General features: G+C 71.0%; 45 protein-coding genes, 1 tRNA gene and 1 pseudogene. 41 read left to right on the forward strand and 6 right to left on the reverse strand.

Annotation, left to right across the window (positions count from 1 at the left end):
* The 18 genes and pseudogenes from RWM17_RS01515 to RWM17_RS01600 form a co-directional block, all read left to right on the forward strand.
* A pseudogene (locus RWM17_RS01515) lies at window positions 1-309 on the forward strand (hypothetical protein); the annotation flags it as partial.
* A complete protein-coding gene (locus RWM17_RS01520; RefSeq protein ID WP_314100784.1) occupies window positions 306-1,667 on the forward strand; it encodes a transcription antitermination factor NusB in 1,362 nt (453 codons plus the stop codon). The pseudogene RWM17_RS01515 and the gene RWM17_RS01520, both read left to right, overlap by 4 nt.
* Before the next feature lie 83 nt (window positions 1,668-1,750).
* Entirely contained in the window at window positions 1,751-2,416 is a 666-nt protein-coding gene (rpe, locus tag RWM17_RS01525) for a ribulose-phosphate 3-epimerase (protein WP_314100786.1), read from the forward strand.
* A complete protein-coding gene (locus RWM17_RS01530) occupies window positions 2,413-2,676 on the forward strand; it encodes a phosphoribosyl-ATP diphosphatase (RefSeq protein WP_123354635.1) in 264 nt (87 codons plus the stop codon). Before rpe ends, RWM17_RS01530 begins: the two co-directional genes overlap by 4 nt.
* A 67-nt stretch (window positions 2,677-2,743) precedes the next feature.
* Window positions 2,744-3,583 carry an ATP phosphoribosyltransferase gene (gene hisG, locus RWM17_RS01535; RefSeq protein WP_146900751.1) on the forward strand — a complete coding sequence of 280 codons (840 nt, stop codon included), beginning with the start codon at window positions 2,744-2,746 and terminating at the stop codon, window positions 3,581-3,583.
* Between the two features lie 2 nt (window positions 3,584-3,585).
* Window positions 3,586-4,362, forward strand: coding sequence for an imidazole glycerol phosphate synthase subunit HisF (gene hisF, locus RWM17_RS01540; protein WP_146900754.1), 777 nt, complete (start codon window positions 3,586-3,588; stop codon window positions 4,360-4,362).
* A gap of 14 nt (window positions 4,363-4,376) precedes the next feature.
* The gene (hisI, locus tag RWM17_RS01545; RefSeq protein WP_314100791.1) at window positions 4,377-4,823 is read left to right on the forward strand and encodes a phosphoribosyl-AMP cyclohydrolase; all 447 of its coding nucleotides are present in this window, start codon (window positions 4,377-4,379) and stop codon (window positions 4,821-4,823) included.
* Window positions 4,813-6,339 (forward strand): anthranilate synthase component I, encoded by a 1,527-nt coding sequence (locus RWM17_RS01550; protein ID WP_314100834.1) that lies wholly within the window; start codon window positions 4,813-4,815, stop codon window positions 6,337-6,339. The genes hisI and RWM17_RS01550 overlap by 11 nt, the downstream gene beginning before the upstream one ends.
* Window positions 6,339-6,995 (forward strand): Trp biosynthesis-associated membrane protein, encoded by a 657-nt coding sequence (locus RWM17_RS01555; RefSeq protein ID WP_314100793.1) that lies wholly within the window; start codon window positions 6,339-6,341, stop codon window positions 6,993-6,995. Before RWM17_RS01550 ends, RWM17_RS01555 begins: the two co-directional genes overlap by 1 nt.
* A 46-nt stretch (window positions 6,996-7,041) precedes the next feature.
* On the forward strand, window positions 7,042-7,290 hold the full coding sequence (locus RWM17_RS01560) for a DUF6704 family protein (RefSeq protein ID WP_123547220.1): 249 nt from the start codon (window positions 7,042-7,044) through the stop codon (window positions 7,288-7,290).
* Window positions 7,291-8,064: an indole-3-glycerol phosphate synthase TrpC gene (gene trpC / locus RWM17_RS01565; RefSeq protein WP_314100795.1), complete on the forward strand. Its 774-nt coding sequence runs from the start codon at window positions 7,291-7,293 to the stop codon at window positions 8,062-8,064.
* Window positions 8,065-8,066: 2 nt separating this feature from the next.
* Complete coding sequence (trpB, locus tag RWM17_RS01570) at window positions 8,067-9,275, forward strand: tryptophan synthase subunit beta (RefSeq protein WP_133737528.1); 1,209 nt, start codon at window positions 8,067-8,069, stop codon at window positions 9,273-9,275.
* Window positions 9,272-10,090: a tryptophan synthase subunit alpha gene (gene trpA, locus RWM17_RS01575; protein WP_399539890.1), complete on the forward strand. Its 819-nt coding sequence runs from the start codon at window positions 9,272-9,274 to the stop codon at window positions 10,088-10,090. The genes trpB and trpA overlap by 4 nt, the downstream gene beginning before the upstream one ends.
* A gap of 87 nt (window positions 10,091-10,177) precedes the next feature.
* Window positions 10,178-11,176: a prolipoprotein diacylglyceryl transferase gene (gene lgt / locus RWM17_RS01580; protein WP_314100799.1), complete on the forward strand. Its 999-nt coding sequence runs from the start codon at window positions 10,178-10,180 to the stop codon at window positions 11,174-11,176.
* Between the two features lie 238 nt (window positions 11,177-11,414).
* Window positions 11,415-15,995 (forward strand): glutamate synthase large subunit, encoded by a 4,581-nt coding sequence (gene gltB / locus RWM17_RS01585; protein WP_314100838.1) that lies wholly within the window; start codon window positions 11,415-11,417, stop codon window positions 15,993-15,995.
* Window positions 15,988-17,445, forward strand: a complete 1,458-nt coding sequence (locus RWM17_RS01590; protein WP_314100801.1) for a glutamate synthase subunit beta — start codon at window positions 15,988-15,990, stop codon at window positions 17,443-17,445. Before gltB ends, RWM17_RS01590 begins: the two co-directional genes overlap by 8 nt.
* Window positions 17,446-17,520: 75 nt before the next feature.
* Complete coding sequence (gene pyk, locus RWM17_RS01595; protein WP_314100803.1) at window positions 17,521-18,969, forward strand: pyruvate kinase; 1,449 nt, start codon at window positions 17,521-17,523, stop codon at window positions 18,967-18,969.
* A 170-nt stretch (window positions 18,970-19,139) separates the two neighbouring features.
* Window positions 19,140-19,757, forward strand: coding sequence for a hypothetical protein (locus RWM17_RS01600; protein ID WP_314100805.1), 618 nt, complete (start codon window positions 19,140-19,142; stop codon window positions 19,755-19,757).
* A 454-nt stretch (window positions 19,758-20,211) separates the two neighbouring features.
* On the opposite strand, the gene RWM17_RS01605 is transcribed toward RWM17_RS01600, so the two are convergent.
* On the reverse strand, window positions 20,212-20,415 hold the full coding sequence (locus RWM17_RS01605; protein WP_055797427.1) for a cold-shock protein: 204 nt from the start codon (window positions 20,413-20,415) through the stop codon (window positions 20,212-20,214).
* Between the two features lie 298 nt (window positions 20,416-20,713).
* Window positions 20,714-20,796: transfer RNA gene (locus RWM17_RS01610), tRNA-Leu, on the reverse strand.
* 39 nt (window positions 20,797-20,835) lie between these two features.
* On the opposite strand from RWM17_RS01610, the gene RWM17_RS01615 reads away from it, so the two are divergent.
* Complete coding sequence (locus tag RWM17_RS01615; protein ID WP_146900783.1) at window positions 20,836-21,441, forward strand: ANTAR domain-containing response regulator; 606 nt, start codon at window positions 20,836-20,838, stop codon at window positions 21,439-21,441.
* Between the two features lie 100 nt (window positions 21,442-21,541).
* On the opposite strand, the gene RWM17_RS01620 is transcribed toward RWM17_RS01615, so the two are convergent.
* A complete protein-coding gene (locus RWM17_RS01620) occupies window positions 21,542-22,018 on the reverse strand; it encodes a PaaI family thioesterase (protein ID WP_399539893.1) in 477 nt (158 codons plus the stop codon).
* A 44-nt stretch (window positions 22,019-22,062) separates the two neighbouring features.
* Here RWM17_RS01620 and polA point away from each other — a divergent pair, with 44 nt between their 5' ends.
* The 22 genes from polA to RWM17_RS01730 all read left to right on the forward strand — a co-directional run bounded on the left by polA (window position 22,063) and on the right by RWM17_RS01730 (window position 48,289).
* Complete coding sequence (gene polA / locus RWM17_RS01625) at window positions 22,063-24,735, forward strand: DNA polymerase I (RefSeq protein ID WP_314100810.1); 2,673 nt, start codon at window positions 22,063-22,065, stop codon at window positions 24,733-24,735.
* Window positions 24,736-24,996: 261 nt separating this feature from the next.
* A complete protein-coding gene (locus tag RWM17_RS01630; RefSeq protein WP_123545849.1) occupies window positions 24,997-25,758 on the forward strand; it encodes a DeoR/GlpR family DNA-binding transcription regulator in 762 nt (253 codons plus the stop codon).
* A gap of 8 nt (window positions 25,759-25,766) precedes the next feature.
* Window positions 25,767-26,777, forward strand: a complete 1,011-nt coding sequence (locus RWM17_RS01635; protein WP_314100812.1) for a 1-phosphofructokinase family hexose kinase — start codon at window positions 25,767-25,769, stop codon at window positions 26,775-26,777.
* A 22-nt stretch (window positions 26,778-26,799) separates the two neighbouring features.
* Entirely contained in the window at window positions 26,800-27,966 is a 1,167-nt protein-coding gene (locus tag RWM17_RS01640; RefSeq protein WP_314100813.1) for a PTS mannitol transporter subunit IICB, read from the forward strand.
* 57 nt (window positions 27,967-28,023) lie between these two features.
* Entirely contained in the window at window positions 28,024-28,332 is a 309-nt protein-coding gene (locus RWM17_RS01645) for a PTS lactose transporter subunit IIB (RefSeq protein WP_146900799.1), read from the forward strand.
* 2 nt (window positions 28,333-28,334) lie between these two features.
* A complete protein-coding gene (locus RWM17_RS01650; RefSeq protein WP_123545845.1) occupies window positions 28,335-28,799 on the forward strand; it encodes a PTS sugar transporter subunit IIA in 465 nt (154 codons plus the stop codon).
* A 19-nt stretch (window positions 28,800-28,818) separates the two neighbouring features.
* Complete coding sequence (locus RWM17_RS01655; protein ID WP_314100815.1) at window positions 28,819-29,904, forward strand: zinc-dependent dehydrogenase; 1,086 nt, start codon at window positions 28,819-28,821, stop codon at window positions 29,902-29,904.
* 57 nt (window positions 29,905-29,961) lie between these two features.
* Entirely contained in the window at window positions 29,962-30,231 is a 270-nt protein-coding gene (locus RWM17_RS01660; RefSeq protein ID WP_146900808.1) for an HPr family phosphocarrier protein, read from the forward strand.
* Between the two features lie 77 nt (window positions 30,232-30,308).
* The gene (locus RWM17_RS01665; RefSeq protein ID WP_314100818.1) at window positions 30,309-31,997 is read left to right on the forward strand and encodes a DUF885 domain-containing protein; all 1,689 of its coding nucleotides are present in this window, start codon (window positions 30,309-30,311) and stop codon (window positions 31,995-31,997) included.
* Between the two features lie 147 nt (window positions 31,998-32,144).
* The gene (rpsA, locus tag RWM17_RS01670) at window positions 32,145-33,590 is read left to right on the forward strand and encodes a 30S ribosomal protein S1 (RefSeq protein ID WP_123545838.1); all 1,446 of its coding nucleotides are present in this window, start codon (window positions 32,145-32,147) and stop codon (window positions 33,588-33,590) included.
* 110 nt (window positions 33,591-33,700) lie between these two features.
* Window positions 33,701-34,351, forward strand: coding sequence for a dephospho-CoA kinase (gene coaE / locus RWM17_RS01675; protein WP_314100819.1), 651 nt, complete (start codon window positions 33,701-33,703; stop codon window positions 34,349-34,351).
* A 10-nt stretch (window positions 34,352-34,361) separates the two neighbouring features.
* On the forward strand, window positions 34,362-36,428 hold the full coding sequence (gene uvrB, locus RWM17_RS01680; protein ID WP_123545834.1) for an excinuclease ABC subunit UvrB: 2,067 nt from the start codon (window positions 34,362-34,364) through the stop codon (window positions 36,426-36,428).
* Complete coding sequence (locus RWM17_RS01685) at window positions 36,418-37,320, forward strand: SDR family NAD(P)-dependent oxidoreductase (RefSeq protein ID WP_314100820.1); 903 nt, start codon at window positions 36,418-36,420, stop codon at window positions 37,318-37,320. Before uvrB ends, RWM17_RS01685 begins: the two co-directional genes overlap by 11 nt.
* A gap of 78 nt (window positions 37,321-37,398) precedes the next feature.
* The gene (gene uvrA / locus RWM17_RS01690; RefSeq protein ID WP_314100821.1) at window positions 37,399-40,368 is read left to right on the forward strand and encodes an excinuclease ABC subunit UvrA; all 2,970 of its coding nucleotides are present in this window, start codon (window positions 37,399-37,401) and stop codon (window positions 40,366-40,368) included.
* Entirely contained in the window at window positions 40,365-42,323 is a 1,959-nt protein-coding gene (uvrC, locus tag RWM17_RS01695) for an excinuclease ABC subunit UvrC (RefSeq protein WP_314100822.1), read from the forward strand. Before uvrA ends, uvrC begins: the two co-directional genes overlap by 4 nt.
* Window positions 42,324-42,375: 52 nt before the next feature.
* A complete protein-coding gene (gene rapZ / locus RWM17_RS01700; protein WP_314100823.1) occupies window positions 42,376-43,257 on the forward strand; it encodes an RNase adapter RapZ in 882 nt (293 codons plus the stop codon).
* Between the two features lie 85 nt (window positions 43,258-43,342).
* Entirely contained in the window at window positions 43,343-44,323 is a 981-nt protein-coding gene (gene whiA, locus RWM17_RS01705; protein WP_314100825.1) for a DNA-binding protein WhiA, read from the forward strand.
* 161 nt (window positions 44,324-44,484) lie between these two features.
* Window positions 44,485-45,489 carry a type I glyceraldehyde-3-phosphate dehydrogenase gene (gene gap, locus RWM17_RS01710; RefSeq protein ID WP_314100827.1) on the forward strand — a complete coding sequence of 335 codons (1,005 nt, stop codon included), beginning with the start codon at window positions 44,485-44,487 and terminating at the stop codon, window positions 45,487-45,489.
* A 94-nt stretch (window positions 45,490-45,583) separates the two neighbouring features.
* Entirely contained in the window at window positions 45,584-46,795 is a 1,212-nt protein-coding gene (locus tag RWM17_RS01715; RefSeq protein WP_314100828.1) for a phosphoglycerate kinase, read from the forward strand.
* A complete protein-coding gene (gene tpiA, locus RWM17_RS01720) occupies window positions 46,789-47,577 on the forward strand; it encodes a triose-phosphate isomerase (protein ID WP_314100829.1) in 789 nt (262 codons plus the stop codon). The genes RWM17_RS01715 and tpiA overlap by 7 nt, the downstream gene beginning before the upstream one ends.
* Window positions 47,578-47,681: 104 nt before the next feature.
* The gene (gene secG / locus RWM17_RS01725) at window positions 47,682-47,933 is read left to right on the forward strand and encodes a preprotein translocase subunit SecG (RefSeq protein WP_056054823.1); all 252 of its coding nucleotides are present in this window, start codon (window positions 47,682-47,684) and stop codon (window positions 47,931-47,933) included.
* Complete coding sequence (locus RWM17_RS01730) at window positions 47,933-48,289, forward strand: RNA polymerase-binding protein RbpA (protein WP_123545816.1); 357 nt, start codon at window positions 47,933-47,935, stop codon at window positions 48,287-48,289. The genes secG and RWM17_RS01730 overlap by 1 nt, the downstream gene beginning before the upstream one ends.
* Window positions 48,290-48,402: 113 nt before the next feature.
* Here the strand turns inward: RWM17_RS01730 and pgl are convergent, their stop codons facing one another.
* The 3 genes from pgl to zwf are packed head-to-tail and all read right to left on the reverse strand — an operon-like array spanning window position 48,403 to window position 51,661.
* Window positions 48,403-49,173 carry a 6-phosphogluconolactonase gene (pgl, locus tag RWM17_RS01735; protein WP_314100831.1) on the reverse strand — a complete coding sequence of 257 codons (771 nt, stop codon included), beginning with the start codon at window positions 49,171-49,173 and terminating at the stop codon, window positions 48,403-48,405.
* A gap of 14 nt (window positions 49,174-49,187) precedes the next feature.
* Entirely contained in the window at window positions 49,188-50,129 is a 942-nt protein-coding gene (locus tag RWM17_RS01740; protein ID WP_314100832.1) for a glucose-6-phosphate dehydrogenase assembly protein OpcA, read from the reverse strand.
* Window positions 50,126-51,661 (reverse strand): glucose-6-phosphate dehydrogenase, encoded by a 1,536-nt coding sequence (zwf, locus tag RWM17_RS01745; protein ID WP_314100833.1) that lies wholly within the window; start codon window positions 51,659-51,661, stop codon window positions 50,126-50,128. Before zwf ends, RWM17_RS01740 begins: the two co-directional genes overlap by 4 nt.
* Window positions 51,662-51,870 lie beyond the last annotated feature (209 nt).

Genomic DNA, 51,870 nt, shown 5'->3' on the forward strand with positions numbered 1-51,870 from the left:
GAGCTCCGTGCCGTGGACGCTGGCGCGGGCGCAGACGACGCGGCTGACGCGGCTGACGCGGCCGTGGAGGGCGAGCCGCTCGCGCCGGGGCGGATCGCGCTCCGGGGCCGCCGCCTCCTCGTGGGCACGGGCTCCGCTCCGCTCGAGCTCGTCCGCGTCCAGCCGCCCGGCAAGAAGCCGATGGCCGGGGCCGACTGGAGCCGCGGGCTGCCGTCGACCGACGACGTGCTGCTGACGGAGCCGGCTGCGACGACCGGCGACGACACGACGACCACGACACCCGTGAACGACCAGGAGGCCCCCGCGTGAGCCGCGTCCAGCCCGCCCGCCAGGTCGCCCTCGACGTGCTCCGCGCCGTCGCCGACGCCGACGCCTACGCCAACCTGCTCCTGCCCGCCCGCATCGCCCGCGCCGGCCTCGACGCTCAGGACGCCGCCCTCGCGACCGAGCTCACCTACGGCACGCTCCGCATGTCGGGCTACTACGACCGCGTCGTCGCTCTCGCCGCCCGGCGCCCGGCCGACGCGATCGACCCGGCCCTGCTCGACGTGCTCCGGCTCGGGGTCCACCAGCTGCTCTCGACGCGGGTGGCCGCGCACGCCGCGGTCGACGAGTCGGTCGAGCTCGCGCGCCAGGTCGGCAGCCGCGCCGGCACCGGCTTCGTCAACGGCGTCCTCCGGACGGTCGGCCGCTCCACACCCGACGAGTGGCGCGAGCGCGTGCTCGCCGCCGCGACGAGCGACGACGACCGGCTCGCCGCCGAGTGGTCGCACCCGGTGTGGGTCATCCGTGCCCTGCGCCGCTCGCTCGCCGCGGAGGGCCGCCAGGACGAGCTCGTCGACCTGCTGGCCGCCGACAACGTGCCCCCGCGGGTCAGCCTCGTCGCCCTGCCCGGGCTCGCGGAGCCGTCCGAGCTCGGCGGCGACGACGCGCTTCTCTCGCCGCTGGCGCGGGTCAGCGCCGGGGGAGACCCTGCCCAGCAGCCCGTGGTCCGCACGGGCCGAGCCCGCGTCCAGGACGAGGGCTCGCAGCTCGCCGCACTGCTGCTGAGCCGCCACCACGACGCCGCCCCCGGCGAGCGGTGGCTCGACATGTGCGCGGGTCCCGGCGGCAAGGCGGCCCTGCTCGCCGCCGAGGCGGCCAGGGTCGGTGCGCACCTCGTCGCCAACGAGCTCGTCCCGGCCCGCGTCGGGCTCGTCCGCCAGGCCCTCGCGGCCGTCCCCGGGGACGTCGACGTCCGCGAGGGCGACGCCGTCCGCTTCGGCGTCGACGAGCCGGGCGGCTACCAGCGCATCCTGCTCGACGCGCCGTGCACCGGCCTCGGCGCCCTCCGCCGTCGTCCCGAGGCGCGCTGGCGCAAGCAGCCCGGCGACGTGGGCGAGCTCACCCGCCTCCAGGCCGACCTCCTCGCCAGCGCCCTCGACGCGCTCGCGCCGGGCGGCCTGCTCGCCTACGTCACGTGCTCGCCGCACCTCGCCGAGACCCGGGCGATCGTCGAGTCCGGGCTGCGTCGCCGCGACGACGTCGAGCTGCTCGACGGCCCCGAGGCCGTCGCCCGGGTCGCCGAGGGCGAGGTCGACCTCGCCTCCGGGCCCTACGTCCAGCTGTGGCCCCACCGCCAGGGCACGGACGCCATGTTCGTCGCCCTCGTGCAGAAGAAGGCCTGACGCAGAACTGGTCTGACGCAGGAAAGCACTGACGCAGGCGAGGCCCAGAGGCCGAGGAGGCGCATCGCCGGTACGATCGTCCGGTGTCCGTCCGCATCAGCCCCAGCATCCTCTCGGCCGACTTCGCCAACCTCGAGCGCGACCTCGCCCGCATCTCCGACGCGGACCTCGTCCACGTCGACGTGATGGACGGGCATTTCGTGCCCAACCTGACACTCGGCCTGCCGGTCGTCGAGCGACTCCAGCAGGTCAGTCCGGTGCCGCTCGACGTGCACCTCATGGTCGAGGACGCCGATCGTTGGGCGCCGCGCTACGCGGAGCTCGGCGCCTTCTCCGTGACGTTCTCCGCCGAGGCCGCCACAGACCCGGTGGCGACCGCGCGGGCGATCCGCAGCACCGGGGCGCGTGCGTCCGTCGCGGTCAAGCCCGGCACGGACCTCGAGCCCTACCTGCAGACCCTCGACGAGTGGGACATGATCCTCGTGATGACGGTCGAGCCGGGCTTCGGCGGGCAGTCCTTCATGCCCGAGACGATGCCCAAGCTGGCTCGCGCGCGCGAGGCGGTCCGCGCCTCCGGCCTGGACGTCTGGCTCGAGGTCGACGGCGGCATCGGGCTCGACACGATCGTGACGGCCGTCGAGAACGGTGCCGACACGGTCGTCGCGGGCTCGGCCGTCTACGGCGGCGACCCCGCCGAGCGCATCGCCGCGCTGAGGGCGGCCGCGGCGACGGTAGCCTTGTCGTCGTGAAGTCCTTCGACCAGCTGTTCTCCGAGCTCAGCGACAAGGCCCGTGACCGTCCCGAGGGCAGCGGCACCGTCGCCGAGCTCGACGCCGGGGTCCACCAGATCGGCAAGAAGATCGTCGAGGAGGCGGCCGAGGTCTGGATGGCCGCCGAGTACGAGGGCGACGTCGCCACGGCAGAGGAGATCTCGCAGCTGATCTACCACGTGCAGGTGCTCATGATCGCCAAGGGCCTGACCCCCGACGACGTGTGGCGACATCTCTGAGCCCGTCCCCACCACCTCACGACGTGACGCCGCCGACCGGCGGCCCCAGAACGGACAGCTCCCCACCATGCTCCGCGTAGCAGTGCCCAACAAGGGCTCCCTCAGCGAGACCGCCAGCCAGATGCTCCACGAGGCGGGCTACCAGGGTCGCCGCGACCCGAAGTCGCTCTACCAGGCCGACGAGCGCAACGGCGTCGAGTTCTTCTACCTCCGGCCCCGCGACATCGCGACCTACGTCGGCCAGGGCGCGCTCGACGTCGGCATCACCGGCCGCGACCTGCTGCTCGACTCCGGGTCGACCGCCGGCGAGATCGCGCCCCTCGACTTCGCCTCCTCCACCTTCCGCTTCGCCGGCCCGGCCGGTCGCTTCCGCGAGCTGGCCGACCTCGAGGGCCTCCGGGTCGCGACGAGCTACGTCGGCCTGGTCGGCGCGTTCCTCCGCGACGCCGGAGTCACGGCCCAGCTCGTGGGCCTCGACGGGGCGGTCGAGAGCGCCGTCAAGCTCGGCGTGGCCGACGCGATCGCCGACGTCGTCGAGACGGGCACCACCCTCCGCGCCGCCGGACTCGAGGTCTTCGGGCCGGTCATCCTGCAGTCGACCGCCGTGCTCATCGCCTCCGACGCGCAGGCCGCGGGCATCGACGTGCTGCACCGCCGACTCCAGGGAGTCCTCGTCGCGCGACGCTACGTGATGATGGACTACGACGTGCCGGTGTCGGCCCTCGACGCGGCGACCGCCGTCACGCCGGGCATGGAGTCGCCGACCGTGGCGCCCCTGCACGACGCCGACTGGGCCGCCGTCCGCGTGATGGTGCCGCGCGGCGACACCAACCAGGTGATGGACGCCCTGTACGACCTGGGCGCCCGGGCCATCCTCGTGAGCCCGATCCACGCCGCGAGGCTCTGACCGTGACGGCCGCCGACCCGTCACTCGCGGTCCGTGTCGTCCCCTGCCTCGACGTCGCCGCAGGGCGCGTCGTCAAGGGCGTCAACTTCCTCGACCTGCGCGACGCGGGCGACCCCGTCGAGCTCGCCCGCACCTACTACGAGCAGGGCGCCGACGAGATCACGTTCCTCGACGTCACCGCGACGGTCGACGACCGCGCGACCACCTACGACGTCGTGCGGGCGACCGCCGAGCAGGTCTTCATCCCGCTGACCGTCGGCGGGGGAGTCCGCTCGACCGACGACGTCGCGCGACTCCAGGCGGCGGGCGCGGACAAGATCGGCGTCAACAGCGCGGCGATCGCCCGCCCCGCGCTCGTCGGTGAGATCGCCGACCGCTTCGGCGCCCAGTGCGTCGTGCTCTCCCTCGACGTCAAGCGATCGGCCCGGATGCCCTCCGGCTTCGTCGTGACGACCCACGGCGGCCGCACCGAGACGGACATCGACGCCGTGGCCTGGGCACGCGAGGCCATCGAGCGCGGCGCGGGCGAGCTGCTCGTCAACAGCATCGACGCCGACGGCACGAAGCAGGGGTTCGACCTCGAGCTCGTGGCCCTGATGCGGTCGAACAGCCGCGTCCCGGTCATCGCCTCCGGCGGGGCCGGCGCCCTCGAGCACTTCGCGCCCGCCGTGGCCGCCGGCGCCGACGCCGTCCTCGCCGCCTCCGTGTTCCACAACCGCGAGCTGACCGTCGGCGACGTGAAGCGCGAGCTGGCCGCCTCCGGCGCCGTCGTCCGATGACCCCGGGAGTCCCCATGACCGACCAGACAGCGCCCGAGCAGCCCCTGACCCGTGACACCGTCGAGCCGGTCGTGGCGCGCGCCCGCTTCGACGCGAGCGGGCTGCTGCCCGCGATCATCCAGGACGCCGCCTCGCGCGACGTGCTGATGATGGGCTGGATGGACGAGGAGGCGCTGCGTCGCACCCTGACCGAGGGCCGGGTGACCTTCTGGTCACGCTCGAGGCAGGAGTACTGGCGCAAGGGCGACACCTCCGGCCACGCCCAGTTCGTCCGGGCCGCTGCGCTCGACTGCGACGACGACGCGCTGCTCGTGACCGTCGAGCAGATCGGGGCCGCCTGCCACACGGGCGCCCACTCGTGCTTCGACGTCGACCCGCTCAGGCCGGCCACCGCCTCCTCGACGGACGCGGGCACCGACCGCGCTCGGTCCGACGGCGCGGGGGAGGCCGATCGTGGCTGACCGCTCGTCGACCACGCGTGCGGCCTTCGACGCCCTGCTCGACGGCCACCGGGTGATCCCGGTGGTCCGTGACCTCTTCGCCGACGGCGAGACGCCGGTGGGCATCTACCGCAAGCTCGCCGCCGGCCGTCCGGGCACCTTCCTCCTCGAGTCGGCCGGACAGGGCGGCATCTGGTCGCGCTGGTCGTTCGTCGGCGTCTCGTCCTTCGGCGTCCTCACGACGCACGAGGGCGAGGTGCGGTGGCTCGCGCACGGGCTCGACGCCGAGCGGGCCCTCGGCGGTGCGACCGGTCGTCCGCTCGAGGTCCTCTCCGCCCTGCACGAGCGCTGGGCGACGCCGCGCATCCCCGACCTCCCGCCGCTCACGGGCGGCCTGGTCGGCTTCGTCGGCTGGGAGGCGGTCCGCGAGCTGGAGCACCTCCCCGACGTGCCTCCCGCCGACTTCACCGTCCCGTCGCAGGCGCTCAGCTTCGTCTCCGAGCTCGTCGCGCTCGACCACCGCACCGGAGCCGTCATGCTGATCGCGACGGTGCTCAACGACGGTGCCGACGACGCCGACTCGCTCTGGGCCGACGCCCAGGCGCGTCTCGACGGGCTGCAGTCGGGCCTGGCGGCGCCGAGCGACGCCTTCCTCTCCGACGTCGACCTGGGCGTCCAGCCATCGCCCGTCGACCGCACGCCGCGGACGGACTACGCCGAGGCGATCGAGCGCTCGAAGCAGTTCATCGTCGACGGCGACGTGTTCCAGGTCGTCGTCTCGCAGCGCTTCGACCACGAGCTGACCGCCGACGCCCTCGACGTCTACCGGGTGCTGCGGACCCTGAACCCGAGCCCGTACATGTACCTGGTCAGCCTCGAGGACGCGACGGGCGAGCCCTACCAGATCGTCGGCTCGTCTCCGGAGGCGCTGGTCAAGGTCGACGGACGGCGCGCCTTCACCCACCCCATCGCCGGGTCGGCCCCCCGGGGCGCGACGCCCGAGGAGGACGGCGTGCACGCCGAGCGGCTGCTCGGCGACGAGAAGGAGCGGGCCGAGCACCTCATGCTCGTCGACCTGGCGCGCAACGACCTGCTCAAGGTCTGCACGCCCGGCACCGTCGAGGTGACCGAGTTCATGCAGGTCGAGCGCTTCAGCCACATCATGCACCTCGTGTCGAGCGTCGAGGGCGATCTCGCCCCCGGGCGGAACGCCATCGACGCGTTCCGCGCGACGTTCCCCGCGGGCACGCTCTCGGGCGCGCCGAAGCCACGGGCCCTCGAGATCATCGACGAGCTCGAGCCGGCTCAGCGCGGCGTGTACGGGGGAGTCGTCGGCTACTTCGACTTCGCCGGCTCCGCCGACGTCGCGATCGCGATCCGCACGGTCCTCCTGCAGGGCGGCGTCGCCAGGGTCCAGGCCGGCGCGGGCCTGGTCGCCGACAGCGACCCCGACGCCGAGGCGCAGGAGGCGCGCAACAAGGCCGCGGCCCCCCTCCGCGCCGTCGCCGTGGCCAACGCCATGACGAGGCTCCGCTGATGGGGCCGCGGCGGCTCAAGCTCGTCACGATCCTCGTCGGGGTCCTCCTCGCCGGTGTTGGCCTCCTCACCTGGACGCAGCCCTGGTTCCGCGTCGTGGTCGCGTCCCCGCAGGGCGGGCAGCTCGACCTGACCGCGGCCGGCGACGTCGCCGGATCGCCCGTCTCCGCCCTCTCCCTGGCCGCCCTGGCCCTCGTGGGCGCCCTCACGATCGCGGGGCGTGTCTTCCGCGTCGTCCTCGGCCTGCTGCAGGTCGCGCTCGGCGCCAGCATCGCCGTGACGGCGGGCACCGCCCTCGCCGACCCGGTCCGCGCCTCCGGCAGCGTCGTCACCGACGCGACCGGGGTCGACGGCCAGGACAGCCTCCGCGCCCTCGTCTCGTCGACGTCGGCCACCCCCTGGCCCTGGCTCGCGCTCGTCGCGGGCGTGCTCGCCGCGCTGCTGGGCGTGGCGATCGTCGTCACCTCGGGGGCGTGGCCGAAGGCCGGGCGCAAGTACACCGCCACCCGGCTCGTGCCTGCCGACCCGGCGAGCGACCCGAGCGCGACGTGGGACAGCCTCTCGGTCGGCGACGACCCCACCGATCCCGACGAGCCCGCCGCGCCGGTCGACGACGCCGGGCCCCGTCCGGGCGCCGGCGACCGACCCAGCCGGTAGACTCACCCCGTACCGCACTGATCCGAGGAGCACCGTGAGCCAGCAGATGACGAAAGCCGCCGAGACCGAGACCGCCGACGACCTCGGCCACGGCAACTCCCCGGCGGCCTGGACGGCCGTCGTGATCATGCTGGTCGCCTTCTCGATCGGCACGGTCGCCTTCTTCTTCGCCGTCGTCTGGGTCGTCTGGGCCTCCGCGGCGCTCCTGCTCGTCGGCCTCGTCGTGGGCCTCGTGCTCAAGCGCGCTGGCTACGGCGTCGGCGGCCACCGCTACGTGCCGAAGGCGCACAACTAGGTGCTCGACGACCTGTACGCGGGCGCGCTGGCCGATGCCGACGCCCGCCGCGAGTCCCTGCCCTTCGCCGCCGTCGAGGCGGCCGCGCTCGACCGCGCCCCGGCGCTCGACGCCCGGGCAGCACTCGCTCCTGCGGCCGGAGTCAAGATCATCGCCGAGGTCAAGCGCGCGAGCCCCTCGCGAGGCGACCTGCACGCCATCCCTGATCCCGCCTCCTTGGCGCTGTCGTACGCGACCGGGGGAGCGAGCGCCATCAGCGTCCTCACCGAGGGGCGCAAATTCAAGGGCAGCCTCGCCGACCTCGAGGCCGTGCGCAACGTCGTCGACGTGCCCGTGCTCCGCAAGGACTTCATCGCCGACCCGTACCAGGTCCTCGAGGCCCGCGCCGCGGGTGCCGACCTGGTGCTGCTCATCGTCGCCGGTCTCGAGCAGGCCCGCCTGGTCGAGATGCACGACCTCGTGCGCGAGCTCGGCATGACGGCGCTCGTCGAGACGCACTCGGCCGACGAGGTCGCCCGCGGCCTCGACGCCGGTGCCGAGGTGCTCGGCGTGAACGCCCGCGACCTCTCGACGTTCGAGCTCGACCCCGACCTGTTCGGCCGCCTGGCCGACTCGATCCCCGCCGGCGTCACCCGTGTCGCCGAGTCCGCCGTCATGTCGCCCGCCGACGTGGCGCACTACCGTCGCGCCGGCGCCGACGTCGTGCTCGTGGGCGAGGCCCTCGTCACGCACGGCGACCCCGTCGATGCGCTCACCCGCTTCCTGGAGGTCTGACCGTGGCACTTCGAGACGAGACCGGGCCGTACTTCGGCTCCTTCGGCGGGCGCTTCGTCCCCGAGTCGCTGGTCGCGGCGCTGGACGAGCTCGACGCCGCCTACAAGGCGGCCGCCGTCGACCCCGAGTTCCAGGCCGAGCTGGCCGCCCTGCACGCGACCTACACGGGCCGCCCGTCGATCGTGACCGAGGTGCCGCGCTTCGCCGAGCACGCCGGCGGCGCGCGCATCCTGCTCAAGCGCGAAGACCTGAACCACACCGGCTCGCACAAGATCAACAACGTGCTCGGCCAGGCGCTCCTCGCCCGCAAGCTCGGCAAGACCCGACTGATCGCCGAGACCGGCGCGGGTCAGCACGGCGTCGCCACCGCGACCGCCGCCGCCCTCTTCGGCATGTCCTGCGTCGTCTACATGGGCCAGGTCGACACCGAGCGCCAGGCGCTCAACGTCGCCCGCATGCGCCTGCTCGGGGCCGAGGTCGTCTCGGTCACGACCGGCTCGCGCACCCTCAAGGACGCGATCAACGACGCCATGCGCGACTGGGTGGCGAGCGTCGACACGACCCACTACGTGCTCGGCACGGTCGCTGGCCCGCACCCGTTCCCGGCCATGGTGCGCGACTTCCACAAGATCATCGGCGAGGAGGCGCGCGAGCAGGTGCTCGCCCTCACGGGTCGGCTGCCGGATGCCGTCACGGCCTGCGTGGGCGGCGGCTCGAACGCGATGGGCATCTTCCACGCGTTCCTCGACGACCCCTCGGTCGAGCTCTGGGGCTACGAGGCGGGCGGCGACGGCGTCGAGACGGGTCGCCACGCGGCGTCGATCACGCTGGGCCGCATCGGCAACCTCCAGGGCACGAAGTCGTACCTCATGCAAGATGAGGACGGCCAGACGCTCGAGAGCCACTCCATCTCGGCCGGCCTCGACTACCCGAGCGTCGGCCCCGAGCACGCCTGGCTCGCCGAGAGCGGTCGCGCTCACTACGAGCCCGTCACCGACGCCGAGGCCATGGCCGCCTTCAAGCTGCTCACGCAGACGGAGGGCATCCTGCCCGCGATCGAGACGGCGCACGCCCTGGCCGGGACCATCAAGCTCGGTCAGCGCCACCCTGACTGGACGATCCTCGTGTCGATGAGCGGCCGCGGCGACAAGGACGTGGCGACCGCGAGTCGTTACTTCGGGGTCCTCGACGAGGAGGCGCAGCAGCTGTGACCGACACCACCTCCGCCCCGGAGACCGGCAGCAAGGTCGCGACGGCCATCCGTGCCCGCCGCGACGCGGGCACCGGCGCCCTGATCGGCTACCTGCCCGTCGGCTTCCCCGACCTCGCGACGAGCATCGACGCCGCGGTCACCCTGGCCGAGAACGGCGTCGACGTCATCGAGCTGGGCCTGCCCTACTCGGATCCCGTGATGGACGGGCCGGTCATCCAGGCCGCGACCCAGCGCGCCCTCGCCGAGGGCTTCCGGGTCCGCGACGTCTTCACCGCCGTCCGCGAGATCACGTCGCGCACCGCCGCCCCGGTCGTCGTCATGACCTACTGGAACCCGGTCGAGCAGTACGGCGTCCGGCGCTTCGCCGACGACCTGGCCGCGGCCGGGGGAGCAGGGCTCATCACGCCCGACCTCATCCCCGACGAGGCCGCCGACTGGCTCGACGCCTCCGAGGCCACCGGTCTGGACCGCGTCTTCCTCGCGGCGCCCTCCTCGAGCGACGACCGCCTCCGTCAGTCCGTCGAGCGCAGCCGCGGCTTCGTCTACACGGTCTCGACGATGGGCATCACCGGCGCACGGACCGACGTCGACGCCGCAGCGCACACGCTCGTCGACCGGCTGCGGGCCGCGGGCGTCGAGCACGCCTGCGTCGGCCTCGGCATCTCGACCGCGCAGCAGGTCCGCGAGGTGCTGGAGTACGCCGACGGGGCCATCGTCGGCTCCGCGTTCGTCCGGGCTCTCGCCGACGGCGGGCTGTCCCGCCTCGCCGAGGTCGCGGCCGACCTGTCGAGCGGCGCCGCCGTCCGTCCCTGACGTCCGACGCTGACGACGGCCCACGCTAGAGTCGTTCCTCGTCGGCCCGCCGGCGTCCCGTAGTCCCCCCTGAAAGGCGCCCCGAACGTGTTCGTTCCCCTGAGCATCCCGAGCCCGTCCGTCGACTGGCAGTACTTCGACCTGACGAACTGGATCAACTCGACGTTCGGCGCCGCGCTGCCCGGGTCCCTCCGCATCCACGCCTACGCGATCTGCATCCTCGTGGGGATCGTCGCCGCGGTCCTCCTCACGAACAAGCGCCTCATCGATCGTGGTGCCGAGCGCTGGGTCGTCATCGACGTCGCGATCTTCGCCGTCCCGCTGGGGATCATCGGAGGCCGGTTCTTCCACGTCGTCACCCACCCCGCCGACTACTTCGCCGGGCAGGAGTGGTGGCGGGCCTTCGCCGTCTGGGAGGGCGGGCTCGCCATCTACGGTGCCCTGCTCTTCGGTGCCCTCGGCGTCTGGCTCGGCTGCCGCGCCTCCGGCCTGCGCTTCTCCGTGTTCGCCGACGCGCTCGCGCCCGGGCTGCTCGTCGCCCAGGCCTTCGGCCGTCTCGGCAACTGGTTCAACCACGAGCTGTTCGGCCTGCCGACCGACCTGCCCTGGGGCCTCGAGATCGAGTCGACCAACCCCGCCTACCCGGTCGGCCTGCCCGAGGGCACGCTGTTCCACCCCACCTTCCTGTACGAGATCATCTGGATGCTGGCGGGCGTCGCCGTCCTCCTGCTGATCGAGCGCAGGACGCCGATGCAGTGGGGCCGCGCCCTGGCGTTCTACCTGGTCTGGTACGGGATCGGCCGCTCGGTCTTCGAGTCCATCCGCACCGACCCGAGCCTCCTGTTCTTCGGCATCCGCACCAACGTCTGGGCTTCCTTCGCCGCCATCGTCCTCGGCGTGGCCATCTGGGTCATCGCGAACCGTCGCCACACCGGGCTGCTGCCCGGCCCCTACGTGCCGGGCCGCGCGCCGTCCGACCGTGCCGCTGAGGTAGACTCGCGCGACACGTACACGGAGGACGACGAACCCGAGTTGGTCACCGTGGCATCATCGGACGACAACACCGAGACCACGCCACGCTCCTGAGCCCGACAGGCACCGTCAGCACCGACGACACGACCTGCTCCCTCAGGGGCACCCTCCGCGACGAGCACCGCCTCACGACTGCCACAAGCAGCCACGGGAAGTCACGCTGCGCCGCACCCGGGCCCGCCACCACCGCCCGGACAGCACCTGCCGACGACGACCGCCTCCGCGGCGTCGTCTCGACGACGGGCCGACGACGTCCCGACCCCCATCGGATCTCCCCGTGAGGACGGATCACATGGCGCTCACGCCAGTTCACCAGCAGTTCAGCACCGTTCCCGCTGCTGCGGGCCTGTACGACCCGCGCAACGAGAAGGACGCCTGCGGCCTCGCCATGGTCGCCACCCTCCGCGGGACCCCGGGCCACGACATCGTCGACGCCGCGCTCGGCGCCCTCCGCAACCTCGAGCACCGCGGTGCCATCGGCTCCGACGCGGGCACGGGCGACGGGGCCGGCATCCTCTGCCAGGTCCCCGACGCGTTCCTCCGCGCCGTCGTCGACTTCGAGCTGCCCGAGGCGGGGCAGTACGCGGTCGGCATCGCCTTCCTGCCCACCGACGAGCAGGAGCGCGCCGAGCTGAAGACCGGCGTCGAGCGGATCGCGAACCTCGAGCAGCTCGACGTGCTCGGCTGGCGCGAGGTGCCCGTGCGCCCCGACGAGCTCGGGTCCCTCGCCCGCGGCGCGATGCCGGCCTTCGAGCAGCTCTTCGTCCGCAGCCGTCGTCACGGAGGCGACGGCGAGCTGCTCTCGGGCGTCGCGCTCGACCGCCAGGCCTACCGTCTGCGCAAGCGCTCCGAGTCGAAGCTCGGTGCGTACTTCACCTCGCTCGGCAGCCGCACCATGGTCTACAAGGGCATGGTCACGACGCTGCAGCTCGAGCCCTTCTACCCCGACCTCAGCGACGAGCGCTTCGCCTCGAAGCTGGCCGTCGTGCACTCCCGGTACTCCACGAACACGTTCCCGTCCTGGCCGCTCGCGCAGCCGTTCCGCATGATCGCGCACAACGGCGAGATCAACACGGTCCGGGGCAACCGCAACTGGATGCGGGCGCGTCAGTCACAGCTCGAGTCCGAGCTCCTCGGCGACCTCAAGCCGCTGCTCCCGGTGGTCAGCCCCGGCGCCAGCGACTCCGCGTCGTTCGACGAGGTGGTCGAGCTGCTGAGCCTCACCGGTCGCTCGCTGCCGCACGCCATCATGATGATGGTCCCCGAGGCGTGGGAGAACCAGGTCGACATCGACCCGACCCTGCGCGACTTCTACGAGTACCACTCGATGATCATGGAGGCGTGGGACGGCCCCGCGGCCATCACCTTCACCGACGGCAGCCTCGTGGGCGCCACCCTCGACCGCAACGGCCTGCGCCCCGGCCGCTACCTGGTCACGGACGACGGCCTCGTCGTCCTCGCCAGCGAGATCGGCGTGCTGCCCGACATCGACCCCGCCAAGATCGTCCGCAAGGGCCGACTGCGCCCGGGCAAGATGTTCCTCGTCGACACCGAGGCCGGCCGCCTGATCGAGGACGACGAGATCAAGCGCGACCTCGCGACCTCCCAGCCCTTCGGCGAGTGGCTGGCCGAGGGCCGCATCCGGCTCTCCGAGCTCCCCGAGCGCGAGCACATCGTGCACACGCCGGCGTCCGTCATCCGTCGCCAGCGCACTTTCGGCTACACGGAAGAAGAAGTGCGCATCCTGCTCACGCCGATGGCGAAGACCGGGGCGGAGCCACTCGGCGCCATGGGCAGCGACACGCCGATCGCGGTGCTGTCCGAGCGTCCGCGCCTCCTCTTCGACTACTTCACGCAGCAGTTCGCGCAGGTGACCAACCCGCCGCTCGACTCGATCCGCGAGCAGGTCGTCACGTCGCTCTCGCTCGGTCTCGGCCCGGAGCGCAACCTGCTCTCGGCCACCCCGGAGCATGCGCGTCAGGTCGTGCTCGACTTCCCCGTCATCGACAACGACGAGCTCGCGAAGATCCAGCACATCGACCCCAGCCCCGGGTCGCGCGTCACCTCGACGATCCGCGGCCTGTACCGGGCCGACAAGGGGCCGCGCGCGCTCGAGAAGCGCATCGCGGCCATGTGCAACGAGGTCGACGACGCCATCGAGGCCGGGGCCGAGTTCATCGTGCTCTCCGACCGCGACTCGAACCAGGACTTCGCGCCCGTCCCGTCCCTCCTCATGCTCGCCGCGGTCCACCACCACCTGATCCGCACCGAGAAGCGCATGTCGGTCGGCCTGATCGTCGAGGCCGGCGACGTCCGCGAGGTGCACCACGTCGCCACCCTGATCGGCTACGGCGCCTCGGCGATCAACCCGTACCTCGCCATGGAGACCTGCGAGAACCTCGTCCGGTCGGGCATGATCACCGGCATCTCGCCGGAGGACGCCGTCCACAACCTGATCAAGGCGCTCGGCAAGGGCGTGCTCAAGATCATGTCCAAGATGGGCATCTCGACCGTGTCGAGCTACGCCGCCGCCCAGGCCTTCGAGGCCGTCGGCCTCAGCCAGGAGTTCGTCGACACGTACTTCACCGGCACGTCGAGTGTGCTCGGCGGGGTGGGCATCGACGTCGTCGCCGCCGAGAACAAGCAGCGCCACACCAGCGCCTACCCGACCGACGGATCCGTCGTGGCGCACGAGCGCCTGGCGACGGGCGGCGAGTACCAGTGGCGCCGCGAGGGCCCGCGGCACCTGTTCAACCCCGACACCGTCTTCCGCCTCCAGCACGCCACGCGCACGCGCCGGTACGACATCTTCCGCGAGTACACGAAGCTCGTCGACGACCAGTCGGAGGACCTGATGACCCTCCGCGGGCTCTTCTCCTTCCGAGAGGGCCTGCGTCAGCCGGTGCCGCTCGACGAGGTCGAGCCGATCGAGTCGATCGTCAAGCGGTTCTCGACCGGCGCGATGAGCTACGGCTCCATCTCGAAGGAGGCGCACGAGACCCTCGCGGTCGCCATGAACCGGCTGGGCGGCAAGTCCAACACGGGCGAGGGCGGCGAGGACGTCGACCGGCTGCTGGACCCCGAGCGCCGCAGCGCCGTCAAGCAGGTCGCGTCGGGGCGCTTCGGCGTCACGAGCATGTACCTCACCCACGCCACCGACATCCAGCTCAAGATGGCCCAGGGCGCCAAGCCCGGCGAGGGCGGGCAGCTGCCCCCGACGAAGGTCTACCCGTGGGTGGCACGCACCCGGCACGCGACGCCGGGCGTCGGGCTGATCAGCCCGCCGCCGCACCACGACATCTACTCGATCGAAGACCTGAAGCAGCTCATCTTCGACGTCAAGCGCGCCAACCCGACGGCCCGGGTGCACGTCAAGCTCGTGAGCCAGTCGGGCATCGGCGCGGTCGCCGCGGGCGTGACGAAGGCCCTCGCCGACGTGGTCCTCGTCTCGGGCCACGACGGCGGCACGGGCGCCAGCCCCCTGAACTCGCTCAAGCACGCCGGCACCCCGTGGGAGATCGGCCTCGCCGAGACCCAGCAGACGCTGATGCTCAACGGCATGCGCGACCGTGTCGTCGTGCAGGTCGACGGCCAGATGAAGACGGGCCGCGACGTCGTGATCGCCGCGCTGCTCGGCGGCGAGGAGTTCGGCTTCGCGACGGCCCCGCTGATCGTCGAGGGCTGCATCATGATGCGCGTCTGCCACCTCGACACCTGCCCCGTGGGTGTCGCGACGCAGAATCCCGAGCTCCGGGCGCGGTTCTCGGGCAAGCCCGAGTTCGTCGTCAACTTCTTCGAGTTCCTGGCGCAGGAGGTGCGCGAGATCCTCGCCTCCCTCGGCTTCCGCAGCCTCGACGAGGCCGTCGGCCGCACGGACGCGCTCGACGTCGACCGTGCGCTCGACCACTGGAAGGCGTCCGGTCTCGACCTGTCGCCCGTGCTGGTCGGACCGCAGTTCGACGAGGACGAGCCTCGCCGCAACCGTCGGCAGCAGGACCACGACCTCGAGTCGCACTTCGACGTCGAGCTGATCGCCCGCAGCGCCGACGCGCTCGAGAACGGCGGCAAGGTGGCGATCTCGCTGCCCATCCGCAACACCGAGCGCGCCGTCGGCACGATGCTCGGCCACGAGGTGACCGTCCGCCACGGCGAGCACGGCCTCCCCGAGGGCAGCATCGACGTCACGCTGACCGGCTCCGCCGGCCAGTCGCTCGGCGCCTTCCTGCCGGCCGGCATCACCCTGCGGCTCGAGGGCGACAGCAACGACTACGTCGGCAAGGGCCTCTCCGGCGGCATCGTCGTCGTGCGCCCGTCGCGCGAGAGCACCTTCGTGGCCGAGGAGAACGTCATCGCCGGCAACGTGATCGGCTACGGCGCGACCCAGGGAAGCCTGTTCATCCGCGGCATCGTGGGCGAGCGGTTCCTGGTCCGCAACTCGGGTGCCAGCGCCGTCGTCGAGGGCGTGGGCGACCACGCGCTCGAGTACATGACCGGCGGGCTCGCCGTCATCCTCGGCGACACGGGCCGCAACCTGGGCGCGGGCATGTCCGGCGGCACGGCCTACGTGCACCGGCTCCGCAGCGAGCGGGTCAACGCCGAGTCCCTCGCGTCGGGCGAGCTCAAGCTGCACCCGCTCGGCAGCGCTGACGTCGAGATCCTCTCCGACCTCCTGTCGCGGCACCTCGCCGAGACGGGCTCGCCCGTCGCCGAGCGCCTGCTCGCCGACGTCGACGCCTCGGCGTCCGAGTTCGTCAAGGTCCTGCCGCGTGACTACGCCGCCGTCCTCGCCACCCGGCAGACGGCCGTCGACGAGGGTCTCGACCCCGATGGCGACGAAGCCTGGAAGCGAATCCTGGAGGTGACCGGTGGCTGATCCGAAGGGGTTCCTCAAGACCCAGAAGCGCGAGCTCCCGAAGCGTCGTCCCGTGTCCGTGCGACTGATGGACTACAAGGAGGTGTACGAGCAGCAGGAGAGCGGCGAGCTGCGCCGACAGGCGGGCCGCTGCATGGACTGCGGCGTGCCCTTCTGCCACCAGGGCTGCCCGCTCGGCAACCTCATCCCCGAGTGGAACGACCTCATGTGGCGCGGCGAGGGCCGCCAGGCCAGCGAGCGGCTGCACGCGACCAACAACTTCCCCGAGTTCACGGGCCGCCTGTGCCCCGCGCCCTGCGAGGCCTCCTGCGTGCTGGGCATCAACCAGCCGCCGGTGACCATCAAGCAGGTCGAGGTCAGCATCATCGACCAAGCGTTCCAGCAGGGCTGGGTCACGCCGCACCCCCCGGAGCGCCTCACGGGCAAGACCGTGGCCGTCGTCGGGTCCGGCCCGGCCGGCCTCGCGGCCGCGCAGCAGCTGACGCGCGCGGGCCACACCGTCGCCGTCTACGAGCGCGACGACCGCATCGGCGGCCTCCTCCGCTACGGCATCCCGGACTTCAAGATGGAGAAGAAGCAGATCGAGCAGCGGCTCGCCCAGATGCGGGCCGAGGGCACGCGCTTCCGCGCCGGAGTCGAGATCGGCCGCGACATCGCCTGGGACGACCTCCGGGCACGCTACGACGCCGTCGTGGTGGCCACGGGCTCCACCGTTCCGCGCGACCTCGACATCCCGGGCCGCGACCTCTCGGGGGTCCACTTCGCCATGGAGTACCTGGTGCAGCAGAACCGCACCGGCGCCGGCGACCGGGTCGACGACCAGATCACGGCCGAGGGCAAGCACGTCGTCGTCCTCGGCGGCGGCGACACGGGAGCCGACTGCATCGGCACGGCGCACCGTCAGGGCGCCCTGTCCGTGACGAACCTCGCGATCGGCCAGCAGCCCCCGGAGGAGCGGACCGAGTCCCAGCCCTGGCCCACCTTCCCGACCCTGTTCGAGGTCGCCAGCGCGCACGAGGAGGGCGGCGAGCGGATGTACCTCGCCTCCACCGTCGAGTTCCTCCGCAACGAGGTCGGCGAGGTCCGCGCCGTCCGTGTGGCAGAGACGGAGTACCTCGACGGCCGTCGGGTGCCGAAGGCGGGCACCGAGCGCGAGATCCCCGCGGACCTCGTCCTCCTCGCCCTCGGCTTCACGGGGCCGGAGCGCGACGCGATCGAGCAGCAGCTGCGCGTGCCGTTCGACTCCCGGGGCAACCTCGACCGCGGGGGCGACTACCAGACCTCCGAGCCCGGCGTGTTCGTCACGGGCGACGCGGGGCGCGGCCAGTCCCTCATCGTCTGGGCCATCGCCGAGGGCCGCGCGGCGGCCTCGGCCGTGGACGCGTGGCTCGAGGGCGAGACGATCCTGCCGTTCCCGGTGAAGCCCACGGATCGCGCCATTTCGGTCTGACCCGACTCGAGTCGGGAATAAGGTGGTGGGACGGGTCCTCAGCCGTCCCACCCCCCTACCTACAGTAAGGAACACATGAGACGCGCAAAGATCGTCGCCACCCTCGGGCCGGCGACGTCGAGCTATGACGACATCCGGGCCATCATCGACGCCGGCGTCGACGTGGCCAGGATGAACCTCAGCCACGGCAGCTACGACGTGCACGAGTCCGTCTACGCCAACGTGCGCCAGGCCGCGGCGGACGCCGAGCGTCCCGTCGCCGTGCTCGTCGACCTGCAGGGCCCGAAGATCCGCCTCGGCAAGTTCTCCGACGGTCCGCACGACCTCGCGGTCGGCGACGTCTTCAAGATCACGACCGACGACATCCTCGGTACGAAGGAGATCTGCGGCACGACCTTCAAGGGCCTGCCCGGCGACGTCGCCGTGGGCGACCCGCTGCTGATCGACGACGGCCGCGTCAAGCTGCGCGTGCTCGAGACCGACGGCACGACCGTGACGACCGAGGTCGTCGTGGCGGGCACGGTCTCGAACAACAAGGGCATCAACCTGCCCGGCGTCGCCGTCAGCGTCCCCGCCCTGTCCGAGAAAGACGAGGCGGACCTCCGTTGGGGCCTGGCCCTCGGCGCCGACTTCATCGCGCTCTCGTTCGTCCGCGACGCCGACGACGTCACCCGCGTGCACGAGATCATGGCCGAGGAGGGGCGTCGTCTGCCCGTCATCGCCAAGATCGAGAAGCCGCAGGCCGTCGACAACCTCGAGGCCATCATCGACGCGTTCGACGGCATCATGGTGGCCCGTGGCGACCTCGGCGTCGAGCTGCCCCTCGAGGCCGTCCCCATCGTGCAGAAGCACGCTGTCGAGCTGTCCCGCCGCATGGCCAAGCCGGTCATCGTCGCGACGCAGATGCTCGAGTCGATGATCTCCAGCCCGATCCCGACGCGCGCCGAGACCAGCGACGTGGCGAACGCCGTCCTCGACGGTGCCGACGCGGTCATGCTCAGCGGCGAGACGAGCGTGGGCGAGTACCCCGTCGTCACGGTGCAGACCATGGCCCGCATCGTCGCCTCCACCGAAGAACACGGCCTCGAGCGCATCCCGCCGCTCGGCACGAAGCCCCGCACCCAGGGCGGCGCCATCACCCTCGCGGCGGCCGACGTCGCCGAGTTCGTCCAGGCGCGCTACCTCTGCGTCTTCACGGAGTCGGGCGACTCCGTGCGTCGCATGTCGCGCCTCCGCCACTCGATCCCGATCCTGGCCTTCACGCCCAACGAGGCGACGCGTCGCCGCATGGCGCTCAGCTGGGGCGTCCAGTCGTTCCTCGTCGAGAACGTGACCCACACGGACGCCATGTTCGAGCAGGTCGACGACATCCTGCTGGGCAACGCGCTCGCCCTCTCGGGCGAGAAGGTCATCGTCATCGCCGGCTCTCCTCCCGGCATCGCGGGGTCGACGAACGACCTCCGCGTGCACCGCGTGGGCGACGCGCACGGCGAGGCCGCACCGGCCTACGCCAGCACGAGCTGACAGCGCGACAGCAGCACGACACCGGCACGGCCGGGTCGCCTCCGCGGAGGTGGCCCGGCCGTCGTCGTTCTGGGACCCGTTCCTGCCGAGACCCGCAGGGCCCGCGCACGCCCTCTCGCGCGCAGCGGGATGCGCCGCCCGCCCTCAGACTGCGGGCGTAGCCTCCCGGCATGTCAGTCGGCCCCTCGCACCCTCGTTGCTTCGTCGTCGGAGGCTCCCTGTGGGTCGTGCCGAGCGGCACGGGCCACGACGTCGCCACGACTCGGCGCAGCCGCGCAGGCACCGGACCAGCCGACGGAGCCCGGTCCGCCCTCACGGACGCCTGGACGGTGACCGGGGGAGTGACCGGGGGCTTCTTCATGGGGACCGTGGCCGGTGCCGTCTGGCACGTCCAGGGTCTCGGCGACCTCGCGGCGTTCGTCCTCTCGGGTGCCGCCGTCGGCGCCGTGCTCGCCGTGGGCACCAAGCGGCTCTTCGCTGACTTCAGCGAACCTGCCACGGGCCACGCACCGAGGGACGAGTCAGAGCGTGACCTGCCGGCAGTCCGCGTGCCGTGGGACGTCGCGAACGCGGCTCCGGACGACGCCGACGGTGACGAGCTCGCGCTGTGGTCCCTGCGCGCAGAGCGCTGGCGCCTGGCCCGGGCGGCCGCGGAGGACCGAACCTCCAGGGCCGACGCAGACGCGGACGACGGGGGAGCCGAGGCAGAGGCGGAGTACCGAGAAGCCGCGGCGGACTGGGAGCCGGTCGCGCTCCTTCTAGGGCTGCCCTTGCCCCTGCCCCTCTGACCGTGGCCTCGCCGCCGCGTCCACGGCGACACCCTTCCGGCGTCGACAACTCCGGATGCGTGCGCGGGGGCGTCCGCCTGCGGCCCCCGTGCGCGACCGCGCCGCTGCACCCGTCAGGAGTTGACGACCCGGCTCACTCGGCCCTCCGGACGACCCTCCGCGCCCGGGCCCGCCGCCGGGGCTCAGCTTCACCGACCCGGCGTCGGCAACTCCTGACTCGTGCGCGGGGGCGCGTGCCGGAGGCTCCGACGCGCAACAGGGACAGCACAGTCGGCAGGAGTCACCGCCACGAGCTACGTAGCGTCCGGACCGAGTCCGGCGCTGGTCCGGACGTCGCAGCTCCGTCACGAGGGGCCGCGGGCACGAAGAAGCCCCGATCTGCCGGAGCAGATCGGGGCTTCGATTTCGGAGACGATCAGATCGTCACCATCGGCGTCTCGAGGACGCCGCCGAGTCAGATGACGCGGATGTTCTCGGCCTGGAGGCCCTTGTTGCCCTGAGCCGTGTCGAACTCGACCTTCTGGTTCTCCTCCAGGTTGCGGTAGCCGTCGCCGGCGATCGCGGAGAAGTGCGCGAAGACGTCAGTGGATCCGTCGTCGGGGGTGATGAAGCCGAAGCCCTTTTCGGAGTTGAACCACTTAACGGTACCTGTTGCCATTTTTCTTGTTCCTTCAATCAGAGTTGTCGATCTCGATTTCGAGATCGCTCGTCGCGGTGCCTTTTTGTCCGCTCCCTCTGAGAACGACGCCCCCTGGCCGGGATTCCGAGGAATCTCGACCTGGCACGTCGCGAGATACAAATGCGTAACACAACAACCAGTCCCACCAGCGTAGTGCACGAGCGGCCCGGGTCAACCGTTTCGACGCAGGAAGTCGAGATCGTCTCGATCCCGCGACCTGTGGACGGACGCTCGCTCAGCGCGCGCGGCGCGGGTCAGGTGGGGGAGTCGTCGACCGTGCCGGATGTGGGACTCGAACCCACACGCCCTCTCGGACAGAGCATTTTGAGTGCCCCGCGTCTGCCATTCCGCCAATCCGGCTCACGACGACCGAGGCGAGAATACCGTAGGCTCTGCTTCGTGAGTGACCAGGAAGCAACACCAGCAGCACCCCGTCGCGTCGTCGTCGCAGAGGATGAGTCCCTCATCCGCCTCGACATCGTCGAGATCCTCCGCGACAACGGATTCGAGGTGGTGGGCGAGGCCGGAGACGGCGAGACCGCCGTCGCCCTCGCGACCGAGCTGCGACCCGACCTCGTCATCATGGACGTCAAGATGCCGAAGCTCGACGGCATCTCCGCGGCAGAGACGCTGAGCAAGAACCACATCGCCCCCGTCGTGCTCCTGACTGCGTTCAGCCAGAAAGAGCTCGTCGAGCGGGCCAGCGAGGCCGGCGCCCTGGCCTACGTCGTGAAGCCCTTCACGCCCAACGACCTCCTGCCTGCGATCGAGATCGCCCTCTCGCGCTACACGCAGATCATCACCCTCGAGGCCGAGGTCGCCGACCTGGTCGAGCGCTTCGAGACCCGCAAGCTCGTCGACCGGGCCAAGGGCCTGCTCAACGAGAAGATGGGCCTCACCGAGCCGGAGGCGTTCCGCTGGATCCAGAAGGCGTCCATGGATCGCCGCCTCACGATGCACGACGTCGCCCAGGCGATCATCGAGCAGCTGAGCGTCAAGAAGTAGCGAGCCCGTTCGCGACGAGAGGCCCGTCCCCCTGGTGGGGCGGGCCTCTCGTCGTGCGGCCACGTCCCGGGAACCTGCCGGGAGGCGCCGGTCGAGGGAGTCAGCCGCGGGCGTCCGTCAAGTAGTTCGTGATGCGCACCGTCGACAACAGGCGTCCGTCGTCGTCCGTCATGACGACCTGGTGCGTCGCGAGGGTGCGGCCGAGGTGGACCGCAGTGCAGGTGCCCGTCACCCAGCCGGTCGTGGCCGACCGGCTGTGGCTGGCGTTCAGCTCGATCCCCATCGCGAGGCGACCTGCCCCGGCGTGGACGTTCGCCGCCACGGAGCCGAGGGTCTCGGCCAGGACGACGTGGGCCCCGCCGTGCAGGATGCCGACCGGCTGGGTGTTGCCCTCGACGGGCATCCGGCCGACGGCGCGCTCCGCGCTCATCTCGAGGATCTCGATGCCCATCCTCTCGGCGAGGGCGCCGACGCCGCGGCGCCGGAAGAGCTCGACCGCGTCGTCGCTGAGCGCGGCGTCGGGACGCACGGTCCGCTCGGCGTCGTTGGACGAGGAGGAGGTGGTCGCGTCGGTCATGGTGCTCCGGATCCGCTGTCGGGGGCGCCCGCTAGGCTGACGGGGTGTCGGACGAAACGAAGCCTACCCTCCTGGTCATCGACGGCCATTCCCTCGCGTTCCGGGCGTTCTACGCCCTGCCCGTCGACAGTTTCGTGAACCGGGAGGGGCAGCACACCAACGCGATCCACGGGTTCATCTCGATGCTGCTCAGCCTCCTCAAGAACGAGAAGCCGACCCATCTCGCGGTCGCCTTCGACATCTCCCGGTTCTCGTTCCGCACGCGTGAGTACCCCGAGTACAAGGGCACGCGCTCGGAGACGCCCGTCGAGTTCGTGGGGCAGATCCCGCTCCTGCAAGAGGCCCTCCACGCCATGGGCATCACCACCATCACGAAAGAGGACTTCGAGGCCGACGACATCCTCGCGACCCTCGCCGTCCGGGGTCGCGACGACGGCTACCGCGTCCTCGTCGTCTCCGGTGACCGCGACGCCATCCAGATGGTCAACGACGACGTGACGCTGCTCTACCCCTCGGCCCGTGGGGTGAGCGAGCTCACCCGCTACGACCGCGACAAGGTGTTCGAGCGGTACGGCATCGAACCGCACCAGTACCCCGAGATCGCGGCTCTCGTCGGCGAGACCAGCGACAACCTGATCGGCATCGACAAGGTCGGCGAGAAGACCGCGGTCAAGTGGATCACCCAGTTCGGCAGCCTCGACGAGGTCATCGCCCACGCCGACGACATCAAGGGCGTCGTGGGCGGCAACCTCCGCGAGCAGAAAGAGCGCGCGATCCGCAACCGGCGGCTCAACCGCCTCGTGACCGACGTCGAGCTGCCCGTGGCGCCCGGCGACCTCGAGCGCCGTGCCGTCGACGCCGAGGCCGTCCGCGAGCTCTTCGACAAGCTCCAGTTCCGCACCCTCCTCGACCGCGTGCTCACCCTCGCCGACGCGAGCGGCGCCGCGCCCGACGCCTCGGGAGAGGGCGCCTTCGTGGCCGCCCCCGCCGGCCTGCCCGTCGTGCGCACGCTCATCGACGAAGAGCTCGCGTTCTGGCTCAAGAAGCACGCGTCCGACCCGGCGTCGCCGGTCGGGCTCAGCGTCGAGTACGGCGCCGAGGGCGTCGTGGGGCTCGGCATCTCGTCGCACGACGAGTCCGCCTACGTGCCGTGGGCCACGGGCCGCGGCGACTACGTCGCGCTCGAGGCCTGGCTCGACGCCGACTCGCCGAAGGTGCTGCACGACGCCAAGCGTGCCTACAAGGCCCTGTCCAAGGCGGGTCTCGCGCTCACCGGGATCGCCGGCGACACGCGGGTCGCGGCGTGGCTGCTCAGGCCGGGCCGCACCTCCTTCGCCCTGACCGACCTCGTCTACGAGCAGCTCGGCGAGACCCTCCCCGTCGCCGACCCGAACCAGCTCGTCCCGGCCGACGAGCAGGTGAGCGTCGCGACGGAGGCCTGGTACACGCTGCGGCTCGCCGAGTCGTTCCACGAGTCCCTCGACGAGGGCTCTCGCGCTGTCCTCACCGACCTCGAGCTGCCCCTCGTCCCCGTGCTCGGCGACATGGAGCTCACGGGCGTCGCGGCCGACCACCCGGTGCTGGCCGAGCTCTCCACGCGCCTCGGCGAGTCTGCGGCGGGTCTCGCGACGGACGCGTTCGCCGAGATCGGCCGCGAGGTCAACCTCGGCTCGCCGAAGCAGCTGCAGGAGGTCCTCTTCGAGCAGCTCGAGATGCCCAAGACCAGGGCGACCAAGACCGGCTACTCGACCGACGCCGCGTCCCTCGCCGACCTGCAGGAGAAGCACCCGCACCCGTTCCTCGGTCTCTTGCTGCAGCACCGCGACGCGACCAAGCTGCGGCAGATCATCGACACGCTCGACAAGTCGATCGCCCACGACGGCCGCATCCACACGACGTACGACCAGACCGGCACCACCACCGGCCGCATCTCGTCCGTCGACCCGAACCTCCAGAACATCCCGGTCAAGGCCGCGGTCGGCCGCGAGATCAGGGCGGCCTTCGTGCACGGCCCCGAGTACGAGACGCTCCTCACGGCCGACTACTCGCAGATCGAGATGCGCATCATGGCCCACCTGTCCGGCGACGCCGGCCTGATCGAGGCGTTCAACGCGGGAGAAGACCTGCACCGCTTCGTCGGCGCCCGCATCTTCGGGGTCGAGCCGGAGGACGTCAGCCCGGCCATGCGCACCAAGGTCAAGGCGATGTCGTACGGCCTCGCCTACGGCCTCAGCGCGTTCGGCCTGTCGAAGCAGCTGCGGATCGAGAGCTCCGAGGCGAAGCAGCTGATGACCGACTACTTCGAGCGCTTCGGCGCGGTGAGGGAGTACCTGCGCAACGTCGTCGAGAAGGCGCGTGAAGACGGCTACACCGAGACGATCTTCGGTCGCCGGCGCCCCTTCGCCGACCTCAAGTCGCCCAACCGGGTCCTGCGCGAGAACGCCGAGCGCGCTGCGCTCAACGCGCCCATCCAGGGCTCGGCCGCCGACATCATGAAGCGGGCCATGCTCGGCGTCCGCAGCGAGCTCGACGAGCGCGAGATGGCCAGCCGCGTGCTGCTGCAGGTCCACGACGAGATGATCGTCGAGGTCGCGCCGGGCGAGGTCGACGACGTCCGCGACATCGTCAGCCGCCGCATGAGCGGGGCCGCCGAGCTCCGCGTGCCGCTCGACGTCAGCGTGGGCCTCGGCAACAGCTGGGACGCTGCGGCTCACTAGCGGCAGGTCTTCGGCGCACCAGGGCCGGCACCGCGACGTCACGTCGACGACGTCGGGGGTCGTGATGTCGCTCTCGTCCCCCGAAACGGGCACAAGCGGGGGCGACATGCGCGTCTGACTTGACCAAGGGACGCGAACGGACTTATATAAACCCGGAACAACATCTGTTCCTGCTCTGCCTGCCCCAGCTGTCCACCCCCGCTCTCCCCGCTCGGCCTCACCGCCCCGCGAGCCGCACGACTGACGACGGAGTCTCCGCGCATGTACGCTCCCGAGCGCCACCAGCAGATCCTGGACTCGGCGCGCACGCGTGGCCGCGTCGAGGTGGCCGGTCTGGCCCGTGAGCTGTCCGTGACGCCGGAGACGGTGCGCCGCGACCTGACGGCGCTCGAGCGGCGCGGGGTCCTGCGGCGCGTGCACGGCGGGGCCATCGCCGTCGAGCGCCTCGGCATCGAGCCGCACGTCGCCGACCGCGAGGGCTCGGCCGCCGGCGAGAAGGAGCGGATCGCCCGGGCAGCCCTCGACGAGCTGCCCGACGGCGGGTCGATCATCGTCGACGCCGGCACGACGACCGTCCGGTTCGCCGAGCTGCTGCCGACGGACCGCGAGCTCACCGTCGTGACGCATTCGCTGCCCGTCGCGAACGTGCTCGTCGCCCGGCCCAACGTGACCCTCCACCTCCTCGGCGGGGTCGTCCGCGGTCGCACCCTGGCCGCCGTGGGGGAGTGGACCCGTACGCAGATCGCCGAGGTCTTCGCCGACGTCGCGTTCATGGGCACGAACGGGCTCTCGGCCGAGCGGGGCCTCACCACGCCCGACCTCGCCGAGGCGCGGGTCAAGAAGGCCCTGATGGCGGCGTCTCGGCGCACCGTCATCCTCACCGACCACTCGAAGTTCGGCCGCGAGGACTTCGCCCGTGTGGCCCCGCTCTCCGAGGTCGACACGGTCATCACCGACACGGGCGTCGACGCCGACCTCGCCGACGACGTCGAGCGCTCCGGGCCCCGGGTGGTGATCGTGTGATCGTCACCGTGACCCTCAACCCGAGCCTCGACCGCACCGTCGAGGTCAGCCGCCTGGACCGCGGCGACGTCGTCCGCACCGGCGCGCCGCTCCTCGAGCCGGCGGGCAAGGGCGTCAACGTCGCCCGCGCCCTGACCGCCCACGGGGTCCGCAGTGTGGCCGTGCTCCCGGTCGGCGGACGCGAGGGCGCCGAGCTGAGCGCCCTGCTCGACGCGGCCGGCGTGAGCGCGCGGTACGTGCCCGTCTCGGGCCGCACCCGGTCGAACCTGACGGTCGCCGAGCCCGGCGGCACGGTGACCAAGCTGAACGAGCCCGGTCTCGCGCTGAGCCACGACGACCTGACCGCGATCACGGCCGTCGTCCGGGCGACGGCGGAGGACGCCACCTGGATCGTCGTGTCCGGCAGCCTGCCGCCCGAGATCAGCACGGCGACGTTCGCCCGCTTCGTCGACGACGTGCGCCGGACCGGCGCCAAGCTCGCCGTCGACACGAGCGGCGACGCCCTGTCCGCGGCGGTCGAGGCCCGGCCCGACCTGCTGAAGCCGAACCTCGCGGAACTCGCCGAGTTGGCGGGCCGCTCGCTCGACACGCTGGGCGACGTCGTGGCGGCCGCCGAGGCCGTCCGCGTCTCCGGCGTCGGCACCGTGCTCGTCAGCCTCGGGGCAGAGGGCGCCGTCCTCGTCGGCCCCGACGGCGTCGTCGTCGGCACGTCCCACGTCGCCGTCCCGCGCAGCACCGTCGGCGCGGGCGACAGCTTCCTCGCGGGCTACCTCGCGAGCGAGACCGCAGGAGGCGCCCCCCGCGACCGCCTCCTCGCCGCCCTGACCTGGGGTGCCGCCGCCACGAGGCTGCCCGGCACCACGGTCCCGGCGCCCTCCGACCTCGACGCCTCCGAGGCGTCGCTCCTGGCGCAGCCCGACCTGACGAGCCCGCTCGTCGGGGACGCGGCCGCCGCCTCCTCGATCCCCACCCGACGCACCACGTCCTTGCCCACCACCCTCACCGAGACTCACCACTGAGTACGAAGGAGTACCGCCCCTCATGTCCGAATTCACCCCCACGGTCACCGGAACGGGAGTCCGCGCGCGCGTCCAGCGCTTCGGCGGCTTCCTGGCCGGCATGGTCATGCCGAACATCGGCGCGTTCATCGCCTGGGGCCTCATCACGGCCCTCTTCATCCCCACGGGCTGGACGCCCAACGAGACCGTCGCGTCGCTCGTCGACCCGATCATCCTGTACCTGCTCCCGATCCTGATCGCCTACACCGGTGGCCGCATGGTCCACGGCCAGCGCGGCGCCGTCATCGCCTCGATCGCCGTGATGGGCGTCATCGTGGCGACCGACAAGCCGCAGTTCCTCGGCGCGATGATCGTCGGCCCGCTGGCCGCTCTGCTGCTCAAGCAGTTCGACCGTGCGCTCGACGGCCGCATCAAGTCCGGCTTCGAGATGCTCGTCAACAACTTCTCGCTCGGCATCTTCGGCGGGGCCATGGCGATCGGCGCCTACTTCGGCATCGCACCGCTCACCTCGGGCCTGACCACGATCCTCGGCAACGGGGTCGACTTCCTCGTCGAGCGCGGCCTGCTGCCTCTGGCGTCCCTGCTGATCGAGCCGGCGAAGATCCTGTTCCTCAACAACGCCATCAACCAGGGCGTGCTCACGCCCCTCGGCATCGACCAGGCTGCCGAGTCCGGCAAGTCCATCCTGTTCATGCTCGAGTCGAACCCCGGTCCGGGCCTCGGCATCCTGCTCGCGTTCCTCTTCTTCGGACCGCGCGCCATCCGTCCTTCGGCGCCGGCCGCGATCATCGTGCAGTTCTTCGGCGGCATCCACGAGATCTACTTCCCGTACGTGCTGATGAAGCCGATCCTCCTCATCGGCGCCGTGCTCGGCGGTGCGACCGGCGTCGGCTTCTTCCTCCTCACGGGCGTCGGCCTGGTCGCGAGCCCCTCGCCCGGCAGCATCATCGCCTACGCCCTCGTCGCCGCCCCCGGCGACTTCCCGGTGATCCTCGTCGGCATCCTGCTGTCCGCCGCCGTCTCGTTCGTGGTCTGCTCGTTCCTCATGGGCTTCGGCCGCAAGGAGAAGCGCGAGGCCGCCGCCGAGGACGACGCCGCACAGGCCCAGGCCCTCGCCGACGCCCAGGCCGCCACGGCCGCCAACAAGGCGACCAGCAAGGGCACGGCCGCGCCCTCAGCGTCCAACTGATTGACTCGGGGGGCCGGCTCCGGCCGGCCCCCCACCCTGAGAAACAAGGAGACTGACATGGCAACCCTCGACGGTTCCTCCATCAAGAAGCTCATCGTCGCGTGCGACGCGGGCATGGGCAGCAGCGTCATGCTGGCCTCGACCCTCAAGAAGCAGCTCAAGAAGAGCGGCGTCACCGTCGAGCACTCGCCCGTCGCCGACATCCCGGCCGACGCCGACGTCGTCGTGACGCAGAACAACCTCGCCGAGCGCGCGCGCGGTGTCGTGCCGAACATCCCCGTCGTCCCGTTCCAGCTGTTCATGGGCGACCCCTCGGTCGCCAAGGTGGTCAAGGCCATCCAGGACGGCACGACGGTCGAGGTCTGACGATGGCGGACCAGCAGGCACCCGAGCTGACGTCGCTCCTCGCGGAGTCGTCGATCCGTCTCGACGAGAAGGCCTCGAGCCGCGACGAGGCCATCCGCGCCGCGGGCCAGGCGCTCATCGAGGCCGGGGCGATCGACGAGACCTACGTCGACGCCATGTTCGAGCGCGAGAACTCGGTGTCGACCTACGTCGGCGAGGGCGTCGCGATCCCGCACGGCACGCTCGCCGGCAAGGACTCGGTGAAGAAGGACGCGCTCGTCGTGCTCCGCTTCCCGACCCCTGTCGACTGGGACGGCAACGAGGTCTCGGTCGCCGTCGGCATCGCCGCGGCGGGCAACGGCCACATCGCCATCCTCAGCCAGCTCGCCAGCATCCTGATGGACCCCGACTCCGCCGCGGCCCTGCGCGGCGCCACGACGACGTCGGAGGTCTACGAGCTCCTCGCGTCGACCGACGACGACGAGTGACGGGCGGCTCGGACTCCTCGTGAGAGCAGCGAAGTGGTGGGCCCCGGGCGACGTGCGTCTCGACGACGTGGCGACGCCCGGGGTCTCTCGCGGTGAGCTCCTCCTCCGCGTCGACAACTGCTCCGCCTGCGGGACCGACCTCAAGATCCTGCGGTCGGGCCACCCCCACATGACCGGCCCGCAGGTGATGGGCCACGAGGTCGCCGGCACCGTCGTCGCGGTCGGCGACGACGTCGACGGCTGGGCCGTCGGCGACCGCGTCCAGGTGATCGCGGCCGTGCCGTGCGGCACCTGTGACGTCTGCCGGGCCGGCCGGCCCAGCGTCTGCCCCCGCCAGACGAGCATCGGCTACCAGTACGCCGGCGGGTTCGCCGAGTTCATGGTCGTCCCCGCGGCCGTCCTCGCCGTCGGCGGAGTCAACCGCGTACCCGACCACGTCTCGTCCGAGGAGGCGTCGCTCGTCGAGCCCCTCGCGTGTGTCCTCAACGGCCAGGAGCTCGCGCGGGTCGGCGAGGGAGACAGCGTCCTCGTCATCGGCTCGGGTCCGATCGGCTGCATGCACGTGCGCCTCGCCCGCGCCAGGGGAGCGCGACAGGTGATCCTGGTGGACGCGAACCCGGACCGCCTCGCGCGGGCTGCCGCCCTCGTCCGCCCGGACCTCGCCCTCGCGGTGGAGGCGGGAGCAGACGGACGCCAGGTCGTCCTCGACCAGGTCCGCGCCGCCTCCGGCGGTCTGGGGGTCGACGTCGTCATCACTGCCGCCGCGTCACGGCCGGCCCAGGAACAGGCTCTCGCACTCCTCGCGCCCGGCGGCCGCCTCAGCCTCTTCGGCGGCCTCGCCCGGGACGACTCGCAGATCAGCATCGACTCGAACCTCGTGCACTACCGTGAGCTGACGATCGTGGGCGTGAATGGGTCGAGCCCGGCGCACAACCGCGAGGCGCTACGGCTCATCGCCTCGGGCGAGGTCGTGGTGGGCGACCTGATCACCCACCGTTTCCCCCTCGACCGCCTGCACGACGCCCTCGAGGCCATCGCCAGCGGCGAGGCCATCAAGGTCACGATCGAGCCCCACCGCGACGATCGACCGACCACCCACGACTGACATGTCCCGGGCCCCGGCCCGCACCCCGACCAGACCGGTCTCGACCAAGGAGAAGAAATGCCAGAACGCACCGTCACCATCGCCTCGAGCGTCGGCCTGCACGCCCGCCCCGCCTCGCTCTTCAGCCAGGCCGCCGGCAAGAGCGGCGCCAAGGTCACGCTGACCTCGCCCGCCGGCAAGACCGTCAACGCCGCCAGCATCCTCGGCGTCCTCTCGCTGGGCATCGGCCACGGCGACGAGGTCGTCCTCGCCACCGACGGCGACAACGCCGACGCGGCCCTCGACGAGCTGGCCACGCTGCTCGAGACGGACCTCGACGCCGAGTAGCACCCGTCCGTCCCACGGGGCGTCGCGTCGGCCGAGGTCGAAGCGACGCCCCGTCGTCGTGTGGGTAGCCTCGGACCATGACCGAGCCCACGACGCCTCCCGTCCGCCCGCAGACGCCGATCGACGGCATCGCCGAGCGCTGGGTCGACCAGCTCGTCGACCTCGACCCCACCACCGCGACGTGGATCGGGCGCGAGGGGCGCACGGGCGAGTACGGCGACTACTCGCCGGCGGGCCACGAGCGCCACGTCGAGGCGGTCCGCCGCGTGCTCGCCGAGCTCGACGCCGCGGAGCCCGTCGACGACGTCGACCGCGTCACCCAGGACGACCTCGGGGCCGAGCTCCGCCTCGACCTCGAGTACGCCGAGCAGCGTCTGCAGCTGCGCGACCTCAACGTCATCGCCTCGCCGATCCAGGCGATCCGCGAGGTCTACGACCTGATGCCCACCGAGACGGAAGGCGACTGGGCCGACGTGGCGTCGCGACTCAGCCGCGTCGACCAGGCACTCGAACAGCTGGTCGAGACGTTCCGTCAGGGCATCGCCGAGGGCGTGGTCCCGGCGCGGCGCCAGGTGGAGGCGGTGGCCGAGCAGTGCGCCCGGATCGGCTCCCCGGACGGCTTCTTCGCCGAGCTCGCCGCGTCCGCCCGACTGGCCGACGGCACCGCCCCCTCGTCGGCGCTCGCCTCCGATCTCGCGAGGGGCGCCTCCTCGGCGGGGGAGGGCTATCTCGAAGCCCGGCGGTTCCTGCTCGACGAGCTGTTGCCCGCGGCCGCCGTCCAGGACGGCGTCGGCCGCGACACCTACGCCCTGCACTCGAGGCGGTTCCTCGGGGCAACCGTCGACCTCGACGAGACGTACGAGTGGGGCCTCGACGAGCTCGCCCGCATGACGAGCGAGCAGGAGGCGGTGGCGCGCGAGATCGAGCCGGGCGCGGACGTGGCGCGGGCGATCGCCGTCCTCGACGCCGACCCTGCCCGCCAGCTCGAGGGCACGGAGGCGCTGCAGCAGTGGATGCAGCAGCTCAGCGACCGCGCCGTGGCCGAGCTCGCCGGCACGCACTTCGACGTGCCGGAGCCGGTCCGTCGCCTCGAGTGCCGCATCGCGCCCACGAAGGACGGCGGCATCTACTACACGAGCCCCAGCGACGACTTCTCCCGACCGGGACGCATGTGGTGGTCGGTGCCCGAGGGCGTCACCCGCTTCGGCACCTGGCGCGAGACGACGACCGTGTTCCACGAGGGCGTGCCGGGGCACCACCTCCAGCTCGGCCAGGCGGTCTACAACAGCGCCCTGCTGAACACCTGGCGCCGCCAGCTCGCGGGCACGTCGGGGCACGCCGAGGGCTGGGCCCTCTACGCGGAGAGGCTGATGGACGAGCTCGGCTGGCTCTCCGACCCGGGCGACCGCCTCGGCATGCTCGACGGGCAGCGGATGCGCGCCGCCAGGGTGGTGCTGGACATCGGCGTGCACCTCGGCAAGACGTTCCCCGGCTCGACCGAGCCGTGGAGCCACGAGACCGCCCTGACGTTCATGCGCGCCAACGTCAACATGGACGACGAGTTCGTCCGCTTCGAGGTCGACCGCTACCTCGGCTGGCCGGGCCAGGCCCCCTCGTACAAGGTCGGACAGCGCATCTGGGAGGACCTGCGGGCCCAGCGGGCTCGGCGCGAGGGAGACGACTTCGACCTCCGCGCGTTCCACCGCGAGGCACTGCAGCTCGGCGGCGTCGGGCTCGACACGCTACGGCGCGCAGTGCTCTCCTGATCGTTGCCCGTCGGGGCGACGCGCAGGTAGTATGTACCAGCGCTATCTGCGCCGATCTGTCCGCATGCCGCGGTCGACACCCCCGAGAAGGCCCAGCCCTCTGGACGACCACGGCCCGATACATGCTTTCACTGGAGCACTAACTACATGACAACCGTAACGACCAAGGCACCCAAGCAGGTCGCCATCAACGACATCGGATCCGCTGATGACTTCCTGGCCGCGGTCGAGAAGACCCTGAAGTTCTTCAACGACGGCGACCTCATCGAGGGCACCGTCGTCAAGATCGACCGCGACGAGGTCCTCCTCGACGTCGGCTACAAGACCGAGGGCGTCATCCCCTCGCGCGAGCTGTCGATCAAGCACGACGTCGACCCCACCGAGGTCGTCGAGGTCGGCGACACCGTCGAGGCCCTCGTCCTCCAGAAGGAGGACAAGGAAGGCCGTCTGATCCTGTCCAAGAAGCGCGCTCAGTACGAGCGTGCCTGGGGCGACGTGGAGAAGATCAAGGACGCCGACGGCGTCGTCACCGGAACGGTCATCGAGGTCGTGAAGGGCGGCCTCATCGTCGACATCGGCCTCCGTGGCTTCCTGCCCGCGTCGCTCATCGAGCTGCGCCGCGTCCGCGACCTCACGCCCTACCTGGGCCAGGAGATCGAGGCGAAGATCCTCGAGCTCGACAAGAACCGCAACAACGTGGTCCTGTCGCGCCGTGCGCTCCTCGAGCAGACGCAGTCCGAGAGCCGCACCACGTTCCTCAACAACCTCCACAAGGGCCAGGTCCGCAAGGGCATCGTCTCCTCGATCGTCAACTTCGGCGCGTTCGTCGACCTCGGCGGCGTGGACGGCCTCGTGCACGTCTCCGAGCTCAGCTGGAAGCACATCGAGCACGCCAGCGAGGTCGTCGAGGTCGGTCAGGAAGTCACCGTCGAGATCCTCGAGGTCGACCTCGACCGTGAGCGCGTGTCGCTCTCGCTCAAGGCGACGCAGGAGGACCCGTGGCAGGTCTTCGCCCGCACCCACGCGATCGGACAGGTCGCGCCGGGCAAGGTCACGAAGCTCGTCCCCTTCGGCGCGTTCGTCCGCGTCGCGGACGGCATCGAGGGCCTCGTGCACATCTCCGAGCTGTCGGCGAAGCACGTCGAGCTGGCCGAGCAGGTCGTCGCCGTCGGCGACGAGGTGTTCGTCAAGGTCATCGACATCGACCTCGACCGTCGCCGCATCTCGCTGAGCCTCAAGCAGGCCAACGAGGGCGTGGACCCCGAGGGCACCGAGTTCGACCCGGCGCTCTACGGCATGCTCACCGAGTACGACGACCAGGGCAACTACAAGTACCCCGAGGGCTTCGACCCGGAGACGAACGAGTGGCGCGAGGGCTTCGACTCGCAGCGCGAGAAGTGGGAGCAGGACTACGCTGCCGCCCAGGCTCGCTGGGAGGCGCACAAGAAGCAGGTCGCTGCGTCGCTCACCGAAGAGGCCTCCTTCGAGGCTCCCTCGGGCTCGACCTTCTCGAGCGAGACCGCCGGTGCCGGCACCCTCGCCGACGACGAGTCGCTCGCCGCACTGCGCGAGAAGCTGTCCAGCAGCAACTAGTCACACCTCGGACGGCGCCTCGGCACTGACCACGTCGAACGGCGGTCCCCTCCTCGAGGGGGCCGCCGTTCGGCGTTCCGGGGCCGCCCGGTCGCAGGTAGCCTCGAGGCATGTTCGTCTGTGGCCTGACCGGGGGCATCGCCGCCGGCAAGAGCGTCGTGTCCCGCCGTCTCGCCGAGCGGGGCGCGGCTCACGTCGACGCCGACCAGCTCGCCCGAGAGGTGGTGGCGCCGGGCACGCCCGGTCTCGAAGCGATCAGGCGGCGCTTCGGCGACGACGTGCTCACGCCCTCGGGCGAGCTCGACAGACCGGCCCTCGGCGCCCTGGTCTTCTCCGACCCGGCTGCCCGACGCGACCTCGAGGCGATCACCCACCCGGCTGTCCGCGAGCTCTCCCGCCGGCGCATGGAGGAGGCGGTGGCCGACGACCCCGCGAGGGTGGTCGTGTACGACGTCCCCCTCCTGGTCGAGACGCGCGGGGCAGCCGAGTTCGACGTCGTCGTGGTCGTCCACGCCCCCCGCGAGGTCCGGCTCGCGCGCCTGGTCGAGCTCCGGGGGATGACCCCTGAGGAGGCGGTCCGCCGCGTCGACGCCCAGGCCGACGACGAGGCGCGCCTCGCCGTCGCCGACCTCGTGGTCGACTCCTCGATCTCGCTGGAGGCGACCCTCGCGAGGGCGGACGAGGTCGCGGAGGTGCTGCGTTCGCTGTCAGCGGCGAAGGCGGCGGGCCCCTCGGGGCCGAGTGTCAGTGGTCGCTCCTAGACTCGGAGGCATGGAACCGACCCGCAGTGTCCGCCCCTTCGAAGTAGTCAGCGAGTACGAGCCGAGCGGCGACCAGCCGGCCGCCATCGCCGAGCTCGCGGGGCGCATCAACGCGGGCGAGACCGACGTCGTGCTCCTCGGTGCGACCGGCACCGGCAAGTCCGCGACGACTGCGTGGCTCGTCGAGCAGGTCCAGCGCCCGACCCTCGTCCTGGCCCACAACAAGACCCTCGCGGCGCAGCTGGCCAACGAGTTCCGCGAGATGTTCCCGCACAACGCCGTCGAGTACTTCGTGTCTTACTACGACTACTACCAGCCCGAGGCGTACGTCCCACAGACCGACACCTTCATCGAGAAGGACAGCTCGATCAACGCCGAGGTCGAGCGACTGCGGCACTCGACGACCAACTCGTTGCTCAGCCGTCGCGACGTCATCGTCGTCTCGACGGTGTCCTGCATCTACGGCCTCGGCACGCCCGAGGGCTACATGCAGGCGATGATCGCCCTGCAGGTCGGCATGAAGATCGACCGCGAGACGCTGATCCGGCGCTTCGTCTCGATGCAGTACCAGCGCAACGACATCGACTTCTCCCGCGGCAACTTCCGGGTGCGCGGCGACACCATCGAGATCATCCCGATGTACGAAGAGCTCGCCATCCGAATCGAGATGTTCGGCGACGAGATCGAGGCGCTCTATGCGCTGCACCCCCTCACGGGCGACGTGGTCCGCACCATGGACGCGGTGTCGGTCTTCCCCGGCTCCCACTACGTCGCGGGCACCGACGTCATGCACCGTGCCATCGGCACGATCAAAGAAGAGCTCGCCACCCGCCTCGACGAGCTCGACAAGCAGGGCAAGCTGCTCGAGTCGCAGCGCCTCCGCATGCGCACGACCTTCGACCTCGAGATGATGGAGCAGATCGGCTTCTGCAACGGCATCGAGAACTACTCGGCTCACATCGACGGCCGTGGTCCGGGCGAGGCCCCGCACTGCCTCCTCGACTACTTCGCCGACGACTTCCTCGTCGTCATCGACGAGTCCCACGTGACGGTCCCGCAGATCGGGGCGATGTACGAGGGCGACGCCTCCCGGAAGCGCACGCTCGTCGACCACGGCTTCCGGCTGCCGAGTGCCCTCGACAACCGCCCGCTCAAGTTCGAGGAGTTCCTCGGCAGGGTGGGGCAGAAGGTCTATCTGTCGGCGACCCCGGGCAAGTACGAGCTCGGCATCACCGACAGCGTGGTCGAGCAGATCATCCGCCCGACGGGCCTCGTCGACCCGCAGATCGTCGTCAAGCCGTCCGAGGGCCAGATCGACGACCTGCTCGACGAGATCCGGGTCCGCGTCGAGAAGGACGAGCGTGTGCTCGTCACGACGCTGACGAAGAAGATGGCCGAAGAGCTGACCGACTTCCTCACCGAGGCCGGCGTCCGGGTCCGGTACCTGCACTCCGACGTCGACACGCTGCGACGGGTCGAGCTGCTGACCGAGCTGCGTCAGGGCGTCTACGACGTCCTCGTCGGCATCAACCTCCTCCGCGAGGGCCTCGACCTGCCCGAGGTGTCGCTGGTCGCCATCCTCGACGCCGACAAGGAGGGGTTCCTGCGGTCGTCGACGTCGCTCATCCAGACCATCGGACGCGCGGCGCGCAACGTCTCCGGCGAGGTGCACATGTACGCCGACGTCATGACCGACTCGATGCGCAACGCGCTCGAAGAGACGGACCGCCGGCGCGAGAAGCAGGTCGCCTACAACCTCGAGCGCGGCATCGACCCGCAACCGCTCCGCAAGAAGATCGCCGACATCACCGAGGTCCTGGCTCGCGAGGGCGCGGACACGGCCGAGCTGCTGGCCGGCCGCCAGGGCGGCAAGCGCGCCCCGACCCCCAACCTGCGCCGAGAGGGCAAGGCGGCGAACGCCGCCAACGGACTCGAGTCGATCATCGCCGACCTCAACGACCAGATGCTCCAGGCCGCCGCCGAGCTGAAGTTCGAGCTCGCCGGGCGCCTCCGCGACGAGGTCGCCGACCTCAAGCGAGACCTGCGCCAGATGGAGGCGGCCGGCCATGCCCGCTGATCACCGCCTCCGCGTCGTCGTGACCGGGGCCACCGCGGGGCTGGGCTACTTCGCGGCCGAGCGCCTCGCCGCCCTCGGCCACCAGGTCGTGCTGGCGGCCCGGAGCCCCGAGCGGGCCGTCCGTGCTGCCGACGCCGTGCGCGACCGCGTCCCCGGCGCCGACGTGTCCACCGTCGACCTCGACCTCGCCGACCTGTCCTCGGTTCGGTCCGGCGCGGACGCGCTCACGGCCGCCGGGGGAGTGGACGCCCTGCTCGCGAACGCGGGGGTCGTCGGCTCGCGCCGGCGTCAGACGACAGCCGACGGGTTCGAGTTGCAGTTCGGCACGAACCACCTCGGGCACTTCGCGCTCGTCTCGCACCTGCTGCCGGCGCTCTCCGAGTCTCCTCGAGGTCGCGTCGTCCACCTCGGCAGCATCAGCCACCGCTTCGTCCGCCTCGACCTCGACGACCCCATGATGGTCTCGAGCTACTCGGGCGCGGTCGCCTACGCACGGTCGAAGCTCGCGGTCATGACGTTCGGCCTCGAGCTCGACCGGCGCCTCCGGGCCGCCGGTTCGTCGGTGTCGAGCGTGATCGCCCACCCGGGCCTCTCGTTCGAGTCGCTGAGCGACCCGCGGCCGCCCGTCGTCGAGCCTCGTCGGCCGCCCGCCGTCGTGACCTCGGCCATGCACGCGTTCTCGCAGGGCAAGGAGGCAGGGGCCGAGCCGCTCGTCCACGCGACCGTCGACCCCGGGGTGCAGGGCGGGGAATACTGGGGCCCCTCCGGGTGGTTCCAGCTGACCGGCCCGCCTGCCGTCGTCCCGACGAAGAAGCACGCGCGCGACCGCGCCTCCGCGGAACGGCTCTGGGCCGTCTCTGCCGAGCTCACCCACACAGACCCCGTCCTCTAGCGCGCGGACGCTCCTCCTGGTGCCGTCAGCCGGCCGATGTTCCTGTCGGCCGACCTCGATGTCAGGGGCTTCCGTAGAATGGTAAGAGTGTCAATCTCACCCGTAGAAGGTTCCTCCGTGCTCAGCGTGCGGGGTGCCCGAGTCCACAACCTCGACAACGTCGACCTCGAGATCCCGCGCGACTCGATGGTCGTCTTCACCGGCCTCTCCGGATCGGGCAAGTCGTCCCTCGCGTTCGACACGATCTTCGCCGAGGGCCAACGCCGCTACGTCGAGTCGCTCTCCGCCTATGCGCGGCAGTTCCTCGGGCAGGTCGACCGACCCGACGTCGACTTCATCGAGGGCCTCAGCCCGGCCGTCTCGATCGACCAGAAGTCGACGAACCGCAACCCGCGCTCGACGGTCGGCACGATCACCGAGATCTACGACTACATGCGCCTGCTCTGGGCCCGCATCGGGATCGCGCACTGCGCCGTGTGCGGCGAGGTGATCAGCCGCCAGACCGTGCAGCAGATCGCCGACCAGCTGATGACGCTCGAGACCGGGACGCGCTTCCAGGTGCTCAGCCCCGTCGTGTCCCAGAAGAAGGGCGAGTTCGTCGACCTCTTCGCCGAGCTCGCGTCGAGCGGCTACTCCCGTGCGATCGTCGACGGCGAGCAGGTCCAGCTCAGCTCGCCTCCGAAGCTGAAGAAGCAGGTCAAGCACGACATCTCGGTCGTCGTCGACCGTCTCGTCGCCTCCGACGAGGGCCTCACGCGCCTGACCGACTCGCTCGAGACCGCCCTGCGCCTCACCGACGGCTTGGTCACGGTCGACTTCGTCGACACGGACGCCGGTGCCGCCGGCAAGTACCGCACCTTCTCCGAGAAGCTCTCGTGCCCGAACGGCCACCCGGTGCAGCTCACGGAGGTCGAGCCCCGTACCTTCTCGTTCAACGCCCCGTTCGGCGCCTGCCCCGAGTGCTCCGGCCTCGGGACGCGCATGTCGGTCGACACCGACCTCGTGCTCGGCGACCCCGACCTGAGCCTGGCTGAGGGCGTCATCCTGCCCTGGACGAACTCGGGCAAGGGCCTCTACAACTACTTCCAGAAGCTGCTCGAGGGGCTCGCGGCTGATCTCGACTTCAGTCTCAAGACCCCGTGGAGCGAGCTGCCGGCCCGCATCCAGCAGGCCGTCCTGCAGGGCAACGACTTCGAGGTGACGGTGAAGTGGAAGAACCGCTTCGGCCGTGAGATGAAGTACTCGACCGGGTTCGAGGGCGTGATGCCCTACATCGAGCGCAAGTACGCCGAGGCCGAGACCGACACGCAGCGCCAGCGCTATTCCGAGTACCTCCGCGAGATCCCGTGCTCCGTCTGTGGCGGCAAGCGGTTGAAGCCCGAGGTGCTCGCGGTCACGGTGGCCGAGCAGAGCATCGCCGACGTCGCCGAGCTCAGCCTCACCGACGCGTTCGCGTTCATGAACGGGCTCACGCTGACGACCCGTGAGGCGCGGATCGCCGCGCAGGTGCTCCGCGAGATCCGCGTCCGCCTCGAGTTCCTGCTCGAGGTGGGGCTCACCTACCTGTCCCTCAGCCGCGCCGCGGGCTCGCTCTCCGGAGGCGAGGCACAGCGGATCCGGCTGGCGACCCAGATCGGCTCGGGCCTGACGGGCGTGCTGTACGTGCTCGACGAGCCGAGCATCGGTCTGCACCAGCGCGACAACCGACGTCTGATCGACACCCTCGTCAAGCTCCGCGACCTCGGCAACACGCTCATCGTCGTCGAGCACGACGAGGACACGATCAAGACCGCCGACTGGGTGGTCGACATCGGACCGGGCGCCGGCGTCAACGGCGGCAAGGTGGTCCACTCGGGCAGCTACGAAGACCTGCTGACCAACACCGAGTCCTACACCGGCGACTACCTCGCCGGTCGCCGCTCGATCACCACGCCGACCACGCGTCGCCCGGTCGACCGCGACCGTGTGGTCTCCGTCGTGGGCGCGAAGGCGAACAACCTGCGCGACGTCACCGTCGACTTCCCGCTCGGCGTCTTCGTCGCGGTGACCGGAGTCAGCGGCTCGGGCAAGTCGTCCCTCGTCAACGACATCCTCTACAAGGTGATGGCCAACAAGTTGAACGGTGCTCGCCAGATCCCCGGCCGGCACCTGCGCGTCACCGGTCTCGAGCACCTCGACAAGGTCGTGCACGTCGACCAGGCGCCGATCGGTCGGACGCCTCGCTCGAACCCCGCGACGTACACCGGCGTCTTCGACCGGATCCGCAACCTGTTCGCCGAGACCGTCGACGCGAAGGCCCGTGGCTACCTGCCGGGGCGGTTCAGCTTCAACGTCAAGGGCGGTCGCTGCGAGAACTGCGCGGGCGACGGCACGATCAAGATCGAGATGAACTTCCTGCCCGACGTCTACGTCGCATGCGAGGTCTGCGGGGGCGCGCGGTACAACCGCGACACCCTGGCGGTCCAGTACAAGGGCAAGAACATCTCCGAGGTGCTCGACATGCCGATCAGCGAGGCGGCCGACTTCTTCGAGCCCATCTCGGCGATCTCGCGCTTCATGAAGACGCTGGTGGACGTCGGCCTCGGCTACGTGCGCCTCGGCCAGAGCGCGACCACCCTGAGCGGCGGCGAGGCGCAGCGCGTCAAGCTGGCGACCGAGCTGCAGAAGCGCTCGAACGGGCGCAGCATCTACGTGCTCGACGAGCCCACGACGGGCCTGCACTTCGAGGACGTCCGCAAGCTGCTGCTCGTGCTCGACGGCCTCGTCGACAAGGGCAACACCGTCATCACCATCGAGCACAACCTCGACGTGATCAAGTCGGCCGACTGGCTGATCGACATGGGCCCCGAGGGCGGCGCCGGGGGAGGCACGGTCCTCGCCACGGGAACTCCCGAGCACCTCGCCACCGTGCCGGAGAGCCACACCGGCGTCTTCCTCGCCGAGATCCTCGAATCGGGTCACGCTGCGCCCGGCCCGGCCGCGGCCAAGAAGAAGAAGGCCGCGACGACGCCGGGCAGCCGACGTCGGGAGCCAGTCGAGGCTCGATGAGCAACACGGTCTCCTGGCGGCCGCCGGCGCGTGAGATCCCGACCGACCCCGGGGTCTACCGCTGGCGCGACGAGCGTGGCCGCGTCCTCTACGTCGGCAAGGCGAAGAACCTGCGTGCCCGACTGAGCAACTACTTCGCCCCGCTGCCGACCCTGCACGAGCGCACGCGACGCATGGTCCTCACGGCGCGGAGCGTGGAGTGGACGGTCGTCGGCAGCGACATCGAGGCTCTCCAGCTCGAGTACACGTGGATCAAGGAGTTCGACCCGCCCTTCAACGTCAAGTTCCGCGACGACAAGACGTACCCGTTCATGGCGGTCACCCTCGGCGACGAGGCTCCCCGGGTCATGGTCACGCGCAACCCGCGCATCAAGGGCGCGAAGTACTTCGGGCCGTATCCGAAGATCTGGGCCGTGCACGACACGATCGACCAGATGATCAAGGTCTTCCCGATCCGCACCTGCTCCGACAGCAGCTACAAGAAGGCGATGGAGACCGGCAAGCCGTGCTTCCCGGGCCAGATCGGTCGCTGCGGCGGGCCCTGCTCGCACAAGGTGTCGATCGACGAGCACCGCGCGATCGTCGACGAGTTCGTCAAGTTCATGGGCAGCTACGACAAGAAGGTCATCGCCGACAAGCAGAAGGCCATGAAGACGGCCGCGCTCGAACAGCGCTACGAGGACGCGGCGCGCTACCGCGACCAGGTGCAGGCGCTCGAGGCCGTCCTCGACAAGTCCGCCGTGGTGCTCCGCGACTCCGTCGACCTCGATCTCTACGCCCTCGTCGAGGACGAGCTGGCGGCTGCCGTGCAGCTCTTCACCGTCCGCGGCGGCCGCATCCGCGGATCCCGGGGCTGGGTCGTCGACAAGGAGATCGACATCACCTCAGGCGAGCTCGTCGAGCAGGTGCTGCAGGGCCGGTACACCGCCGGCTCCGAGGTGCCGCGCGAGATCGTCGTGACGACGGTGCCCGACGACAACGACGCCCTCGAGGCCGTCCTGAGCGAGATCCGGGGGAGGGGCAAGGTGCAGGTCCGCACCGCGCAGCGCGGCGAGAAGGCCGCGCTCATGCAGACGGCGACCCTGAACGCGCAGCAGTCGTTGATGCTCTACAAGACACGTCGCAGCGCCGACTTCGCGACGCGGTCCACTGCCCTGGCCGACATCCAGGAGGCGCTGGGCATGACGGAGGCGCCCCTCCGGATGGAGTGCTACGACGTCTCGCACCTGTCCGGGACCAACATCGTCGCCTCGATGGTCGTCTTCGAGGACGGCCTGCCCCGCAAGGACCAGTACCGGCGCTTCAACATCCCCCAGTCGACCGACGATACGGAGTCGATCTACCAGACGCTCAGCAGGCGGCTCTCGCGCCTCGACGACGAGCTCGCCCCGGTCGCCGAGGTCGGCGAGGAGCGCAAGCGCTTCGCCTACCGGCCGAACCTGCTGATCGTCGACGGGGGCCAGCCCCAGGTCGCCGCCGCCCGGCGGGCGCTCGACGACGCCGGGGTGACCGACATCGCGCTCTGCGGGATCGCCAAGCGGCTCGAGGAGATCTGGCTGCCCGACGACGACTTCCCCGTCATCCTGCCGCGCAACTCCGACGCGCTCTTCCTGATCCAGCGGATCCGCGACGAGGCCCACCGGTTCGCGATCACGCACCAGCGACAGCGTCGGAAGCGCGACATCACGACCCAGCTGGCCGAGATCCCCGGCCTCGGGCCGTCGCGTGTCGCACGCCTGCTGAAGCACTTCGGCTCGGTGAAGCGGCTCAAGCAGGCCACGCCGGACGAGATCTCGTCGATCCGGGGCATCGGCCCGACGCTCGCCGCGGCCGTCGTCGGTCAGCTAGGGTCCGCAGAGGCCGGGGACGTCGGGCTCGCCACCGACACCGACACCGACACCGACACTGCGGTCGAGACCCCGAGCGAGGCCGAGGGCGCCCGCGCCCCCGCCTAGACTCGATCCGCCCGTCCCGCACCGACCCGCCACCAGCGAAGGCCCCGCCACCATGAGCGACGCACACGAGCAGCAAGAGGTCATGATCGTCACCGGGATGTCCGGTGCCGGCCGTTCGACGGTCGGCAACGCCCTCGAAGATCTGGGCTGGTACGTGGTCGACAACCTGCCCGCCCAGATGCTGCGGCCCCTCCTCGACCTCGCCGAGCGCGCCGGCGACTCGCTGCCGAAGATCGCCGCGGTGGTGGACGTCCGAGGCGGTCGCCTCTTCTCCGAGGCGCAGGAGGCGGTGCGCACGCTCCGCGAGAGCATGCCGAGCAAGGTCCGCGTCCTGTTCCTAGACGCCACCGACGCCGCCCTCGTGCGCCGGTTCGAGCAGGTCCGTCGACCGCACCCGCTGCAGGGGGACGGCACGCTGCTCGACGGCATCGTCGCCGAGCGCTCCCGGATGGAGGAGCTGCGCGAGACGAGCGACGTCATCATCGACACCTCCGAGCTCAACATCCACCAGCTCGCGACCACCATCACCGAGAAGTTCGCCGAGTCCGAGCGGGCCGGGGTGCAGGTCACGGTGCTGAGCTTCGGCTTCAAGTACGGGCTGCCCGCGGACGCCGACATGGTGGGCGACGCCCGGTTCCTGCCGAACCCGTTCTGGGTCCCCGAGCTCCGCTCGCAGACCGGCCTGGACGAGCCCGTGACGAGCTACGTGATGGCCCAGAGCGGGGCCCACGACTTCGTCCGGGCCTTCGGCGCCGCCTGCGAGCCCGTTCTCGCCGGCTACCAGCGCGAGAACAAGAGACACGCTACGATCGCCATCGGCTGCACGGGCGGGAAGCACCGATCCGTCACCCTGGTCGGCGAGCTGGCGGCGCATCTGCGCGGGCTCCCCGGGGTGGCCGTCGCCGTGAAGCACCGCGACCTGGGCCGGGAGTGACCCGGGGGTCGCACGGGCGCGCCCTCCGGCTGCGCGGGGCCGTGCCCCGCACGCCCGACAACGACTGATGAAAGAGGAACGACCAGTGGCACAGACCGCCGACGTCAAAGAAGAACTCGCCCGCGTCGAGGTGAGCAGGACGACGGTCCGGGCCGCCGAGGTCGCGACCATCCTGCGGTTCGCCGGCGGGCTGCACGTCATCTCGGGCCGCATCGCCGTCGAGGCCGAGCTCGACAGCCCGGTGATCGCCCGCCGTGTCCGCAAGGACCTGGCCGAGCTGTACGGCGCGCGCAGCGACGTGTCCGTCGTGTCCGCGTCGGGGACGCGACGCACGACCCAGTACCTCGTGCGCGTCCACGAGGCCGGCGAGACCCTGGCCCGCCAGACGGGTCTGATGGACGCCCGCCGTCGTCCGGTCCGCGGGCTGCCGAACCGGCTCACGACCGGGTCGCGCGACGACCTGGCGGCGATCTGGCGCGGTGCCTTCCTGGCCCAGGGCACCTTGACCGACCCCGGCCGGTCCGCCTCGCTCGAGGTCGTCTGCCCGGGCAACGAGTCGGCCATGGCGCTCGTCGGCGCGGCCGGGCGGCTCGGCATCGCCGCCAAGGCCCGTGAGGTCCGCGGCGTCCACCGGGTGCTGGTCCGTGAGGGCGAGGCGATCAGCGCGATGCTGACGGTCATGGGCGCGCTCAAGAGCGTGAGCGAATGGGAGGAGATGCGCCAGCGTCGCGAGGTCCGGGCGACGGCCAACCGGCTCGTGAACTTCGACGACGCGAACCTGCGGCGCAGCGCGCAGGCCGCCGTCGCCGCGTGCGCCCGGGTGGAGCGGGCCATGGAGCTGCTCGGCGAGGACATCCCCGACCACCTCAAGTACGCCGGCGACCTCCGCCTGGCGCACCGGGACGCGAGCCTCGACGAGCTCGGCCACCACGCCGACCCGCCCATGACGAAGGACGCCGTCGCCGGGCGGATCCGCCGCCTCCTGGCCATGGCCGACAAGAAGGCGTCCGACCTCGGCCTGCCCGGCACCGAGGCCAGCCTGCCGTCCGACCTCGACCTCGACTGACACCTCCGACGCGGGCGACGCTCCCGGAGTCACGGAGGCGGTCGACTGGTACTGTCGTAGACGGACGCGAAGCCCGGTCGCCCCGGCCGGATCGTGAGCCACGGGCCTGGTCGCCCGCCCCCTCCACGCGTCCCCGCGACGCCTGATCAACAGGAGTTCCCTTGACCGTCAAGATCGGCATCAACGGCTTCGGTCGCATCGGCCGCAACTACTTCCGCGCGGCGCTCGCCAAGGGCACCGACATCGAGATCGTCGCCGTCAACGACCTCACCGACAACGCCGCCCTCGCGCACCTGCTCAAGTTCGACTCCATCACGGGTCGTCTCGACGCCACGGTCGAGCTCGACGGCGACTCGATCGTCGTCGACGGCAAGCCGATCAAGGTCCTGGCAGAGCGCGACCCCGCCAACCTGCCCTGGGGCGAGCTGGGCGTCGACATCGTCGTCGAGTCGACCGGCTTCTTCACGAAGGCGGAGGACGCGCAGAAGCACATCGACGCCGGCGCGAAGAAGGTCCTCATCTCGGCGCCCGCCACCGGCGACGACGCCACGATCGTCCTCGGCGTCAACGAGGGCATCTACGACCCCGCCAACCACCACATCATCTCGAACGCGTCGTGCACCACGAACAGCCTCGCGCCCCTGATGAAGGTCTTCCTCGACAACTTCGGCGTCGAGCGCGGCCTCATGACGACGGTGCACGCCTACACGGCCGACCAGAACCTGCAGGACGGTCCCCACAAGGACCCGCGTCGTGCTCGCGCCGCCGCGGTCAACATCGTCCCCACCTCGACCGGTGCCGCCAAGGCCATCGGCCTCGTCATCCCCGAGCTGTCGGGCAAGCTCGACGGCTACGCGCTGCGCGTCCCGGTGCCGACCGGCTCGATCACGGACGTCACCCTGCAGACGAGCACCCCCGTCACGGTCGAGCAGATCAACGCGGCCTACAAGGCCGCGGCCGAGGGCGACCTCAAGGGCATCCTCCTCTACTCGGAGGACCCGCTGGTCTCGTCCGACATCACGACCGACCCGCACTCGTCGATCTACGACTCGGGCCTCACGAAGGTCATCGGCAACATGGTCAAGATCACGTCCTGGTACGACAACGAGTGGGGCTACTCCAACCGTCTCGTCGACCTGACGAAGTACGTCGCCGACCGCCTGTAGGCGTCCGCACCACGATCGACCCGGGAGGCGGTCAGGCCCTCGGCCTGGCCGCCTCCTCGTCTCTCCACCGAACCACTCCACAGAATCGAGTCCCATGACCCTCCGAACCCTCGAGTCGCTCGGCTCGACGTCGGGAAAGCGCGTGATCGTCCGCTGCGACCTGAACGTCCCGTTGAAGGACGGCGCCATCACCGACGACGGCCGCGTCCGCGCCTCCGTCGGCACCCTGCAGACGCTCGTGGCCGACGGCGCCCGCGTGGTCGTCATCTCGCACCTCGGCCGTCCCGACGGCCAGCCCGTCGACGAGTTCAGCCTGCGCCCCGTGGCGGCCCGCCTCGGCGAGCTCCTCGACGCCGACGTCGCGTTCGTTCCCTCCACCGTCGGCAGCGAGGCCGAGGAGGCGGTGGCCGGCCTGGCCGACGGCCAGGTGGCCGTCCTCGAGAACCTCAGGTTCAGCCCTGCCGAGACCTCGAAGGACGCCGACGAGCGTCGCGCCTTCGCCGAGCAGCTCGCCGCGCACGGCGACCTGTTCGTCTCGGACGGCTTCGGTGTGGTGCACCGCGAACAGGCCAGCGTCTACGAGCTGCCGCAGCTCCTCCCGAGCGCGGCCGGCACGCTCATCGAGACCGAGCTCTCCGTCCTGGAGAAGCTCACCGAGACGCCTGAGCGCCCCTACACGGTGGTGCTCGGCGGCTCGAAGGTGTCGGACAAGCTCGGCGTCATCGAGCACCTGCTGCCCCGGGTCGACTCGCTCCTGGTCGGCGGCGGCATGCTCTTCACGTTCCTGGCCGCTCAGGGCCACGCCGTCGGCGGCAGCCTCCTCGAGAAGGACCAGCTCGACCGGGTGAGGGGTTACCTCGCCGACGCGGACGAGCGCGGCGTCCAGATCGTCCTGCCCACCGACGTCGTCGTCGCCTCGGCCTTCTCGGCCGACGCCGAGCACGCGGTGGTCCCCGCGGACGGCATCGAGACCTCCGACCTCGGGGACGGGGCGATCGGCCTCGACATCGGACCGGACACGGCGACCCGCTTCGCGGAGATCGTCGCCGCCTCGAAGACCGTGTTCTGGAACGGGCCCATGGGCGTGTTCGAGTTCGACGCCTTCGCCCCCGGCACGAAGACCGTCGCCGAGGCGCTCACGCGCGTCGACGGCCTGGGCGTCGTCGGGGGAGGGGACTCGGCCGCGGCCGTCCGTGCCCTCGGCTTCGACGACGACCAGTTCGGCCACATCTCCACCGGTGGTGGAGCCAGCCTCGAGTTCCTCGAGGGCAAACGACTCCCCGGACTGGAGGTCCTCGGATGGTGACCACGCGCACGCCCCTCATCGCCGGCAACTGGAAGATGAACCTCGACCACCTGCAGGCCATCGCCTTCGTGCAGAAGCTGGCCTGGAGCCTGAAGGACGCGAAGCACGACCACTCCTCCGTCGAGGCAGCCGTCTTCCCGCCCTTCACCGACCTGCGCAGCGTGCAGACCCTGCTCGACGCGGACGGGCTCTCGCTCGTCCTCGGCGCACAGGACCTCTCGGCGTACGACAGCGGCGCCTACACCGGCGAGGTCTCGGGCGCCTCCCTGGCGAAGCTCGACGTGCACTACGTCCTCGTGGGCCACTCCGAGCGCCGCACCCTGCACGCGATGGACGACACGGTCGTCGCGACCAAGGTCGCGGCGGCGCACCGCAACGGGCTCGTCCCCGTCATCTGCGTCGGCGAGACCGCGGACGACCTCGAGACGCACGGGCCGAGCGCCGTCCCGGTCGCCCAGCTCCGCGCCTCCCTGGCCGAGGTCCCCGCCACGGCCGAGATCGTGGTCGCCTACGAGCCCGTCTGGGCGATCGGCTCGGGCAAGGCGGCGACCGCCGACCAGGCCGAGCAGGTCTGCGCAGCGCTCCGTGAGGCCCTCGTCGAGCTCGTCGGGGCCGACCGCGCCGCGGCGACCCGGATCCTCTACGGCGGGTCGGTGAAGTCGACGAACATCGCCTCGTTCCTGCGCGAGCCGAACGTCGACGGTGCGCTCGTCGGCGGTGCGAGCCTCGACGTGGACGAGTTCGCCCGCATCGTGCGCTTCGAGTCGCACGTCGGCGTCTGACGCGGACCGACAGACGGGTCCCTCTCCTGCCCGCGGGTGAGGGACCCGTCGCCGCGTGCTGCAGTTATACTCGTCAACGGTCTCACCGCATCGAAAGGTCCCCCTTGGAAATTCTGCAGGTCATCCTGCAGGTGCTGCTCGGCATCACGAGCCTCCTGCTGACCCTCCTCATCTTGCTGCACCGCGGTCGCGGCGGCGGCCTGTCCGACATGTTCGGCGGCGGTGTCACGAGCAACCTCGGTGCATCCGGGGTCGCCGAGCGCAACCTGAACCGCATCACCGTGTTCCTCGGGCTCGTCTGGATCACGTGCATCGTGGTCCTCGGCCTCATCACGAAGTTCTCGGCGGTCAGCTGATGGCCTCCGGAGGCAGCGCCATCCGTGGCTCGCGCGTCGGTGCCGGCCCCATGGGCGAGCAGGACCGCGGGTACCACGCCGAGCGCGTGACCATCTCGTACTGGGACGCCCTGGGCAACGAGGTCGTCCGCCACTTCGCCGCGAACGTGCCTGACGAAGAGATCCCCGAGACGGTCGATTCCCCGTCCAGCGGCCTCCCCGCCGGACGCGACAAGGCCAACCCGCCGACCGTCGCCAAGCTCGAGCCGTACAAGACGCACCTCGCGTACGTGAAGGAGCGGCGCTCCGAGGAGGAGGCGGCCCAGCTCCTGGAGGAGGCGCTGCAGCAGCTGCGCGTCCGCCGAGGCAAGGCCTAGCCAGACCGACCGCGGCCGGTCGTCACGGCCCGCCCACGAGAGAAGCCCCGCAGCTCGGCTGCGGGGCTTCTCTCGTGTCGAGGCCCGGTCCGGCGACGGACCGGGCCCACGGATCAGTAGGTCGAGGCGATCAGGTTCTCGGGGACCTCGGACGCGGCGTCGCTGTCCACGAAGAACACCGTGCGCTTACGGCCCTTGACCCCCGCCACGGGGACCTGGTCGGCACCGGCACCGGCGAGGGCGAGGCCCAGCGACGACGCCTTCTCCGCGCCGGCGAGGATCATCCACACGCGCTGCGAGTTGTTGATCACCGGCAGGCTCAGCGTGAGACGGACGGGCGGCGGCTTGGGGGAGTCGTCCACCGTCAGCACGGTCGGTCCGCTCATCCGCACCTGGGGCGCGTCCGGGAAGAGGGACGCGACGTGGCCGTCGGGGCCCACGCCGAGCAGGGTGATGTCGAAGCGAGGCGCCTCGTCGTCGCCCTGGGCGTGCTCGAGGAGCTCGGCCCGGTACGCGACCGCGGCGGCCTCGACGTCGGCGAACTCGCCCACGGCGCCGAAGCGGTGCACGTTCTGCGACTCGACACCGATGTGCCCGAGCAGGTCGATCTCGGCCTGACGGTCGTTGCGGTCGGCGTCGCCGCTCTCGACCCAGCGCTCGTCGGCCCACCAGAACGAGACCTTCGACCAGTCGACGCTGTCCCGCGCCGGAGAGGCGTTGATCGCGGCGAGCACGACCGTGCTCACCGACCCGCCGCTGACGACGACCGAGGCGTAGTTCTGCTCCTCCAGCACGTCGATGATCTTGGTGATGAAGCGCGCGGCGACCGAGGCGCCCAGCGATTCCTTGTCGGGGTGAACCAGCACCCGGCGTTCGTTGCTCACTGTGTCAGTCTGCCTTAGTTCTCGACGGGCTCGGCCAGCTGGCGGACACCCTGCTTCACGACCTCGCCGAAGAGGTCGTCGGGGTCGAGTCTACGGAGTTCCTCCGCGAGGCAGTCGCGCAGCGACCGGCGTGGCAACGAGAGGTCGTGGGTGGGCTGGTCGGGCTGCGTCAACGTGGCGACGTCGACGACGGCTCGCTCCAGCACGATCGGCCCGGAAGGCCGGACGAGCCGGACCCCGTGGATGCCGCTCGACCCGTTGCCCCGCGTCAGCTCGTTCACGACGGGCACCTGGAGCTGCAGCCGCAGCCACGCGGCCAGCAGGAGCGTCGACGGAGAGTCGGGGGCGCCGTCGACGCGCACCTCGGTGACGGGCTCGTAGGGCGGCTGGTCGAGGACGGCGGCGAGCTGCGTGCGCCAGAGCGTGAGGCGCGTCCAGGCGAAGTCGGTGTCGCCCGGCTGGTAGGTCTCGGCGAGGTCGACGATGCTCTGACGCGGGTTCGGCTGGCTCGCCGCGTCGGTGATGCGGCGCTGGGCAATGCGCCCGAGAGCCGACTCGGCGACGACCTCCGGAGCTCGACCGGGCCACCAGACGACGACGGGGGCGTCAGGCAGCAGGAGACCGGTGACCAGCCCCTCCTCGTCGCTCGCGGTGTCGCCGTAGGCGCGCAGCAGGATGACCTCGCTCGCGCCGGCGTCGCCGCCGACCCGGATCTGGGCGTCGAGCCGAGGCTCCTCGTCGTCGCCGCCCGGAGCGGTCGACACGACGATGACGCGCATGGGGTGCTCTCGGGAAGCGTCGTTGGCGGCCTCGATGGCCTCTTCCTCTTCTCCGTGGCTCGTCGAGATGATGAGGGTGAGGACGCGCCCGAGGGCGACGACTCCGCCCTCCTCGCGGATGGTGACGAGCGTCTTCTGCACTCGGCTGATGGTGCTGGCGGGCAGATCGACGATCACGGGCGTCTCCAGGTACGGCCGTCGCGGGCCATGAGTTCATCGGCGGACTGGGGGCCCCACGTGCCGGGGCGGTACTGCTCGGGCTGGCCCTGCGTCGCCCAGAACTCCTCGATCGGATCGAGGATCTTCCAGGAGAGCTCGACCTCCTCGTGACGCGGGAACAGGGGCGGATCGCCCAGCAGCACGTCGAGGATGAGCCGTTCGTAGGCCTCGGGGCTCGCCTCGGTGAAGGCGTGGCCGTAGCCGAAGTCCATCGTGACGTCGCGCACCTGGGTGCCGATCCCAGGGACCTTCGAGCCGAAGCGGAGGGTGACGCCCTCGTCGGGCTGCACGCGGATCACGAGGGCGTTCTGGCCGAGCGAGGTCTGCGTGCCGAAGATGTTCTCGGGCACCTGCTTGAACACCACGGCGATCTCGGTCACGCGGCGCCCCAGGCGCTTGCCGGCCCGGAGGTAGAAGGGCACGCCGGCCCAGCGGCGCGTCGCGATCTCGAGCTTCACCGCGGCGAAGGTCTCGGTGACGCTCTCCGGGTTCATGCCCTCCTCGTCGAGGAACCCGAGCACCTTCTCGCCGCCCTGCCAGCCTCCCGAGTACTGGCCACGGGCGGTCCCCGCGGCGATGTCCTCGGGGATCCGGACCGCGGAGAGGACCTTCTCCTTCTCGGCACGGAGGTGCGGCGCGGCGAACGTGACCGGCTCCTCCATGGCCGTGAGGGCCAGGAGCTGGAGGAGGTGGTTCTGGATGACGTCGCGAGCGGCACCGATGCCGTCGTAGTAGCCCGCGCGGCCGCCGACGCCGATGTCCTCGGCCATCGTGATCTGCACGTGGTCGACGTAGTTCGAGTTCCAGAGGGGCTCGTACATCTGGTTGGCGAACCGGAGGGTCAGGAGGTTCTGGACCGTCTCCTTGCCCAGGTAGTGGTCGATGCGGAAGACGGAGTCGGGCTCGAAGACGCTCTCGACCACGGCGTTCAGCTCGCGGGCGGTCTTGAGGTCGCTGCCGAAGGGCTTCTCGATCACCACGCGACGCCACGCACCGTCCTTCTCCTCGGCCAGGCCGCTGCTGCGCAGCTGCTCGGTGACCATCGGGAAGGCCTTGGGCGGGATCGAGAGGTAGAAGGCGTGGTTGCCCATCGTGCCGCGCTCTCGGTCGAGCTCCTCGATCGTGTCCTTCAGGCGCGTGAACGAGTCGGCGTCGTCGAAGGTGCCCTGCACGAAGCGGAAGCCCTCCTTCAGCTGGCGCCAGACGTCTTCGTCGAAGGGGGTGCGAGCGTGCTGCTTGACGGCCTCGTAGACGACCTGCTCGAAGTCCTGGCCCTCGAACTCGCGGCGGGCGAACCCTACGAGCGCGAACCCGGGGGGCAGGAGGCCGCGGTGGGCGAGGTCGTACACGGCCGGCATGAGCTTCTTGCGCGACAGGTCGCCGGTGACGCCGAAGATGATGAGGCCGCTCGGGCCGGCGATCCGGTTCAGGCGTCGATCGGAGGGCAGCCGCAGCGGGTTGTGCTCCGGCGTGATCTCGACGGGTGACATCGTGGTGGTTCCTTCAGGGTCGTTCTCTCGGGCACGGTCGCGCGGCACGTGGCCGTCCGACCACGGCGAAGGGGGCCGGCGGCCCCACCGACCCCCGCCCCCCCACCCGCCCCCGCCAGGGGGGCGCACTGGGGGCCCGGCGCCCCCCCCCGCGCCCGCGCGGGCCCGGGCGGGCGGCCGGGGGCGGTCCCCACCCGGCGAGGGGGGCC

It is taken from the genome of uncultured Frigoribacterium sp. (genome assembly GCF_963515265.1).
Classification (GTDB): Bacteria; Actinomycetota; Actinomycetes; order Actinomycetales; family Microbacteriaceae; genus Frigoribacterium.

Bases quoted from the DNA above. Each gene is read 5' to 3' on its own strand.
- uvrB (WP_123545834.1), top strand. From the start codon at position 34,362: ATGGAACCGACCCGCAGTGTCCGCCCCTTCGAAGTAGTCAGCGAGTAC.
- tpiA (WP_314100829.1), top strand. From the start codon at position 46,789: ATGGTGACCACGCGCACGCCCCTCATCGCCGGCAACTGGAAGATGAAC.
- coaE (WP_314100819.1), top strand. From the start codon at position 33,701: ATGTTCGTCTGTGGCCTGACCGGGGGCATCGCCGCCGGCAAGAGCGTC.
- rpsA (WP_123545838.1), top strand. From the start codon at position 32,145: ATGACAACCGTAACGACCAAGGCACCCAAGCAGGTCGCCATCAACGAC.
- uvrA (WP_314100821.1), top strand. From the start codon at position 37,399: ATGGTAAGAGTGTCAATCTCACCCGTAGAAGGTTCCTCCGTGCTCAGC.
- RWM17_RS01650 (WP_123545845.1), top strand. From the start codon at position 28,335: ATGGCGGACCAGCAGGCACCCGAGCTGACGTCGCTCCTCGCGGAGTCG.
- RWM17_RS01560 (WP_123547220.1), top strand. From the start codon at position 7,042: ATGACGAAAGCCGCCGAGACCGAGACCGCCGACGACCTCGGCCACGGC.
- RWM17_RS01605 (WP_055797427.1), bottom strand. From the start codon at position 20,415: ATGGCAACAGGTACCGTTAAGTGGTTCAACTCCGAAAAGGGCTTCGGC.
- pyk (WP_314100803.1), top strand. From the start codon at position 17,521: ATGAGACGCGCAAAGATCGTCGCCACCCTCGGGCCGGCGACGTCGAGC.
- RWM17_RS01665 (WP_314100818.1), top strand. From the start codon at position 30,309: ATGACCGAGCCCACGACGCCTCCCGTCCGCCCGCAGACGCCGATCGAC.
- RWM17_RS01715 (WP_314100828.1), top strand. From the start codon at position 45,584: ATGACCCTCCGAACCCTCGAGTCGCTCGGCTCGACGTCGGGAAAGCGC.
- RWM17_RS01730 (WP_123545816.1), top strand. From the start codon at position 47,933: ATGGCCTCCGGAGGCAGCGCCATCCGTGGCTCGCGCGTCGGTGCCGGC.
- hisG (WP_146900751.1), top strand. From the start codon at position 2,744: ATGCTCCGCGTAGCAGTGCCCAACAAGGGCTCCCTCAGCGAGACCGCC.
- RWM17_RS01620 (WP_399539893.1), bottom strand. From the start codon at position 22,018: ATGACCGACGCGACCACCTCCTCCTCGTCCAACGACGCCGAGCGGACC.
- rapZ (WP_314100823.1), top strand. From the start codon at position 42,376: ATGAGCGACGCACACGAGCAGCAAGAGGTCATGATCGTCACCGGGATG.
- gltB (WP_314100838.1), top strand. From the start codon at position 11,415: ATGGCGCTCACGCCAGTTCACCAGCAGTTCAGCACCGTTCCCGCTGCT.
- RWM17_RS01660 (WP_146900808.1), top strand. From the start codon at position 29,962: ATGCCAGAACGCACCGTCACCATCGCCTCGAGCGTCGGCCTGCACGCC.
- RWM17_RS01600 (WP_314100805.1), top strand. From the start codon at position 19,140: ATGTCAGTCGGCCCCTCGCACCCTCGTTGCTTCGTCGTCGGAGGCTCC.
- RWM17_RS01555 (WP_314100793.1), top strand. From the start codon at position 6,339: ATGGGGCCGCGGCGGCTCAAGCTCGTCACGATCCTCGTCGGGGTCCTC.
- hisI (WP_314100791.1), top strand. From the start codon at position 4,377: ATGACCGACCAGACAGCGCCCGAGCAGCCCCTGACCCGTGACACCGTC.
- RWM17_RS01640 (WP_314100813.1), top strand. From the start codon at position 26,800: ATGTCCGAATTCACCCCCACGGTCACCGGAACGGGAGTCCGCGCGCGC.
- RWM17_RS01630 (WP_123545849.1), top strand. From the start codon at position 24,997: ATGTACGCTCCCGAGCGCCACCAGCAGATCCTGGACTCGGCGCGCACG.
- RWM17_RS01685 (WP_314100820.1), top strand. From the start codon at position 36,418: ATGCCCGCTGATCACCGCCTCCGCGTCGTCGTGACCGGGGCCACCGCG.
- zwf (WP_314100833.1), bottom strand. From the start codon at position 51,661: ATGTCACCCGTCGAGATCACGCCGGAGCACAACCCGCTGCGGCTGCCC.
- RWM17_RS01645 (WP_146900799.1), top strand. From the start codon at position 28,024: ATGGCAACCCTCGACGGTTCCTCCATCAAGAAGCTCATCGTCGCGTGC.
- uvrC (WP_314100822.1), top strand. From the start codon at position 40,365: ATGAGCAACACGGTCTCCTGGCGGCCGCCGGCGCGTGAGATCCCGACC.